This is a genomic window from Streptomyces sp. NPDC033180 (assembly GCF_055577645.1).
Genome location: NZ_JBVIPU010000010.1, coordinates 255,518 through 299,069 on the forward strand (window position 1 = coordinate 255,518; position 43,552 = coordinate 299,069).

Below are 43,552 nucleotides of genomic sequence, written 5' to 3' on the forward strand. Positions count from 1 at the left end.
GCTCAGCCCGTACGTACCCGCGTGCGCGGCGAAGACGGAACCGGCCGACGCGAAGGCGACGAGGACGCCGGCGACGGCCGGGCCGGCCAGGGCCGCGGCCGACTCGGCGACGCGTATCGCGCCGTTGGCCTTCTGGACGTCGGCGGCCAGTCGCGGGACCGTGCTGGCGACGCCCGGCTGGAAGAGGGCGCCCGCAGCGCCGTTGACCGCGCCGATCACGCAGATCTGCCAGAGGACGACGTGGCCGGTGAAGAAGAGGACCGCCGCGACCGACTGCGTGCCGAGCCGCACCACGTCCGCGCCGATCATCAGCAGGCGGGTGCTGAACCGGTCGGCGAAGACCCCGCCGAAGATCACGAGGCCCGCGAAACAGACCGTCGTGGCGGCCATCGCGAGACCGACGGCGCCCGCGCCGTGCCCGTGCTGGAGCAGCCCCGCGGCCAGCGCCACGGGCAGCATCGTGTCGCCGAGCTTGGCGATGGTCCGTGCACCGAAGAAGAACCCGAAGTCCCGCGACCAGATGCTGGCGCGGTCAGCGGTCGCCCTCATGGCCTGACGGTCAGCGCCCGCCCCCGCAGCCTGACCCCCGCTGTCGGCAAACCCGCTGGCGGCATACCCGCTGTCGGCGACCCTGCCCTCGTCGACCCCGTCCCCCGAAGCCCCGCCCCCTGACCGCACCACTGTCCCCTCCCCTGGCGACTTGCCCTCCCCGGCCGACAGCGAGGGCCCGTCGTCCCACGAGCCCCTCGCCCTCCACCCCTGCCTGGATCATGCCACGGGGCACTGACAGCGGCCGTCCAGTTTCAGCTCGTCGGCGGAAGCCCCAACTCCGGGTACGCGTCCAGGAGTCGGGTGGGGGCGGCCTGGCGCCAGGAGTCGGCGAGGATGTCGGTCAGTTCGCCCTTGTCGAGCGCCGAGAGCCGTGCGCGCACCCAGGCGAACATCGCCTCGTGGTCGGCGATCCAGAACTTGTCCGGCTCCGCGAGGACCAACTCGTCGCGCTCCTCCTTCGGGCACCGCACGGCGATGGACGTCTCGTCCTCGGGGAGCGTGGCGAACATCTTGCCTGCCACCCGGAAGGTGGGCATGCTCCAGGCGATCTTCTCCGTCGTATCCGGCAGGGCCAGTGCGATACGGCGTACATCGTCGCCCGTCACCTGGGCCTTGGCATGAGATCGAGACATGCCGTGAACGGTAGCCAACGCCACTGACAGCGGCGCCTCGACCCAACCACCGACCTACCGACCTACCGACCAACCGACCCACCTCACAGCACCCGCTTGTCCAGCCAGGACCTCAGGTCCTCCTGCACCTCGTCCCTGTTGGTCTCGTTGAGAATCTCGTGCCGCGCCCCCTCGTACCCCCTCCAGGTGAGGTCGTCCAGGCCCACGTACCGGTAGTCCTCCACGAGTTCATGGACCAGCGTCATGCCCTGGTTGCAGGGGTCCTCGGTGCCGACTGCGATATGGACGGGCAGGTCGGCCGGGACCCGGGCCAGGTTCCGCGGGTCGTTCATCCTGCGCACGGCACGCACCCAGTCCAGGCAGAGCCCGGCGGAGAAAGGGAACCCGCAGCGCTCGTCGGCGACGTACGCGTCGACCTCGGCCTCGTCGCGGGAGAGCCACTCGAATCCGGTGCGGTGCGGGTACGCGTCGTTGAAGGCCGCGAAGAGCTCGGGGAGATACGACGAGAGTGACGCGCGGCCGTCCTCGGCGATCTCGCGCTCCAGGCGGGCGATCGACTCGTCGATCCCGACCCCGGGCAAGGAGCGGAAGGTGCCGGAGAGGATCAGGCCCGCGAGGCCGTCCGGGTACTCCTGCGCGTAGTCCCTGGCCAGGTGCGAGCCCATGCTGTGGCCGAGCAGGAAGAGCGGGGTCCCGGGATGCAGCGTGCGTACCTGGTCGCCGATCGCCTTGAGGTCGTCGACGATGGCACGCCAGCTGTCGAAAGCACCCGTGTCGGATGCCCCCGCAGCTCCCGCAGCTCCCGCGTCGGAGGCCTCCGCGTCGGACGGCCCGTCGGAGGACGAACCCGTCACCCCGTACCCGCCCGTCGCCTGCGCCGTCGCGCCATGCCCCCGGTGGTCGGACGCGATCACCCCATAGCCGTGCGCCATCAGGTGGCGCGCGAACCGGTCGTAGCGCAGGGCGTGTTCACCGGCGCCGTGCGCGATCTGCACGAAGGCGCGCGGCCTGCCGCCGTCGGGCAGCCAGGTGTACGTGGCGACGGGGACGCCGTCCGCCGCGTTCACGAGTCCGGCGGTGTACGCGGCGGGGGCGGGCGTCGAGGCGTGGTCAGGCATTGCGGAAGGCTCCCCTGTACGACATCTGGAACGGGTTCTCGGCCGGCTTCTGCAGAGCTGGGTTCCCTGCTCTGCCGAGCTGGGTTCCATGCTCCGCAGAGCTGGGTTCCCTGCTCCTGAAACCCTCCCCAGCACACGCGCCCTCATACCAGTGCCGCTGTGACTCCCTTCTCACGTCAGGCCCTTCCGACCCATTGACCCCCCATCAGAGCGGAACCTACGCTGAACAACGCGCAGGAGAAAGCGCTTTCTAGCCTCCGCACCCCGCGGCCCGGCCAAGCACCCCGCGCACCCCGCACCCCGCGCACCAAGCACCCCGCGCAACTCGCACTCACCGCACACCCGGCTACCGGCAGCCGTCCACCCGCCCAGCCCAGGGAGCGCCATGAGTTCCACGAGTCCCACCGCGCCCAGACGCGGCCCCACCCCATCGAGACCCTCCCCCACCACGCCGAGCCCCTGGCTCGCGCTCATCGCCCTGCTGGCCCTCGTCATCGGCCTCGGCCTCACCGCGCCGCCCCGCGCGGCAGCAGAAGCACAGCCGGAGCCGAAGGCCGCGGCGGCGCCCTTCCGTGTCCTGGTCTTCTCCAAGGTCACGAACTTCCCCCACGACTCGATCCCCGCGGGCGTCGAGGCCATCAAGAAGCTCGGCAGCGAGAACGGCTTCGAAGTGGAGGCCACCGACGACGCGGCGGCCTTCACCGACGCCAATCTCGCCCGCTTCCAGGCCATCGTCTTCAACAACACCAACTCCACCCCGGAGAAGGGCGACCTGCTCGACGCCGACCAGCGTGCGGCCTTCCAGAAGTACGTCCGCGCGGGCGGCGGCTGGGTCGGCCTGCACGCCGCGTCGGCCAGCGAGCGGGACTGGACCTGGTACGAGGGTCTGGTCGGCGCCATCTTCGACAAGCACCCCGAGGTGCAGACCGGGCGGATCAAGGTCCTCGACCACGCGCACCCCTCCACCAAGGGGCTTCCGGAGCTCTGGGAGCGCACGGAGGAGTGGTACAACTGGCGGGCCAATCCGACGGGGAAGGTGCACACGCTCGCGCAGGTGAAGGTGCGCGACGGCGTCACCGGGCTCGACGAGGGCGTCGACCAGCCGTGGTCCTGGTGCCAGAACTACGACGGCGGCCGCTCCTGGTACACGGCGGGCGGGCACGCCAAGTCGGCCTTCCAGGAAGAGGGCTTCCTGAAGCACCTGCTCGGCGGCATCGAGTGGGCCGCCGGCAACAAACCCGGCGACTGCACCGCCACCAAGACCGGTGCCTTCCAGCGGACGCCGCTCGCCACCAACGATCTGGCCGACCCCTTCGAGCTGGCCGTCGCCCCCGACCGCCGGGTGTTCTTCGTGCAGCGCACCGGGAAGCTGAAGATCATCGACCAGGAGACGCTGAAGGTCTCCACGGCGCTCGACTTCGACTACACGCCCGAGATGACGAGCCAGTCGGACGGTCTGCTCGGCCTCGCGCTCGACCCGAAGTTCCAGGACAACCACTGGGTCTATCTCCTGAACTCCGACAAGAACGAGAAACGCATCAATCTCTCCCGCTTCACCGAAGCGGGCGGAAAGGTCGATCCGGCCACGGAGAAACGGATTCTGACCATTCCCACCTTCCGTGGCGAAGGCCGGGCGAACTCGCACATGGCGGGCTCGATCGCCTTCGACAAGGAGGGCGACCTGTACATCGCGACGGGTGACAACACCGACCCGTTCGCGTCGGACGGATTCGCCCCGATCGACGAGCGCGAGGGCCGCCGCGCCTGGGACGCGCAGGGCACCTCCGGCAATACGAACGACCTGCGGGGCAAGGTCCTGCGCATCACTCCGAAGGACGACGGAACGTATTCCGTGCCCGAGGGGAATCTCTTCGCGCCGGGCACGGACAAGACCCGCTCCGAGATCTACGCGATGGGCATGCGCAACCCCTTCCGCATCACCACGGACCCGCTCAGCGGCGCCCTGCTGATGGCGGACTACGGGCCCGACGCGAAGGGTGCCGTCGCGGATCGCGGCCCCGAGGGGACGGTCGAGTACAACCGCATCACCAAGGCGGGCAATTACGGCTGGCCGTACTGCATCGGCAACAACACCCCGTTCAACGACTACGACTTCGCGACGAAGAAGTCGGGCGCGAAGTTCGACTGCGCGAAGATCGTGAACGATTCGCCGAACAACACGGGTCTGCGTGATCTGCCGCCCGCCGAGGCCGCGGACGTCTGGTACGCCTACTCCGCCTCCGAGCAGTTCCCCGAACTCGGCACGGGCGGCGGCGGCCCGATGAGCGGCCCCGTCTATGACTACGACGCCGACAACACGTACAAGACGAAGTTCCCCGAGTACTTCGAGGGGAAGTGGTTCAACTACGAGCTGACGCGGCAGTGGTTCAAGGTCTTCTCGATGCAGGAGAAGGACCAGACGTTCACCGATCCGCGCTTCGAGCCCGCCAAGGCGGGCGATCTGAACTCGATCAACTCCATTTTCCCGGACATGAAATGGAACCAGCCCTTCGACGCCGACTTCGGCCCTGACGGGGCGATGTACGTCATCGACTTCGGGCTCGGCAGCGGCACCGGCCGCGGCGGCAGCAACGAGGGCGCGGGCATCTACCGCATCGACTACGTGGCGGACGGACGACTGCCGGACGCCCGCGTCACGGCCACACCGGACAACGGCAGCACCCCACTGAAGGTCACGTTCTCCAGCGAGGGTTCGGGGCTGCCCGGCGGCAAGCCCGTCACGTACGCGTGGGACTTCGACGGCAACGGCACGACCGACTCGACCGAGGCCGACCCGACGCACACGTACACCAAGAAGGGCCAGTTCAGCGCGCGGCTGAAGGTCACGGGCGAGGACGAGCTGAGCGGACTGGCCGTGCAGGAGGTCACCGTCGGCAACACCCGTCCCGTGGTCACGATCCAACAGCCGCCCAACGGCGGGACGTTCAGCTTCGGCGACACGATTCCGTTCAAGATCAAGGTGACCGACAAGGAGGACGGGAAGATCGACTGCAAGCGGGTCGTCGTCCAGTCCCAGCTCGGGCACGACACCCATCTGCATCCGCTGGACAACTACACGGGCTGTGCGGGCGAGATCGTGACGGACGCCGGTGACAGCCATGGTCCAGGTCAGAATCTCTACTACGGGATCACGGCCCAGTACGAGGACAAGGGCGCGTCCGGTGTGCCCGCCCTGACGGGTTCCTCCTCGCTGACGCTGCGAACCTCCTTCCGCGAGGCCGAGCACCGCACCGGGACCGGCGGCGCACACGAGGGTGCGGTCACCGGTGACCGCGCGGACGCGTCCGGCGGCAAGCGCCTCATCGAGATCGAGGACGGCGACTGGGTGTCGTTCGACCCGGTGAACCTCAAGGGCGTCGACTCCGTGACGGTGGGTGCGGCTTCGGCCGGGCTCGGCGGCGACATCGAGTTCCGCGCCGGATCTCCCACGGGCAAGCTGCTCGGCAAGGTGAGCGTGCCGAACACGGGCGGCTGGGGCAACTTCATCTCGCCGACCACGGAACTGGCCGACCACGACGGCACGACGAAGCTGTACGCCGTCTTCACCAACCCCGAGTGGTCGCCGGAGAAGGCCGATCTCCTGACGGTCGACTGGCTGCACTTCAACGGCCCCGGAGTCGAGAAGAGCGCCGGTGCGAAGGTGACGGTCAAGGCGGCCCCGGCCGACGGCACGGCGCCTCTCGCCGTCAAGCTCACGAGCACGGTGAAGCTCCCCGCGGGCCGCACGGCGGCCTCGTACCACTGGGACTTCGGCGACAACGCCAAGCCTTCGGGGACCGAGACCGGCAGCGCCGAGCACACGTACGCGCGGAAGGGCTCGTACACGGCGCATCTGACCGTCACCGACGACAAGGGCGACACGACGACCGGCGCGGTCCGGATCACGGCGAAGTGAGGGGTCGGCCATGACATCCATGAGGCCCATGAGGCCCATGAGGAGAACCGGTCCGAACGGGACCAGACGTGCCTTTCTCGGTACGTCGTTGGGGCTGGCGGCAGCCGTCGGTAGCGCACTGCCCGCGCGCGCGGGCGACGCGTCACCGTGCCGGCGCATCCCGCGCGGGGGCATCGGCATGCATCTCTACACGATGCGCGATGTCCTGGCACGGGACTTCGCCGGCACGCTGGAGCAGCTCGCCGACATCGGGTACGCGACGGTGGGCGTGAGCGGCCGGCACGGGAACAGCGCGGCAGACATCCGGCGGATGCTCGACGCGGTGGATCTGAAGGCGGTCCTCGAACACGTCGCGTACGACACGCTCAAGGGCAGCGGCCTCCCCCAGGCCCTGGAGGATCTGCACACCCTCGGGGCGAAGTGGCCGGTGGTGCCGAGTCTGCCCGGCGCGCTGCACACGCCGGACGGATTCCGGGAAGCGGCCCGGCAGTTCAACCGCATCGGGCAGGCGTCGCGCGACGCGGGTCTGGGCCCGGTGCTCTTCCACAACCACGGCACGGACCATGTGGTGGTGGACGGCACGAGCCTGTACGACATCCTCGTCACCGAGACCGACCCGCATCTGGTCGGCTTCGAACTGGACGTGTACTGGGCGGCGAAGGGAGGCGCGGATCCGGCGACGTACTTCGTGCGGCACCGGCGGCGCTTCCCCGCGCTCCATGTGAAGGACATGGCGCCGGACGGCGGCTTCGCCGACGTCGGCTCGGGGACGCTGGACTTCGCCGCGATGTTCGCCCACGCGCGCGTGGGCGGCGTCAAGCAGTGGCTGGTGGAGCACGACAGCCCCACCGATCCTTTCGCCACGGCGCGGAACAGTTACGCGTATCTGGCGGCGCTGCGTTACTGAAGTGTCTCCAGCGCCGGGTCCGGCCGGGGTGCGCCCGAACCGACCACCTTCCTAAGAAGGGCCCACCTTCTTGAAGAAGAGGGTGGTCGGGTGGAGCACTCCGGCCGGATCGGTCGCGTAGTCCGGAATGACTCCGGCAGCCGTCCAACCGCCGGTCCGGTAGAGGGACTCGGCGGGGCTGCCGGTCTCCGTGTCCAGGATCAGGAGGGTCGCGCCCGCGTCGACTGCCGCTGTTCGGCCGCGGCCAGAAGGCTGCGGGCAAGGCCCCGGCCGCGCGCGCCGCTGTGGACCATCAGCTTGAGGATCTCGGCGCGATGCCTGCCGTTGGGCTTGTCCACGAAGCCGACGCTGATGGTCCCGGTGACCCGCTCGCCGTCACGCGCTGCCCAGACGGCGAGCCGCCCCTCGGCCACCGCCGGGGCCAGGCCCCGCCACCAGTTGACGGCGGACGCCCTGTCCAGGGGCGCGAGGAAGCCCAGGGACGAGCCGCCGTCCACGACATCGGTCAGCAGATCGGCCAAGTCGTCCGCTGAATCGAGGAGTTGATCGCAGGAGAGGCACGTCAGCGTCTCCGTCGCCCGCCCGGCGCTCATCGCGGTCGCGGTCTCCGTCACCCGCCCGAAGCTCATCGCGCGACCACCACCAGGGCGTACCGCACGGCCTGCTTCCCCGGGCACCGGAACCGCGTCGGCCCCCACAGCCGGAAGCGAATGCAGTCCCCCGCGTCCAGGGCGTGCGTCTCGCCCTGGACCGTGATCTCCAGTGTTCCGTCCAGCACCCAGATGTGCTGTTCGATGCCGGGCACGGGAGGCCGCTCGTACGCCACGTCCGCGCCCGGTTCCAGGCGGCCCTCGACGAGTTCACCGCGCAGTCCGGCGTGTGGCGGCGACACCGACCGCCGGACGAAGCCGGACGCGCCGTCGGTCCACACGCTCTGCTCGGCCGCGCGCACCAGCTGCGCGGGCTCGGCCTCCACCTCGCTCAGGAGCTGCGACATGGTGCGCTCGTAGACGGCGCAGAGACGGTTCAGGAGGGACGCGGTGGGGCTGATCTCCGCGCGTTCGGCCCGTGACAGGGTGGAGCGGCTCACGCCGCTGCGGTCCGCCAACTCACCCAGGGACCAGTCGCGTTCCGCGCGCAGCTCGGCCAGGCGGGCGGCGAGCCGGTCATCGACGCCATCGTGTTCCATATTCGGCACGCTATCCCGAATATGAAACACAGGGCAATCGCCACTGCCCGTGGCTCGCGCCTCACTCGTGCGCGGACACCGCCCCCAGCAGCTCGCGGATCCGCCCGGTACCCTCGCGGAACTCGGCTGTCGCCAGCGTCGACGCGTACGAACGCTCGGCAGGGAGGCCGACGTCGATGATCTCCTCCACCGTGCCCGGGCGCGGGCTCATCACGACGACGCGATCCGCCAGGTAGACGGCCTCCGGGATCGAGTGCGTGACCAGGAGCACCGTGGTTCCGGTCTCGCGCCAGATCCGGTTGAGCTCGACGTTCATCTGCTCGCGTGTGAGCGCGTCGAGCGCACCGAAGGGTTCGTCCATGAGCAGCACCGGGGGCTCGTGCAGCAGCGCCCGGCAGAGCGCGACGCGTTGTTGCATGCCGCCGGACAGCTCGTGCGGATAGGCGTCCTCGAAGCCGCCGAGTCCGGTCATGCGGATCAGTTCGTCGGCACGCGCGCGTGCCTCGGCGCCGGGGATGCCCCGCATCTCCGCCTGGAGCAGGATGTTGCGCCGCGCGGTGCGCCAGTCGAGGAGCGCGGCCCGCTGGAAGACGTAGCCGATGTCGCGGCGCGGCCCGCGCACCCGCTCGCCTCCCAGGAGCACGTCGCCCGACGAGGGCGCGAGCAGGCCGGCGATCAGCTTGAGGAGGGTGGACTTGCCGCAGCCCGACGGCCCGACGATCGCCACGAACTCGCCCGCGCCGACGTTCAGTGAGACGTCCCGCAACGCGGTGACGTCCTTCTTCTTCGTACGGAAGCGGACGGCGACGTCATCGAGGCGCACGGCCGATGGCCTCGCCTCCCCCGTCGGAACCCCCGCCGTCACGCGTGGCTCGTCACTCATTTTGAGAGTCGCATCCTTCGCCATTCCCCTGCCGCCCCTCAGCCCTTGGTCCCCTTGTCAGTCCTTTGATCCCCGAGTCGTCAGCCCTTGAGCCCCTTGGCCGCGTCCCAGTACTCGGCAACGGGCTTGGCCTTCTTGACCATGCCCGCCTCCGCGAAGACGTCGATGGTCTGCTGCCAGTCGGCCTCGGTGTTGGCGCCCGGCGCCTTCCCCTTCGTGGCGTCGGTGTGCAGCAGGGTCAGCGTCGTCTTGAACTGCTCGGACAGCACGTCCTTGGGCGGCAGTTGCTCGGAGGCGCCCTCCATGGAGGCGACCGCGGGCTCCGGGCTCTTCTCGGCGGCGGCCCAGGACTCGCTCACGGCGGCGGTCATGCGCTTGGCCAGATCGCCCCTGCCCTGCAGGGTCCTGGGCCCGGCGATGAGGCCGTTGGAGTAGAAGTTGAGGCCGTTCTCGGAGAAGCGCAGATACGAGACGTCCTTCTTGGCCTTGTTCTGCATGGTGGGGCCCTGGTCGCTCGCGTACCCGAGCAGCGCGTCCGTCTTGCCGGAGATCACCGCGGCGATCTTGCCCGCCGGGTCGGTGTTCTGGACCTTGACGTCGGAGAGTTCCATGTCGTTCTTCGCGAGGAAGATCGGGAAGGTCTTGGTGAGCGCGTCGCCCGCTGTGCCCGCGATCGTCTTTCCCTTGAGGTCGGCGGGAGACTTGACGCCCTGAGCCTCGAAGAACTGCACGGAGGCGGGCGTCGTCTGCAGGAAGACGCCCAGGCTCTTCACCTTGACACCCTGGTCGACGCCCGCGAGCACCGCCGGGGTGTCCGCCCAGCCGAAGTCGGTCTGGCCGGCTCCGGTGGCCTGCACGGTCTTCTGCGATCCCTGGCCCGCCCTGATGTCGACGTCGATGCCGTGCTTCTCGAAGATCTTCTGCTGCTTGCCGTAGTAGAACGGCGCGTGTTCGCCGTACGGGTACCAGTTGAGCGTCAGCGTCACCTTGTCGAGCTTCTTGCCGGAGTCGCTGGTGCTCGTCTTGTCGTCATCGCCGCCGCAGGCCGTCGCGGTCACCGCGACGAGGGCCAGGGGGGCGAGGCCGGTGAGCAGTCTGCGCGCGTGCATGGAACGGCCCTTCTCGCGTACGACGGACATGGCTTACGACGGACATGGCTGGGGCGTGACCGGGGGCGGGGCGGAGGTCGGTGGTCAGTACGTCGTGGTGGCGGCAGCGTCCCTGCGGCTCGCGTGCCACGGCAGGAGCAGCTTCTCGGCGATCTCGACGAGCACGAAGAGGACGACGCCGATCAACGACATGACGAGCAGCCCCGCGAAGAGCATCGGGGTGTCGAGGTTTCCGTTGGCCTGGAGGATCACATAGCCGAGGCCTTCGTTCGCGCCGACGAACTCGCCCACGACGGCGCCGGTGACGGCGAGCGTGACGGCCACCTTGAGACCGGAGAACAGGTGCGGCAGCGACGCCGGGAAGCGGATCTTCAGGAAGGTCTGCCAGGGCCGTGCGCCCATGGTGGCGGAGAGCTGGAGCATCTCCGGGTCGACGGCTTTCAGGCCCGTCACCATCGAGATGACGACAGGGAAGAAGGCGATGAGCACGGCGATGAGGATCTTCGGGGCGATGCCGAAACCGAGCCAGACGACGAAGAGCGGTGCGATGGCGATCTTCGGCACGACCTGGGCGAAGAGGAGGATCGGATAGAGCGTCTTCTCGACGGTCGTCGAGTAGACCATGAGGACCGCGGAGAGAATGCCGACGCCCACGGCGATGACGAAGCCGATCAGGGTCTCGTAGGTGGTGACCCAGCTGTGCTGCCAGAGGTAGTCGGGCTTGTCGAGGATCACGTCGAGGGTCGCGCCGGGCGAGGGCACGAGGTACGCCTCGACCATCTCGGTGGCGGCGACGAGCCACCAGGCGCCGAAGCAGACAAGCAGCAGGACGAGCGGACGCCAGCTCTTCTCGGCCGCCTCAGCGGTACGTTGTCGCAGAGTAGGGCGGCTGCGATCGACAACCCCCGCGGCTTTGACGGGAGTTGCCTGCAGTGCGCTCTGGCTCACGGTGAACTCCCCTGGCAGTCAGCGAACTTCGGAGGCAGTTGCGGAGCTTCGATGGTGCGGAAACCGCTTTCAGAAAGCGCTTTCTGATAAGGTGTCCGCCACGCTAATGACTGGCTGACCGCAGGGTCAATAGGTCGGCTCGAAGTTTCGCGACGCGAGGCGAAGGGGGCGCGGTGCGGGCGCTGGAGCGGGAGCAGGGACCGGGGGCGGGGCGGGGGCGTGGACCCGAGCAGTCGCCTGGAGCAGGGCGGGCCCGGGAGCAGCGAGCCGCGTCCCCCGGGCATGGACGCGAGCATGGGTCGCACGTCACGCTGCACGCCGTGGCCCGTACCGCCGGGGTCTCCCCTGCCACCGCGTCGCGGGCCCTGAACGGCACGACGCGGGTGCGCGAGGAACTGCGGCGCAGGGTGCTCGAAGCGGCGGAGCAGCTCGGTTACATCCCCAACGCCCATGCGCAGGCCCTTGCCAGCTCGTCGAACAACACCGTCGGGGTCATCTGTCACGACGTCGGTGACCCCTACTTCGCGGCCATCGCCAGCGGGGTCATGGCGGCCGCTGCCGAGCAGGACCTCCTTGTCATGCTGGCCAGCACCTTCCGGGCCCCGGCACGGGAGATCGCGTACGTCTCGATGCTGCGGGCGCAGCGAGCCCGCGCGATCCTGCTGATCGGCTCGGGCTTCCAGGACCCCGCGTGGGAAAGGGCGTTGGAGTCGGAGCTCGCTCCCTACATACGTGACGGTGGCCGCGTCGCCGTGGTCAGCAGGCACCGCAGCCTCCGCGTGGACACGGTGCAGCCCGAGAACCGCGCGGGGGCGGGTGCGCTGGCGCGGGCGCTGCTGACGCTGGGCCACCGGGAGTTCGCCGTCCTCACCGGCCCCGAACGGCTCACCACGGTCGCCGACCGCCTGGCCGGGTTCCGCGCGGCGCTGGCCGACGCGGGGGTCGCCCTTCCCCCGGAGCGGATCGTGGAGGGCGCCTTCACTCGTGACGGAGGCCATGCGGCGGCGCTCGAACTGCTGCGGCGGGGGCAGCGACCCACGTGCGTCTTCGCGGTGACGGACGTGATGGCCGTGGGGGCGTTGGGCGCCCTGCGGGAGCGCGGGCTGCGGGTGCCGGACGACGTGTCGCTCGCGGGCTTCGACGACATCCCCCTGGTCAGGGAACTCACGCCGCCCTTGACCACCGTGGCGCTGCCCCTGACGCGCATGGGCCGGGACGTCATGGCTCTGGCGTTGCGCGAGCGGGCGGCCAGGTCGCGGGTCGAGAGGGTGCGGGGGGAGGTTGTGCTGCGGGCCAGCGCCGTTTCGCCTGGGTAAGGTCCCCTGGGTGAGGCCGGCGGCGGCAACCGGGCCGACGACCGGGCGCATGCCGGGTACGCATCCGGGTTCCCCGCCGACCACGATCGACTGGGTCCGCCCGGATACGCATCCGGGTTCCCCGCCGACCACGATCGACTGGGTCCGCCCTCACGTCACAGACGACCGGTCCACGCCTCCTTGTCGTCCGGCAGTGCCGCACGCCGCAAGTGTTCGGCAAGCGCCGCCGTCGCCGGGGACGGTGGTGGGTTCCTGGCGCCCCACGCCAGCAGATGCTGCCGCCGGGCCCACGGATCCTGCAGTTCGCAGACCTCCAGGGGCCGGCTCGGGTCGATGGCATGGCGGGGCACGACCGCGAGGCCGACGCCGGCCGCCGCGAGGGCGACGACCGCGTTGAGGTGGGCGACGCTGGTCCGGTGGCGTGCGACCGGGGCGTGCGGACCGAGGTGCTTCTCGATCCAGCGCCCCAGCGAGGAGTCGGCGGAGAGGCCGACCAGCGGGTGTTCCGCGGCCTCGCGGTAGGTCATCCCGGTCCGGCCCGCGAGGACGCCGCCTGCCTGACCGATCACTACGAGGGAGTCGTCGCCCAGCGGTTCCAGAGCCAGGCCGCAGTCGCGTGCCTCCTCGTCGACGACCACGCCCAAGTCGGCCTCGCCGTCCGCGAGCCTCCGCACGGTCTTCGGCGTACGGCTCTCGGACACCGTGACGTCGACGTCAGGGTGCGCCCGCAGGAACGAGATCAGGGCGCGCGGCACCAGCCGGTGCATCGCGGAACCGCCGACCAGCAGCGTCAGCGGAGCCGCCGGGGAGCGGCTGTAACCCGCGACGGCGCTCTCGAGCCGCACCGTCTGGGCGATGACCTCGCGCGCGTGCCGGGCCAGCGTGGTCCCCGCCGGGGTGGGGCGCACGCCCCGCCGCCCGCGGATCAACAGCGCCACACCGGCCTGCTGTTCGAGGGAGCGCACCCTGGCGCTGGCCGAAGGCAGGCTCAGATGCATCCGGCGGGCGCCTGCCGTGATCGACCCCTCCGTCACGATGTCGAGGAAGAGCCGCAGGTCGTCCAGGTCATAGCGCACCCTTGTGAGCCTATGGCACAGCCTTAGGCTGGGTACACCGATAACGCATTGTGGGCCCACCGACCACGGGGCGATGCTCGGCGGGTGTCCGAGATACTGCTCGTCCTGCTGGCCGGCATCGCCGCCGGAGCGTTGAACTCCGTCGGCGGCGGAGGCACGTTCGTTGCGCTGCCCGCGCTGGTCGCGGTCGGGATGTCCCCCGTGACGGCGAACGCGTCGTCGACCATCGCCCTCGTGCCGGGAGCCGTGGCCGGCGGATGGGTCTACCGACGCGAACTCGCCCCGGTCGGGGCGGCGTCCACCAAGGCTCTGACGGCGATCAGTGTGGTCGGGGGCGGACTCGGCGCCGCCCTGCTCCTCACGCTCCCCGCGGCGTCGTTCGACGCCGCGGTGCCGTGGCTGCTCGCGTTCGCCACGGTGGTGCTCGCCTTCGGCCGCCGACTCTCCCGCGCGGTGAGCGGCGCGCTCGGCCGCGAGATCAGCATCAGCACCCGGGCCGTACTGATCGGCCAGTTCTTCCTCGCTCTGTACGGGGGATACTTCGGCGGTGCCGTAGGCATCATGATGTTCGCCCTGTGGGGCATCGGTCTCGGCCTCGACACCGCGGTCAGCAATCCGATGCGGGTCACTCAGATCGCCGCCATCAATCTCAGCGCGACCGCACTGCTCCTCGTCGCATCGGATGCGCTGAGCGCTCCCCTCGTCCTCGCCACCATGCTGGTCGGCGCGCTGGCGGGCGGCTTCACCGGCGCCCACTTCGCACGCCGCCTCTCCGAGCGGCTGCTGCGGAGCATCATTTTGTCCACCGCCGTGACGATGACCGTCCTCTACTTCGTGCGCGATGTGCGCGGTTGAGGCCGATCGACATGACCGAGGACCACACGGACGCGGCCCGGGCGCGTCTCGCGATGGCCTACGAGGCGTGCGAGCTGGCCGGGCTCGCGCGTGCCGCCGTACCGGTCGGCGAGCACGAGCTGCGTCCCGACGGCGCCGGCCGCTCCCCCGGCTCGGTGCTTGCCGACGCCGCCCATGTGCTCAGGGCCGCGCACCGGTTCGTCGAGGCCACCGCCGTGTGCGAACGTCTCGGCGGCGCGAGCTGGCAGGTGATCGGCGACGCCCTGGGAGTGGACGCACGGACAGCGCGGACACGCTTCGCCGCGGCCGAGTCCCGTTTCCGGGAGGAACTGCGGCGCGCTACTTCCTCACCAAGGGCGACGAGTTCGTCGTCGTCTCCGAGGACAAGCTCATCCAGGGCCCGGTCGAGCTGACCGAGGCCTACCCGTTCCTTGACGGCCTGTGGATGTGGCCACCGCCTGGACGCAGCCGCCGCCCGGTGGTGTCAACCGGCCGCTTCTCCCAGCGCGTCGAGCACCGGGCGGATCAGCGGATGCTCCTCCGCCCCGCACCGCACCGCCGCGAAGACCCGGCGGGTGGGAGCGACGCCCTCCACCGGGCGGATCACCACCCCAGAGACGTCCATCCCCCGCAGCGCCGACCGGGGCACGAGCGCCACGCCCGCGCCGGCCGACGCCAGGGCGACCACCGCACGGAAATCGTCCGACCAGTGTTCGAGCAGGGGCTGGAAGCCCGCCGCCTCGCAGGCGAGGATCACCACGTCATGGCAGGGGTTGCCGACGAAGGGCCCGATCCAGGCGTCCTTGGCCAACTCCGCGAGCGGCACACGCTCCGCCTCCGCGAGGCGGTGCGCCTCCGGGAGCACGGCGTCGAACGGCTCCGCGTACAGCGGGACCCGCGTCAGCCGCGGATCGTCCGCGCCCGGGGCGCCCCGGTACTCCACCGCCACAGCGACGTCCACCTGCCGGTCGAGGACCATCGGCAGGCTGGCGTCGCCCTCCGCGTCCTGGACCCGCACCCGGATCCCGGGCGCGGCGGTCGAAAGGCGAGCGAGGGCGGGGCCGACCACCAGGGCGATCCCGGTGGCGAAGGACGCCACGGTCACCGTCCCGGCCGCGCCCGAGCTGTACGCGGCGAGCTCCGCCTCGGCCCGTTCCAGCTGGGCGAGGACCGCGTTCGTGTGGGAGAGCAGGATCTCGCCCGCGGGAGTCAGCCGGACCCCGCGGGCACCCCGCTCGACCAGTCGGTGGCCCGTCTCCTGCTCCAGCGCTGTCAGCTGCTGGGAGACCGCGGACGGCGTGAGGTAGAGCGCGGCGGCAGCGGCCGTGACCGTGCGGTGGTCGGCCACCGCACGGAGGATGTGCAGCCGCCGCGCTTCGATCATGAGGTCGATTGTCCCAAACCGCGGGGCCCACCGACACCAGCGGCTTCGCCCGGCCGCTCAGGCGCACTCAGGCACGCTCAGGCACCCGCGGCGTCCAGCTCCGCCCGCGCCGCCACGAACGCGTCCACCGCACGGTTCACGTCCTCTGTGGAGTGCGCGGCCGACAGCTGGACGCGGATACGGGCCGCGCCCTGCGGCACCACCGGGTACGAGAAGCCGATCACGTACACGCCGCGCTCCAGGAGCAGCTCGGCCATGCGGCCCGCGACCGAGGCGTCACCGATCATCACCGGGGCGATCGCGTGGTCGCCCGGCAGGATGTCGAAGCCCTCCTCGGTCATCCGCGAGCGGAACAGCGCCGTGTTCGCGGCGAGCCGCTCCCGCAGGTCGCCCGCCGACTCCAGGAGGTCGATGACCTTCAGCGAGGCCGCCGCGATCACCGGGGCGAGCGTGTTCGAGAAGAGGTACGGGCGCGAGCGCTGGCGGAGCAGCGCGACGATCTCCGCGCGGGCGGCGACGTAGCCGCCGGACGCGCCGCCGAGAGCCTTGCCCAGGGTGCCCGTGATGATGTCGACGCGGTCCATGACGCCGTGCAGCTCGGGGGTGCCGCGCCCGCCGGGGCCGACGAAGCCGACGGCGTGCGAGTCGTCGACCATCACCATCGCGTCGTAACGCTCGGCGAGGTCACAGATCTCCCGCAGCGGGGCGACGTACCCGTCCATGGAGAAGACGCCGTCGGTGACGATCAGCTTCCGGCGGGCGCCGCCCTCGGAGGCCTCCTTCAGCTGCTGCTCCAGGTCCGCCATGTCGCGGTTTGCGTACCGGAAGCGGCGGGCCTTGCTCAGCCGGATGCCGTCGATGATCGACGCGTGGTTGAGGGCGTCGGAGATGACCGCGTCCTCGGCGCCGAGGAGCGTCTCGAAGACTCCGCCGTTGGCGTCGAAGCAGGACGAGTAGAGGATCGTGTCCTCCTGGCCGAGGAACGCGGACAGGCGTCCTTCGAGCTCCTTGTGCACCTCCTGCGTGCCGCAGATGAAGCGTACGGACGCCATGCCGTAGCCCCAGCGGTCCAGGGCCTCGTGCGCGGCGGCGATCACCTCGGGGTGGTCGGCGAGGCCGAGGTAGTTGTTCGCACAGAAGTTCAGCACCTCGCCGGGGCGGCCCCCCGCGGTGACGGCGACCGTGGCGGACTGCGGGGTGCCGATGACGCGCTCGGGCTTGTGCAGGCCTGCGGCGCGGATCTCGTCGAGGGTGGTGCGCAGGTCGTCGCGTACGGAGTCGAACATGCTTGATTCCTTTGGGAGTTGAGCGGTGCGGCCGAGGGGGTTCAGGAGGTCCAGTCGAGGATGACCTTGCCGCCGCGGCCGCTCGCCGCGTCGTCGAAGGCCGCCTCGAAGTCCCGGTGGCCGTAGCGTCCGGTGATGACGGGAGCCAGGTCGAGGCCGCCTTCGAGCAGCACGGACATGGAGTACCAGGTCTCGAACATCTCGCGGCCGTAGATGCCCTTGATCGTGATCATGGAGGTGACGATCCGGGACCAGTCGACGGCGAACTCCTCGGCCGGCAGACCGAGCATGGCGATCTTGCCGCCGTGGGTCATGTTGGCGAGCATGTCGCGCATCGCGACGGGGTTGCCGGACATCTCCAGGCCGACGTCGAATCCCTCGCGCAGGCCCAGTTGGCGCTGCCCGTCGGCGATCGAGGTCTCGGCGACGTTCAGCGCCAGGCTCGCGCCGACCTTGCGGGCGAGTTCGAGGCGCTCCTCGCTGACGTCCGTGATGACGACGCTGCGGGCGCCCGCGTGCCGGGCCACGGCCGCGGCCATCAGGCCGATCGGGCCCGCCCCGGTGATCAGGACGTCCTCGCCGACCAGCGGGAAGGACAGCGCGGTGTGCACCGCGTTGCCGAACGGGTCGAAGATCGCGGCCACGTCGAGGTCCACGGGAACGCGGTGCACCCACACATTGGCGGCGGGCAGCGCGACGAACTCCGCGAACGCCCCGTCCCTGCCGACGCCGAGGCCCACCGTGGCGCGGCACAGGTGGCGGCGGCCCGCCTGGCAGTTGCGGCACTTGCCGCAGACGAGGTGGCCCTCGCCACTGACGCGGTCGCCGATCTTGATGTCGGCGACGTCACGCCCGGTCTCCACGACCTCGCCGACGAACTCGTGCCCGACGACCAGCGGCGCCTCGATCGCCTGCTGCGCCCAGCCGTCCCAGGCCCGGATGTGCAGATCGGTCCCGCAGATCCCGGTGCGCAGCACCTTGATCAGGACGTCCCCGTGGCCGATCACCGGCTCCGGTACGTCCATCAGCCGGAGACCCGGCTCCGCCTTCTCCTTGACCAGCGCCTTCAACGCAACGGCTCCTGTCGTACGTCGCTTCTTCCACCGACGACACAGGAATCTTCCCTACGGCGACGCCCTGGTCCATCGAGGATTTCTTAAGCGCCGCCGCAGCTTTCCTTCAGGCCGCTCCTTCAGACCGCTCCTTCAGGCCCGCGTCTGCCCCCGCTCGAAGTAGGCGACGAGCTCCGGATCCAGGTCCGGCACCTCCCGCGGCGTACCGCCGTCCCGCAGCGACTGCGTGGCGCGCACGCCCGCCGCCACCGCCATCCGGGCCGCCACCGGTGAGGTGTCGGTGCGCCCTCCCTCGCGCACGAAACGTACGAACTCCTCGATGAGCAGCGGGTCGGAGCCGCCGTGCCCGCCCTCGTCCTGGGCGTCCGGCACCGCGTACTCGGCGTCGGCTTCGGGGCGGAAGGACGAGCGTCGCGCGTTCCAGACCTTCACCACTCCCCCGGGGCCGTCGCCGAAGTTCTCCAGGCGGCCCGCGTCCCCGATGACGGTGTAGTTGCGCCAGTAGTCGGGGGTGAAGTGGCACTGCTGGTAGGAGGCCAGCACCCCGTTGTCCAGGCGCATGTTGACCAGGGAGACGTCCTCGACGTCGATGACGGGGTTGAGGTCGCGCTGGGTGTGCGGCGGCCAGTGGCCGTCCTTGGTGTACCAGTCGTCCGTCTTGGGCTCGCCCGGCTCGCGGCGGTGCGGATTGTCGCCGTAGACCATGAGGTCGCCGAGTGCCTGCACCTGGCGGGTGTAGCCGCCGGCCAGCCAGTGCAGTACGTCGATGTCGTGGGCGGCCTTCTGGAGCAACAGGCTGGTGGTGTACTGCCGTTCGGCGTGCCAGTCCTTGAAGTACCAGTCGCCTCCGTAGGCGACGAAATGGCGGACCCAGACCGTCTTGACCTCGCCGATCTCTCCGCGCCCGATGATGTCGCGCATCAGCCTGACCACCGGCATGTGGCGCATGTTGTGGCCTACGTAGAGGCGGGTCCCCGTCTCGTACGCGGTCCGCAGGATCTCGTCGCAGGCCTCGATGCCGATTTCGAGGGGCTTCTCCACGAAGACGGGCTTGTTCTCGCGCAGCGCCTCACAGGCGAGCTGCGCGTGGGTGTGGTCGGGGGTGAGGATCACGACGGCGTCGACGTCCGGGTCCTCGATGACCTTGCGGTGATCGGTGGATATCAGGGCGCCGGGAAAGGCCACGGCCGCCTTGGCCCGCGCGGTGACGTCATGGTCGGCGAGCGCGGTGACGCGGGAGCCCGCGCCCGGCCGGTGTGCGGTGCGGGCGAGCGAACCGCGCAAGCCGTAGCCGAGGACGCCGAGACGGAGGTCGGTCATGGTGTGCCTTTCCGTACCAATACCTGTGCACATACCTGTGCGGATGCGGGTGTTGCCTACGTACGTGCGGGGTGCACGAGCACGTGGGCGAGCGCCACGCTTCCCGTGCCGGTGAGCTTGATCCTTATGTATCTGGCTTCCGCGTCCGTGTCGAGGAGTGTGGGCCGAAGTGCTCGTCCGGTGACGTGCAGGGCCGTGGCGTCGGAGAAGTCCGCGGTCCTCGCGAGCTGCACGTCGAAGTCGGCGGTGGTCATGGAGGTGTTGTTCCAGACCTCGACCTGTCCGACGCGCCGCGTCCCGCCGAGGTCGACCTGCCACCAGGCGCCCGGTTCGGACAGCGTGCGGGTGTCGGTGGAGGTGTCCCCGTCGGTCGCGTGCTTCGCCTCGGCCGCGCCGTCCGTGGAGGACTGGGACGCCGTGCCCGCGCGGGCGAGGTCGGGACGCAACTGCTCGGCCGGCGCCCCGCGCGCACCCGCGCGGGCGGCCACGGCGAGCGCCCGCGAAGGCAGCAGGTCGAGCTTGGTGTGGTTGCCCGTCATGGTCGATCCGGTGCCTGTGAGGGCCGGTGCGTCGGTGTCGGTCCAGTTGCCGCCTGCGTGGTTCTGGATGCCGTAATCGGCCCAGTTGGAGACCCACTTGTAGCCGACGCGGGTGATGACGTTGCCTTCGACGCGGATGTACGAGGACTGCTCGTCGAGGTAGATGCCGTTGCCGTCGCGCTCGGTGTTCCCGTAGGCGGAGCGGTTGATGTAGTTGCCGGAGACGACCGTGCCGGGCTGGGCGCCCTGGGTGTAGATGGCGCCGCCGTCGTGCTGGGCGTGCTCGACGCGCATCACGTTCGTGATCCGGTTGCCCGTGATCCGGTTGTCGCGCAGGACGGACTTCTGAGCCTCGGGCTGGTTCCAGCCCCAGCCGACGGAGATCCCCGAGTAGGGCAGGTCGTCCAGAGTGTTGTGGTCGACGGTCAGCTCGGCCTCGTATCCGGCCCAGATGCCCACGGCGTCGGTGTACTCGACTCCGGTGCGCCGGATCGTGTTGTACGCGACGGTGTTCCGCTCACCCACGAGTTCCGCGTCCGGCTTCGGCTCGGTGTCGCCGACGTACACGGCACCGGACGACAGGTCCGTGAAGCGGGAGCGGGTGACCGACGTGTCCTTGGTGCCCGCTTCCAGGATGACTCCGGCGCCGCCCAGATGCGTGAACTCGGCCCCGCTGACGCCCACATGGCGACTTCCGCGCACCGTCAGCGCCGCGCTCGGCTTGGTGTAGTGGCGGCCCGCGTGATCGACAGGGCCGCTCGCTCCGGTGAGGGTGAGACCGGCTTGCGTGCCCGAGTAGCCCTCGTCGGTGGAGGGCTGGGCGTACGCGGCGTGGGCGAAGCCGATGCCCTGGACCCGGAGGTCGTTGGCACCGTCGACGACCATGAGGCGCTCGGTCACCGGGGTGAGCACGCGCGCGTGGCGCATGTCCTCGCCCTCGCGCGGCAGGTAGGTGACGGTGCGGTCCTCGGCGTCCCAGACGAACTCGCCCGGCTTGTCGAGGAGTTCGCGGGCGTTCTCGAAGAAGGCGACTCCGGAGTAGCGGGATGAGTCGACTGTGGTGGAGTCCCAGGCGGGGCCCGTACGGTTCGTGCCGCTCGCGGAGTTGGTCCAGCAGGGCTGCGCGAAGGTCATCCGGTCGCCGTCCACCGAGGCGATCCGGCAGTGGTAGTCGCGCCAACGGATCTTGATGACGGCCTCTGCGCCGGTAGGGCGCCGCCACGTGTCGATCCCGGTGGCGGTGGCCCCTGTCATGCCGGTCTTCGTCGCATCGCAGGTACTCGCCGCGCAGGCACCGCCCCGCGCGCGCACGGCCCGCTTCCCGTCCACGAACAGCTGGCGCGGGGTGACCCCTTCGGGAACATCGGCGCTCCAGGTGCCGTCGGCGGCCTTGGACCACCCCTTGAGCGCCCGGCCGCCGGAGAACACGGGCTCGGCGCCGCGCGCGGCGGTCCAGGTGACGGTGTGCCCGTCGCGCCCGGAGTCGGCCGCGCCCAGCTGCAGCGGCTCGCTCATCTCATAGGTGCCGTCGGCGAGTTCGACGCGTATGTCCCGTCCGCTGACGGTGCGGGCGGCGTCGCGCGCGGCCTGCGGGGAGCAGGGGCGGGTGGCGGTGCAGGAGGCTCCCGTGCCGTGCGGGGCCGCGTGGAGGATCTTGGGGCCCGGGGCGGCGTGGGCGGTGCCCTGCGGGGCGACGACCGCCGTGACGGCCGCTGTGACGGCCGCGAGGGCGAACATCCCCGCGCTCACGTGTGGCCGCTTCACTCCGCCACACCCCAGTCCGGGTGGCCCGGCATGGGCGGGTTGTCGAGGTCGAACAGCCAGTGATCGAGGAACGTGCCGACCGAGTCGTCGCCCGTCACCTCGACGGCGTTGTCGATGAAGTCCTGGGTGGAGGCGTTGCCGTGCCGGTGCTCGGTCAGCCACGCCTTCATGACGGCGTCGAACTTCTCCTGCCCGATCTGCTGGTTGAGGGCGTAGAGGCAGACCGCGGCGCCGTCGTAGATGTTGAAGCCGCCGAGCCCGGTGGGCTTTCCGGGCGGGCCGTCGGTCTTGCGGACCGCGTCGAGCTTGGCGTACGCGGCCTTCATCTTCTCCTCGATGGTCTCGAAGCCCTTCTGGTCCGCCCACACAGCCGCGTAGTAGACGGCGGGCCCTTCGTTCAGCCAGGCGTCCTGCCAGGTCGCGGGGGTGACGGAGTCGCCGAACCACTGGTGGGTCAGCTCATGGATCATGGTGGTCGAGTAGGTGGGCCGGTCGAACCACGAGGGGCCGAAGAGTGACAGGGTCTGATTCTCCAACGCGTCGCTGTAGCCGTCCCGCACGATCTGCACGCCGTACGTGTCGAACGGGTAGCGCACACCGAGGGTCTTCTCCAGCCACGCCAGCTGCCCGCCGGTCTCCTCGGCGATGGGCTTGTACTTGGCCTGCTGGTCCGCGGGGACGAGGTGGCGCAGCTTCACTCCGTGGGGGCCGCGTCCGTACACGTAGGTCTGCTTGTTGACGGAGATGCCCAACAGCTCGGGTGCCATGGGGGACTTGAGTGAGAAGTCCCAGGTCTTCTTCGTTCCGGCGTCGCGGGTCCCGGTGAGGTTGCCGTTGGCGCCGGGGGTCCAGCCGTCGGGGGCGGTGAGGTGGAAGGTCCAGGTGGCCTTGTCGGAGGGGTGGTCGTTGACCGGTGCGAAGGTGTCCGCGCGGGAGGCCTGGGCGGCGGAGGCGAAGCCGCCGTCGGACATGTAGCGCCAGCCCGGTTGGCTGATCGGCTTGGTCTTGCCGTTGCCGTGGTAGGTCAGTTCGACGTCGAAGGTCCGGTGGTCGCGCAGGCCGCCCGCCGGGGTGACGGTGAGCTCCTGGCCGCTCTGGCCGGGTGTGATCGCCCACGTGGCGTTCCTGCCGTTGACCTTCACGGTGTCGATGGCCAGCGAGTCGACGTCGAGGTTGAAGGACGACAGGTCCTGGGTGGCTCTCGCCTTGATCTTCATGGTGCCGGTGAAGTCGTACGTCACCGGTGTGAAGTCGAAGGAGAGGTCGTAGTGGCGGACGTCGTAGCCGCCGTTGCCGAGCGTCGGGAAGAGCGGGTCGCCGACGCCGTCCCCGCCCGGGGTGGGGTCGAAGGGCGCCGCGTGGGCGGGGAGGGCGAGCGCGAGGGCGGCGGCCGCGGCCGCCGTCGCCGTCGCGGCACGGGCGGTGCGGGCACGTACGGTGCGGGTCCTGTTCTCAACCATGGAGCCGCAACGTAGTAATCGCTTACTGTCCCGTCAACACCCAAGAGAAGCTCTGTTCTTGGACTTGTCCGCCGCTCCTCTGGCGATACGGGCAGAGTTCGGTACACGCTTACCCTCCACGCCGAGGAGGGCGAGCACATGGCACAGGCGGCAGCGGCAGGGCACGGCCCGCAGCGGCGACGGGCGACGGTCATCGACGTCGCGGCGCGCGCCGAGGTCTCATCGGCCACCGTCTCGCGCGTCCTGAACGGCAACTACCCGGTGGCACGGGCCACCCGCGAGCGCGTCGAGGAGGCCGTCCGGGAGCTCGGCTATGTCGTCAACGCGCACGCGCGGGCGCTGGCCGGGACATCGAGCCGGACGGTCGGCATCATCGTCCAGGACGTCGTCGACCCGTTCTTCGCCCACATCGCCCGCGGCGTCGAACGGGCCGCCTCGGCGGCCGGACGGCTCTGCATGGTCTGCTGCACCCACGGCGACCCGCAGCGCGAGCTGGCCTTCGTCGACCTGTTGCACGAACAGCGGGCGGACGCGGTCGTCCTGGTCGGCGGCGCGCACTCCGATCGCGCGTACGCCCGTGAAGTCGCCCGCAGGGCAAGGGATCTGCATGCGGGCGGATCGCGCCTGGTGCTGTGCGGGAGGCCGTCGGTGGGCGGCGACGTGCCGACCCTCTCCGTGGAGTACGACAACGAAGGGGGCGCCTTCACCCTCACCGACCATCTCCTCACCCAGGGCCACGAACGCATCCTCTACCTGGGCGGGCCGCCCGACCTCTCCACCACCCGCGGTCGCGTCGCGGGACACCGCAGAGCCCTGGAGCTGCGCGGCGTCCCGTACGCGCCGGAGCTGGTGCACACCGGCGCGTTCAGCCCCGCGTTCGGGCACCGCAGGCTGACCGAACTCCTGGCGTCCGGACCGACGTTCAGCGCGGTGTTCGCGGCCAACGACATGGTGGCGATCGGGGCGCTGCAGGCCCTGGAGGAGGCCGGGCTGCGGGTCCCCGACGACGTCTCCCTGGTCGGCTACGACGACGTGCCCATGGCCCAGGTCCTGCGCCCCCGCCTGACGACCGTGCACGTGCCGCTGGAGGAGATGGGCCGGCAGGCGGTGCGGCTCGCGGTCCCGGGCGTGGAGGCCGACGCGTGGCAGCAGCCGGCCGGAGACGGACTGACGCTCGGCACGCACATCGTGGTGCGGGATTCGGTGGCGGCGCGGCCGGCGAAGTAACCGGTTAACCCCGCGAAGTAACCGGTCAACCCCTGCCGTACCCGGCGGATACCGGGGCCAGGACAGAAAGAACGTAGAAAGATGCCGGACCCCCTTGCCCTCGCACAGCAACCGCTTACATGCTGTCGCGCAATCGCTCACGCCCCTCTCCTCCCGCACTCCGATGCCCTGACACCCCATGGGAGTTCCGCATGCCCACACCCCTCCCCGGCCCCTCCGGACCCCGCCGCCGCACCCTCATCGCGGCGGGCGCCGCCTCCGCACTCCTGCCGGTGGCCGCAGGCGGCACGGCACGGGCGGCCGACGCGGGCGAGGCGGACCCGTTCGACACTCTGCTCGCCCGCGCGGCAGCGCAACTCACCGGCGGCGAGTTCGACGCCGCCGACCCGGACTTCGCGGCGGCGCTGAAGGTCCTGGACACCCAGGCGTCGGGCTGGTGGCGGGACTTGGACCGGTCCGCGGGCCGCAGTGGCCTGTGGTCCGACCTCTCCCCCGCCAAGGACCCGGGCAACTTCGGACAGAGCTACACCCGCCTGCGCACGATCGCGACAGCCTGGGCCACCCCCGGTACCTCCCTCAGCGGCAGCGCCGAGGCCGCGGACACTCTGCTCGAAGCCCTGCGCTTCCTGCACGCCGACGCCTACAACCCGGATCGCCCCGAATCCGGCAACTGGTGGTTCTGGGAGATCGGCGCACCCCGGGCCCTGATGGACACGTGTGTGCTGCTGCGCGAGCAGGTTCCCGCGGCCGACCTGGCGAAGTACGTCTCCACGGTGGCGAAGTTCTGCCCGGACCCGGACCGCCGCACCAGCATCCCGACGCTTTCCGAGACGGGCGCCAACCGCGCCGACAAGGCCGTCAGCGTGGCACTGCGCGGTCTCCTCGCGCGGGACGGGGCCACACTCGCCCTGGCACGCGACGGGCTGTCCGACGTCCGGGACAAGGGCAGGAACAGCCTGTTCACGTACGTCACTTCGGGCGACGGGTTCTACGAGGACGGATCGTTCGTGCAGCACGGCTCCGTCGCGTACACGGGGACGTACGGCAGTGTCCTGCTCGGCAGCGCGGGAGCGCTGATCGCCCTGCTCGCGGACTCCGAGTGGGCCGTCACCGACCCGAAGACGTCCGTCCTGTACGAGGCGGTGGACCGGACCTTCTCACCGGTGGTCTTCGACGGACTGATGATGGACGCGGTGCGCGGCCGTGCGACGTCCCGTGAGAAGGCGCCGGATCACAAGGACGGCGCGGTGACGCTCACCAACATCCTGCAACTGGCGGACGGGGCGCCCACCGCGTACGCCGAGCGCTGGCGCGCGCTGGCCAAGGGGTGGATCAGCCGCAACAAGTCCCACCCCTACCTGAGCCTGGTGGGCGTCCCGGCGCTCGCCCGCGCCAAGGCCGTCATCGACGACCCCGCCGTACCGGCCACCGACCGGCTCACCGGACACTTCGCGTTCGCCGACATGGACCGGGTGGTGCACCGCCGCCCCGGCTGGGCGCTCACCCTCTCGCTCTCCTCGAAGCGCATCGCCGCGTACGAGGCGGGCAACGGCGAGAACCTGCACGGCTGGTACACCGGCGACGGCATGGCCTACCTGTACGACGGCGACGATCTCGGGCAGTTCGGGGACGGCTTCTGGGCGACGGTCGATCCCTGCCGGATGCCGGGCACCACCGTGGACACCCGCACGCGCGCCGACATCGGCTCGGGCAGCGGGACGGGGTCCTACCGGCCGAAGAACGCCGTCGCGGGCGGCGCGGTACTCGACGGGAGATTCGGCGCCGCCGCGATGGAACTCCTCGCCGACGGCAGCACACTGCGGGCCAGGAAGGCGTGGTTCTTCCTCGACAACGCGGTCGTCGCCCTGGGCGCGGACATCACCGCGAGCGACGGCCGCACCATCGAGACGGTCGTCGAGAACCGGAATCTCTCCGAGGACGGCGCACCCCGGTTCACGGTCGACGGACGGCGGCAGCCCTCGCGCACCGGCTGGTCGGCGCCCCTGCCCGGCGCCCGCTGGGCCCATCTGGACGGCACCGGCGGCTACGTCCTCCCCGACGACCCCGCGCGGCCGCCCCATGGCCGGGGCGGCGCCCGCCTGCACGCCCTGCGCGAGGAGCGGACCGGCACCTGGCGGGAGATCAACACCGGCGCGGACACCGGAGGCAGCACCACTCCCCTCACCCGCCGCTATCTGACCCTGTGGCTCGACCACGGAGTCTCCCCCGCCGCGTCCTCGTACGCCTATGTCCTCCTGCCCGGGGCGAGCGCCACCGCGACCGCCGTATGGGCCCACGCACGGCCAGTTCGCATCATCGCCAACAACGCCACCGCCCAGGCCGTCGAGGCCCGCCGCCACGGACTCCTCGCCGCGCACTTCTGGGGGCCCGGCAGCGCGGCCGGGATCTCGGCCTCGGGCCCCTGCACCGTGCTCGCGCGACACGGCGGCGACGGCATATCGCTGGCCGTGGCCGACCCGGGCCGCGCCGGCACGACGGTCAGCCTGGAACTGCCCTTCCCCGTACGGAAGGTGGTCCGCGCCGACGACACGGTCACGGTCACCCCGGGCCGCCGCCCTGTCGTCACCGTCCGCGTCGACGGCTCGCGAGGCCACACGCACACCGCGCACCTGAGGTGACCGGCGCTCCCCGCCCGGAAGTCGCCCCCGCACAGGAAGCACAGACCCACCATGGCCGCACCACACCTGACCCTGCCGCCCACCGACCGGGTCCTGTCCCCGCTCACGGGCTGGACCCGCGCACACTGGGAGGCGCTCGCCGACCGGCAGTTGGAGGCGCTCGTCCCTTACGCGACGCCCAACTTCGCGCAGTACCGACTGCCGGGGCGCGGCAGTTGGTCGGGGGTCGTCTCGGACGGGCTGGAGGGATACGCACGGTCATTCCTCCTCGCCTCCTTCCGGATCGCGGGAGCGGGCGGCGAAGTGGGCCCCCACCTCATGGAACGCTACGCGCAGGGTCTGACAACGGGCACGGACCGGGACGCCGCGAGCGGTGAGGCCTGGCCCGAACTCAGCGACTGCTCGCAGCAGATGGTGGAGGCCGCGTCGATCGCGATCGGCCTGCACGAGACCCGCCCCTGGATCTGGGACAAGCTCGATCCCCGGGTCCAGGAGCGGGTCGTCGACTGGTTCTCCGGGTTCGTCGGCGGCCGGACGTGGGACAACAACTGGCGCCTCTTCCAGGTGGTCTCCGAGCAGTTCCTCGCCTCCGTCGGCGCCCCGTACAGCAAGGCGGACATCGACGGCGGGCTCGACCGCATCGAGGACTGGTACCGCGGCGACGGCTGGTACAGCGACGGCGACGGCCGCAACTTCGACTACTACATCGGCTGGGCGATGCATCTGTACCCGCTGCTCTGGGCCCGCATGGCGGGCCCGGACGACGAGGGGCGCGGCAAGGTCTACCGCGAGCGGCTGGCCCAGTTCCTCGCCGCCTACCCGCACTTCTTCGGTGCCGACGGCGCCCCCGTCCACCAGGGCCGCTCCCTGACGTACCGCTTCGCTGCGACCGCCCCCGTCTGGATGGGCGCCCTGGCCAACTGCACGCCCCTGGCTCCCGGCCTCACCCGGCGCCTCGCGTCCGGCACCGCACGGCACTTCGTGGAGCGCGGGGTCCCCGACGAGCGCGGGCTCCTTCCGCTCGGCTGGTACGGGACGTTCCTGCCGTCCACCCAGGCCTACTCGGGCCCCGCGTCCCCGTACTGGGCGAGCAAGGGCTTCCTCGGCCTGCTCCTTCCCGCCGATCACCCGGTGTGGACGGAACGTGAACTCCCGCTCCCCGTGGAGGAGTCCGACCAGTACACGGCGCTCCCCCAGCCCGGCTGGCTCCTGCACGGCACGCGGCACGACGGCATCGTCCGTCTGATCAACCACGGCAGCGACCACAACCCGCTCGAAGGCCCCGCGGCCGACGACCCGCACTACGCCAAGTTCGGCTACTCCACTGCGACCGCCCCCGAGACCGCCCCGAGCGCGTGGGAGCGCACCGTGGACAACCACCTCGCGCTCATCTCGCCGGACGGCACTGCGTCGCGTCGCCGCCGTATACACCCGCTGCGGTGCGAGGGACGCCTGGCCGCGTCCCGCCACGACGCGCAACTGCCGGGCATCGCAGGCGAGTTCCCCATCGAGACGACGAGCGCGCTGCACGGCCCCTGGGAGATCCGCATCCACCGCGTCCACGCCCCGGCGGGCGTGACGGTCCGCGAGGGCGGCCACGCGGTCGCCGACGAGGCACAGCCGTACGCCGAACACGGGCCCGGCTGGGCCCTCGCCCGTACGGAATCGGGTCTCACCAGCGCTGTCGTCGCGCTCCACGGCTGGGACGAGGAGGCGGGCACCGCCCGTGAGGTGGCCGCCAACGCGTACGGGCCGCACTCGGCGACGCCGTATCTGACCCTCACCGGCCACGAGGGCGGCACGAGCGTCCACGTCACCCTGGTCGCGCTCTCCCAGGACACCGTCCGTCCCGCCGCGTTGCGGGAATCCATCACGTGCACGGTGGAGGGCGGCACCGCCCGCCTCCGCTTCCCCGACGGCACCCTGCTGGAGGTGTGAGCGTCAGATCCCGCCGTCCTCCCTGCGGTGGATCTGCTCGACGAGCTCCGCCGCCATCGCCTTGATCGTCTCCAGACCCGCTCGGCCCCAGGGCCGTGGCTCGACGTCCACGACGCAGACCGTGCCGAGCGCGATGCCCGTGCGGTCGATGAGCGGGGCGCCCAGATAGGAACGGATACCGATCTCGTCGACCACCGGGTTCCCCGCGAACCGCGGATAGTCGCAGACGTCCTCCAGGACGAGGGCCTTGCGGCGCACGATCACATGCGGGCAGTACCCGTGATCGCGCGCCATGTAGCGGAACGCCGTGCTCTCCGCGGCCGCCGTGGAGGTCAGTTCGGAGCCGGCCCTCGTGTCGTCCGGGGTGTGCAGGCCCGCGAAGAACTGCCGGTTCTCGTCGATGAAGTTGACCATGGAGTACGGAGCACCGGTGACCTCGGCGAGACGGTCGGCGAAGGCGTCGAAGGCGAGGTCGGGACGGTGCCCTATGCCGAGCCTGCGCAGCCGCCGCACCCGGCTCGGCGCCTCCGTGTCGACGGGAGTGAGCAGCAGGGGCGCGGTCGAGTCGTACATCAGGTGTGGGCTCCGTAGCTCGGGGCGGCCGGGGCGTGGGCGAGGAGGTGTTTGACGAGGGTGAGGAGGGTGGCGATGCCCGAGCTCGAGATCCGGGCGTCGCATCGCACGACGGGCACCTGCGGATCCAGGTCGATGGCGGCCCGTACCTCCTCTGGCTCATAGCGGTGGGCGCCGTCGAATTCGTTGATCGCGACGATGAATCCCATGCCGCGCTGCTCGAAGAAGTCCACCGCCGCGAAGCAGTCCTCCAGGCGGCGGGTGTCGGCGAGGACCACCGCGCCGAGCGCACCTTCGGAGAGTTCGTCCCACATGAACCAGAAGCGTTCCTGGCCGGGCGTTCCGAAGAGGTAGAGCACGTGCTCCGAGTCGAGGGTGATGCGCCCGAAGTCCATGGCCACCGTCGTCGTGGTCTTGTTCTCGACGCCCGAAAGATCGTCGGTGCCCTCGCTGACGGTGGTGAGGAGCTCCTCCGTGCTCAGCGGCGCGATTTCGCTCACCGCGCCCGTGAAGGTCGTCTTGCCGACCCCGAAACCTCCCGCGACCAGGATCTTCAGTGCGGTGGGGAAGGGGTCAGAGCTGTCGTCGTAGTCCATCGAGCACTGCCTCCAACAGGGACCGGTCGGTGGGGTTGTGGTAGAAGTCCGGGGCTCTCAGAGTGAGCGCCCCGCAGTCGACGAGATCGGAGAGCAGCACCTTGGTCACGACCGCGGGCAGCTTCAGCTGCGCCGCGATCTCCGCGACCGACGTGGGTGCCGCGCAGAGCCCGAGCGCCTCCGTGTGCTCGGGCCCGAGGTAGCCGATGACCGGGCCCCCGGTGGCCATCACCTGGGTCAGGAGGTCCAGTTGGGCGGTCGGCCTGGTCCGTCCGTCACTGACCGTGTAGGGCCGGACGAGCCGTCCGGCGGATGCGTCGAGCCATGGCCCGTCGTGCGGGGCCGCCACGCTCAATGCCTCATCGGGGCGGGTTCACCGACGGGTTGCCGGGGCGCGGTGAGCAGGTAGGGGCGCACGCTCTTGACCAGCATCGTCATTTCGTAGCCGAGCACGGCGGCGTCCGCGTCGCGCCCCGCGAGCACCGCCAGACAGGTGCCGGAGCCGGCCGTGGAGACGAACAGAAGGGTGGAGTCGAGTTCCACGACGACCTGGCGTACGTCGCCGCCGTCTCCGAACCTGATGCCCGCGCTGCGCCCCAGTGAGTAGAGCCCGGAGGCGAGAGCCGCCATGTGGTCGGCGCTGTCCGGGTCGAGGCCATGGACCGACTTCACCAGTCCGTCGGAGGAGAGCAGGACCGCGCTGTGGGTGTGCGGCACGCGCTGCACGAGTCCGCTCATCAGCCAGTCGAGGTCGGATACCTGCCCGGTCGGCGCATCGCTCGCCATGGTGGATCGACTCCTTGAGGTACGAGGGTCTGCCGGGGCAGACGTGGTGCTTGTGGGGTGGTGCGGTTCAGCCACCCTGGCTGCCCCCGTCGCGGGGGACGCCGAGGTCGGGTTCGGGCGCCGGGTCGCGCGGCTCCTGCGCGGCGGCGAGCCCGATGCCGCGCTGGAACGCGGCCATCAGGCCCGGGTCGTGGCCGACGTGGTGTTCGCTCTCCGTGCGGGGTGACGGCGCGTCCCGCAGCTGGGGCGCGATGTGTTCCTGGGCACGCCGCTTGGGCAGTCTGGGTCTTCCCACCCGGCCGCGTACGGCGCCGCCGTTGAGAGGGGTCGGTGGTGCCCCCGCGTTCTCGGCCGCGGCCTGTCGGTCCTCGGGCCGGATACCCGGCACGGCCTCGGCCGGCGTCGGTCTGCCCTCCCTGCCCCGTACGGGCAGCGGGGCGGGCGGGGAGCCGTGCGGCGCGGGAGCGGGCGGGGGGGCCGGCGGCGGGCTCGGCGGCACGTCCCGGCGCGGCTGCCGGGGGACGGCCACCGATTCCGGGTGGGGAGCCGCGGCGGGCGCCCGGGCCGGTTCCGGTACGCCGCCGGGGGCGACCGGTGGGGCGGTTTCCGGGGTCCGCTGCGGACGCCCGGCGGCGACGGGCTCGTTCTGCGGCTCGGTGCCGAGCAGGCCCTGCGGCAGGATCAGTACGGCCTGTACACCTCCGTAGATGTTGGTCTGGAGGCGTACCGCGATGCCGTGCCTGCGGGCGAGGGCGGAGACGACGTAGAGGCCGATCCGACCGTCTTGGAGGAGGCTCGCGACGTTGACCTGGTCCGGGTCGGCGAGCAGGTGGTTCATCTTGTTCTGCTCGGTCAGCGGCATGCCGAGGCCGCGGTCCTCGACCTCGACGGCGAGGCCGGCCGTCACCAGGTTGGCACGCAGCAGGACTTGGGTGTGCGGGGCGGAGAACACCGTGGCGTTCTCGATGAGTTCGGCGAGGAGGTGGATGACGTCGGCGACGGCGTGGCCGCGCAGGGTGCCGGCGATCGGCGGCACCAGCTTGACCCGTGAGTACTGCTCGACCTCCGCGATGGCCGAGCGGAGCACCTCCGTCATCGAGACCGGGTTGCTCCACTGGCGGCGTGAGATGGCGCCGCCGAGCACGGCGAGGTTCTCGGCGTGCCTGCGGATGCGGGTGGCCAGGTGGTCGACGTGAAAGAGGCCCTTGAGCAGCTCCGGGTCCTCGACCTCGTTCTCCAGCTCGTCGAGGATCGAGATCTCGCGATGTACGAGGGACTGCAGCCGCCGGGCCAGATTGACGAAGACCTCGACCTTTTGTTCGCTGCCCGCGTGACTGGAGAGCTGTGAGGCCTGCACCACGGCGGTGACGGCGACATCCTGGGCCCGCGAAAGCTCGACGGCGAGCAGCCCGAAGTCGTCGCCCTCCGGAGCGGATCTGGCGGGAGCCCTGCGCGGGGGCGGGCCGTCGCCGCGGCGCAGCTGCTCGACGACTTCGCGCAGCTCGGCCTGTCCTCGCGCGGTGGTGCGGCGCAGGGTGCCGACGCGCTCGTGTACGGAGGTCGCGGTGCGGTCGGCTGCGATGGCGGCGATGACGACGCCGGCCAGGCTGATGGCCCCGGCCGCGGTGAGGATGAGGAGCAGTGCGGGCTCGAGCGGCCCGGGGGACGACCGGACGATGAACAGCACGGCGGCAGCGGCGCAGAGGGCCACCGCGACGGCGGGCAGCACGGCGATGCGCAGGAGCTGGGGCCGTATCCGGGCCTCGGGCAGCACCGTGACGGGTCGGCTACCGGGCCTGCCGTGCCGCCCGCCCTCACGGCGGTCTGCGCGGGCGGCCGGTGCACGGAGGTGAGACATCAGCGTCCTCGGTCGGGGAGCGGGCTCCGACGGTCGCGCGACCTGTGGCTTCGCGGCATCGCCGTACCGGTCGGGAGGGGCACGGGCAGGACCGCTGCCATGATCCCTGCGTCGACCGGCGGACACTCACGGTAGTCACCAACGCTTCATGTGCGGGAGGCAGTTGACAAAGTCCGGCACCCAGGGTCCCGCTCTGGTATGACAGGTCGCACGATCGTCCGAATATGCCTTCGGACATCAGTTCCATCCGAGGAATGCCACCGGCCGCCACTGCCCGCCTCCGCGCCGGGCGTCAGAGCTCATCGCCGTGAAATCCCGTTGAGACTCCGCCGTCCGTTGGCGAGAGTCCGTGGCATGGAGTTCTTCTGCTACCACCGCGACCGGCCCGGCTCCACCACGCTGCGCGAGAAGCTGCTGGAGGACCACTGGTCCTACATGGACCAGTACGCGGCACAGCTGATCGCGCGGGGCCCGACCTTCGCCGCCGACGGCGAGACACCGAGCGGCAGCGTGCACATCGTCGACCTGCCGGATCCCGCCGCCGCCCGCGCGTTCGCCTTCGATGAGCCCAACTACCGTGCGGGCGCGTACCGGGACGTGCTGCTGCGCCGGTGGCACAACACGCTGGGGCGCACCATGTGGGACTCCCCCGGTGGCGCCACCGGCGGCCACCGGTACCTGGTCATCGGCCTCGGCTCGGGGCAGGCGGCGGACCTCGACGCGCCGCCCGGCCGGGACGCACTGATCGCCTACGGGCCGCTGCTGTCCGACGACGGCGCCGACTGGCTGGGCACGGCGGCGCTGGTCCGGGCCCAGGACGCGGCCACGGCACGCGCCGTCCTGACCCCGGACCGGTACGCCGACATCGAGGTCCACGACTGGGAGCCCGGCGGCCGGCGGTAGCGAGCCCGGCTCTTTGTCAGCCGATCCGCGCCGCCTCGTGCTCCCCGTCGCCCTCCGTGCGCTCGGTGGGGGCGGAGAGCTCGGCGGCCGCCGCGGTGACATTCGGAAGCGACCAGCCGCCCTCCGGCTCGATCGCGACGCCGCGCCACCACGGCGCCGCCGGGACGGAGTCCGAAGCGGGCTCGAACGGCTCCCCCGGGACGGGCAGCGCGACGCTCGCCCCGACACGGCCCGCCGCGGCGACCGTCCCCTCCCCCGGCGCGGACCACGGGTGCGGCGCGAGGTTGAACGTGCCCCAGTGGATCGGCAGCATCACACCGCCGGGCCGCCCGCCCTGGAGGTCCAGGTGCGCACGCAGCCCCTCATCGGGCGTCATGTGGATGTCGGGCCAGAATTCGCTGTACGCCCCGATCTGGATCATCGTGGCGTCGAAAGGCCCGTGCTCCGCGCCGATCTCCCGGAAGCCGGCGAAATAGCCGGTGTCCCCGCTGTGGTAGACGCGGTGCTCGGGTCCCGCGACGGCCCAGGACGCCCAGAGCGTGTGCTGCTGGTTGCGCAGACCGCGGCCGCAGAAGTGGCGGGCGGGCGTCGCCGTCAGGCTCAGGCCTCCGACCTTCGCGGTCTCGTTCCAGTCGAGCTCGCGCAGCCGGTCGGCGGGGACGCCCCAGCGCTCCAGGTGGGCGCCGACGCCCAGCGGCACCGCGAAGACCGTGTCCGTGCCGGCCAGGGCCCGGATGGTGGGCATGTCCAGGTGGTCGTAGTGATCGTGCGAGATCACCACGACGTCCACCGGGCCGAGCGCCGCGAGCGGCACCGGCACGGGGTGCAGCCGCTTGGGACCGACCCAGGAGAAGGGAGAGCACCGCTCACCCCAGACCGGGTCGAAGAGCACCCGCTGCCCGTCGATCTCGGCCAGCACGCTGGAGTGCCCCATCCAGGTGATCCGCAGTCCACTGGCCGGGGGCCTCGCGAGGTCGGCGAGGGTCGTGGCGTGCACGGGGACGGTGCCCTTGGGACCGCGCCTGATCCGCTCCTCCTTACGGAAGTAGATCTTCGCGAACTCGAGCGTCGAACCGGCGGGCCGGGTCCGCGCCCCCTCGGGGTTCTGGAAGGACCCATCAGCGAAGTTCGGCGATCTGTGGATCCTCGCGAGCCGCTCACCGGCCGGATCCGCGCCGAACGGCGCGGTCCTGAGCGAGCGGAGCCCAGAGCTCAGCGAACGGGACACAGCACCTCCTGTGAAGGGGTAGGTCAGATCTCCATTATGGGCACCGCCCACGACAGCGGCCGTCCGGAGGGGGCCGCACCGGCCACACGCACGTCGGCGCGTGGTGTACTGCTACTGACCCTCCATTCAGTAGGAGCGCGCTCCATGCCCCCAGCACCCCCGGTTCCCCCCGTGTCCGCAGCCCCCATCCCCACACCTCTGCTCTCCGTCGCCTGGACCGACCACATCACCGGCCACCGGGGCTTCCTGGTCATCGACCGTCTCGTACGCGGTGTCTGCAGCGGCGGTCTCCGGATGCGCCCGGGCTGCACCCTCGACGAGGTCGCGGGCCTCGCCCGCGGGATGACGATGAAGGAGGCCCTGCACTACGACCCCAGCGCCCGCTACATCCCGCTCGGCGGCGCGAAGGGCGGTATCGACTGCGACCCGCGCGCCCCGGAGGCGTACGACGTCCTGGTGCGCTACCTGAGGGCGATGCGCCCCTACATCGAGAGCTCCTGGACGACGGGCGAGGACCTGGGCCTGACGCAGGACCTGGTCGACGAGGCGGCGGCGGAAGCAGGCCTGATCTCTTGCGTCCAGGCCGTCTACCCGCTTCTGGACGACGAGGCGACGGCCCGCGCGCGCCTCGCGGACGCCTTCGCCGTGGAGGTCGAGGGGATCGGCCTGAGCGAGCTGGTCGGCGGCCACGGCGTCGCCGAGGCGATTCTCGCCGCCCTCGACCGCGCGGGCCACGCGCACGCGGGCGCGCGCATGGCCGTGCAGGGGCTGGGCACCATGGGCGGCGCGACCGCCCGGTTCCTCACCCGCGCGGGTCTGACGACGGTGGCCGTGGCCGACATCAAGGGCACGATCGCCAACCCGGCGGGCCTCGACGTGGAGGCACTGCTCGCCGCCCGCGACGCGCACGGCACGGTCGACCGCTCGGCCCTGCGCCCCGGCGACCGGGAACTGCCGGGCGAGGCCTGGCTGTCCACTGAGGCGGAGATCCTGGTCCCGGCGGCGGTTTCGTACACGATCAACGCGACCAACCAGGCGCGGATCAAGGCCCGTTGGATCGCGGAGGCGGCCAACATGCCGGTGCTGCCGGAGGCGGAGCGTCTCCTCGCGGAGCGCGGCATCACCGTCCTGCCGGACGTCGTCGTCAACTCCGGGACGAACGCCTGGTGGTGGTGGACGCTCTTCGGCGACATCGGACCCGCTGCGGACGAGGCCTTCGCGCACACGCGCCGCTCGATGCGGGCCCTGGTCGACCTGATGCTGCGGCGTGCGGAAGCGGACGGCACGACGCCGCGTGCGGCCGCCCACGCGCTGGTCGCCGACCGGCTGCCGCTGATCGGGGAGCGGTTTGGCTGGTACGCGAACGCGTAGTTCGCGTGACGGCGAGGTGGATAGGCTGCCCGGCGTGGCGAGAGTGCGGTTGAGCGTGGCGGAACGGCGGGCGGAGCTCCTTGCCGCCACCGTCGAACAGATCGAGGTGCGCGGAGTGGCCGCGGTGCGCATCGCGGACGTGGCCGCGGCCCTCGGGGTGAGCAACGCGCTGGTCCTGTACCACTTCTCCACCAAGGAGAAGCTGGTGGCAGCGGCGTTCACGCACGCCGCGGAGGCCGACCTGGCCCGTCTCCACGCCATCCTGGGCCGCCGCACCACGGCTCTGCGCCGCCTGCGAGCCGCCGTCCGCTGGTACGCCCCCACCGGCCGGGCCAAGGGCTGGCGCCTCTGGATCGAGGGCTGGTCCGCCGCACTGCGCGAGCCCACCCTGCGCACGGTGACGCGCGACCTGGACCAGCAGTGGAAGGCGGCTCTGGCGGAGGTCATCGGGGAGGGCGTCACGGCAGGCGAGTTCACCTGCCCCGACCCCCGGGCGACGGCCCTGCGCCTCACGGCTCTCCTCGACGGCCTCGCGGTGCAGATGACGGCCTATACGGGCGCGCTGCCCCGCGCCCGCATGCTGGCGTGGGTGGACGAGGCCCTGAGCCGTGAACTGGGCCTGTCGGCAGCTGGATCACCGGCGAGCTGACCACACGCGACGACGCCGTCTGCCCCGTCCTCCCGGTGACACCAGGTCTTCCCCGTGACACCAGATCGTCTCTCAGGACGCCGACTCGATGTGCATCCTGACCGTGTACGGGTCGACGCTGCCCTTCGCTTCCACGTGGTCTCCCGACGACTCTCCCCGCAGCCGCCGCCCGAACCACGGCACCAGGTACTCGCGCGCCCAGTTGATGTCGTCGCGCCGCACCTCGAGCGTGCCCCGGGGCGGCTCCGGGGGCCACGGCTGGTCCGGGTCCGCGGGGACCTCCAGGCCAAGGACCTGGGCCGCGCGGAGCGCCACGCGCGTGTGGCCCTCGGCGGAGAGGTGCAGGCGGTCGCCGTCCCAGGCGCGGCGGTCCTGGATGGTCTTGAGGGACCACAGGTCGAGGACCGGGCAGCCGTAACGGTCGGCGATCGCGCGGACATGGCCGTTGTACGTGGCTATCTTGCCGCGCAGATGCTTCAGGACCGGCACCCCGCGGGTGTCGAACCCCGTGGTCACCATGACGGTGCCGACCGACGACGTGAGGTCGGCGACGGCTCGCTCGAACCGCTCGGCGACCTCGTCCGGGTCGGTGCCGGGGCGGATGATGTCGTTGCCGCCCGCGCAGAACGTCAGGAAATCGGGGCCCAGTTCCTTGGCCAGGGGCACCTGGTCCGCGACGATCTGGTCGAGCAGTTTGCCGCGCACCGCGAGATTGGCGTACCGGAACGTGTGCTCCGGCATCCGGTCGTCGAGCAGCACGGCAAGGCGGTCGGCCCAGCCGACGAACGTGCCGTCAGGACCGGGGTCACCCACGCCTTCGGTGAAGCTGTCGCCGACCGCTGCGTAGGAGGTGAATGTGTCAGGGATGAAGGATGTCGACTCTGCTCTCACGTCGTCGTATCTTTCACCTCGCTAAGTGACCTACGCCACCGTAGGGAGGGGTTGACGGGGGGTGAGATAAGCCACCGGTCAAGTTTCGTCCAAGCCAGGAATACGCAGCGGCCCCCGGCGCCGCTTACACCCGTCGTCGAGGGGCATTCCTACGAGGCAAACGCTCGTACACGGCAGTGATTGCCTCAGGAACCCATGTCGTATGGTCGAAGCCGCACCCCACCGGCGAGTCGCGCCGGCGGCCGGACGGGAGGAGCCCCCGTGACGCAGCAAGTCCCGCCGACAGAGCTGTCGGAGCCCGAGCTGTCCGGAGTCCGCAACTTCCGTGACGTGGGCGGACTTCCGACGGTGGACGGCCGCCGGGTGCTGCGGGGCCGGCTCTTTCGCAGCGGTCATCTCGCGCACGCCACCGCGTCCGACGCCGCGTTCCTCTCCACCCTGGGCCTGCACACGATCTACGACTTCCGCAACGCGGCCGACCAGCGGCTGGAAGGCCCGGACGTCGAGCTGCCCGGGGTGCGCAACGTGAACATGCCGCTGACCGACCCGGCCCACGGCGCCGAGTTCTGGACGATGGTCCGCGACGGCGACCTGGACCAGCTGCGCGCGGCCCTCGCCGAGGGGCAGGCCGCCGGGCGCATGGCCGACACGTACCGCGAGATCATCAAGGACCGCACCGCCGAGCACAGCCGAATACTGCACGAGATGGCCGCGGACAGCGTCCCCGCTCTGATGCACTGCGCCGCGGGCAAGGACCGCGCGGGCCTCTCGATAGCCGTCACGCTCCTTGCCGTCGGCGTCGAGCGCGAGGCCATCGAGGCGGACTACCTGGAGTCGAACGCCACCCACCGCCGCTACAAGGTCCGCCGCGGCGGCAACGCCCCCGACGCGATGTCCCCCGAGGTCATGCAACTGCTCAGCCCGCTCTTCGAGGCCCGCGCCGAGTATCTGGCCGCGGCCTTCGAGACGATCGAGCAGACCTGGGGCGGCACGGAGACCTACCTCGCCGAGGGCCTCAAGCTCGCCCCGGAGACCCGGGAGCGGCTCCGCGAGCGCCTCCTGGACTGACTCCCTTCGCCGGTCTTGTCACTGGTTCTGCGCGCCCAGCGAGAACAGCAAGTAGATGAAGGCCGCGAAGAGATGGCCCACGGCGACGTAGACGATCAGCCGGATCCAGAGTCCGCGCGGGAACTTCTCCTCCAGCGACATGGCCTTCTTCGCGGGTGCGGGAGCGGGCACGGACTCCGGCCGGCCGGGCCGTTGCGCTTCGGGTTCCGTCATCGCGGTTCTCCCCTGGTGGGGCTGTGCGAGGTCCCGCCGAGGCACAGCGCGGTGGCGGGACTCTGCAGCAGGGTGTGGACGAAGAGAAGGTCGGCGCCGAGGCGGTCCGCGGCGGCGATCCGGTGCGGGGTCAGCGAGTCGAAGTGCGCGCTGTCCCCGGCTTCGAGCGTGTGCGTGGTGTCGCCGAGCCGCAGCCGAAGGCGCCCCTTCAGGACGTACAGCCATTCCTCACCGGGATGGACGCGCACGATGTCGCCCTGCGCCCCGTGCGGCACGTGCACCCGCAGCGCCTGCATGCCACGGGCCTGCGCGCCCGCCTGCCAGTAGGTCCAGCCGCCCGCCCGTGTCGGTTCCATGTCCGCGGCCCGGACGACCGCGTCCCGGTCGGCGGGCGTCTCACCGAGCAACTCCGAGACCGTCGTACCGTAGGTACGGGCCAGCGCGAGCAGCATCGGCAGGGACGGCTGGCGCTGCCCGGTCTCCAGACGGGAGAGATGGGCGGGCGAGAGCCCGGCGGTGCGGGCCGCCGCCTCCAGTGTCAGGGCGGCACGCCGCCGCAGCTCACGCAGTTGCGGGGCGACGGCGGGCAGGTCCTCGGCGGCCTTTGGATCGGGGCCGGGAGCCCCCGGGTCGAGCGGCTCGGGCTCAGCGTTGCTCATGCCTCGATTGAGCCAGGCTCTTGTCTCTGCGACAACTTTCTTGCCTCAGAGGCAAAGCGAGCCCCACGACCCGGTGTGCCTCAGCGGTTGGCGACCGCCTGCTTGACCAGCGTCTTCCCGAAGTCCCACATCAGCCCGCCCCCACTGTGCGCCTCGTCCATCACCGCGGTGAAGGCCTCCACGAACCGGTCGACCTCCCGTTCCCCGACGGTCAGCGGCGGGATCAGCTTGATGACCTCCAGATGGTCACCGGAGACCTGGGTGAGGATGCGGTGCTTCTGCAGGAGCGGCACGACGACCATCTGCGCGAAGAGCCCCTTGCGCGCCGCCTGCAGCATCGTCCAACGGCTGCGCAGTTTCAGCGACTTGGGCCGTCCGAACTCGATGCCGACCATCAGCCCCCGGCCGCGTACCTCGCTCAGCAGCTCATAGCGGTCGACGAGCGCACCGAGCCGCGACTTCAGGAGGTCACCGGTCACGCGCGCGTTCTCGACGATCTTCTCGTCGTCCATGACGGAAAGCACCGCGAGCCCGGCCGCCATGGCCTGCGCGTTGGACCCGAAGCTCGCCGAGTGCACGAGCACCCGGTCCATGGACGAGTAGACCTTCTTGAAGATCCAGTCCTTGCCGAGCGTCGCACCCACCGGCACATAGCCGCCGGACAGCGCCTTCGCGACACACACCAGGTCCGGCTCGACGCCTTCCTCGTGCTGGTAGGCGTAGAAGTCGCCGGTCCTGCCGAGTCCTGTCTGCACCTCGTCGGCGATGAGCAGCGCCTTGTGCCGGTGCAGCAACTCCTGGGCGGCGAGCAGATAGCCGGGCGGCGTCCCGTGCACGCCCTTGCCCTGGATGGGTTCGACGATGAGCCCGGCCACGTCGCCCTTCGCCAACTCCTTGCGCAGGGCGTCCAGATCGCCGAGTGGAACGGCGGTGTCGGGGAGCAGCGGTGCGAACCCGTCCCGGAAGCCCGACTCGCCGTTCACCGAGAGGGAGCCTGTGGTCAGGCCGTGGAAGGCGTGCGTGCAGTACAGCACCCTCGGCCTGCCCGTCGCGTACCGTGCGAACTTCAGCGCGGTCTCGACGGCCTCCGTACCGCTGTTGCCGAAGAACACCCGGTCCAGGTGCGGGCTTCTGGTCAGCAGCTTCTCGGCGAGCAGGCCGGGCAGCGGCTGGCAGTCGAAGCGCGTCAGATCCGCGAGGGAGGCGTCCAGGACGTCGTGCAGCGCCTTGCGTACGACGGGGTGGTGGCGGCCTAGGCCCATCACCCCGAAGCCCGCGAGCATGTCGAGGTAGTCGTTGCCTTCCGCGTCCCAGAAGTACGCGCCCTCGGCACGCTCGTAGACCTTGTCGAAGCCGATGGTCTGCAGCATGCGCGGCAGCTGATGGTTCAGATGCCGCGCGTGCAGTTCGTAGCGCTCGGCGCCCCGCTCGGCGAGAAGTCTGCCGAGGTCGAACTCCTTGGTCATGCTCCGTGCTCCTTGGCTGCCAGTGTGGCGCTGATCCGACCCGCGATCTCGACCGGGGTGAGCCCGAGGTCCGCGAGCACCTCGGCCCGCTTGGCGTGCGCGAGGAACTGGTCGGGGATTCCGAACCGCCTTACGGGTACGTCGACTTCGGCGTCCCCGAGCGCGAGGGCGATCGCCGAGCCGACCCCGGCCGCCCGGCTGTTGTCCTCGACCACCCCCACGACACGGTGGAGCGCGGCCAGGGCGGGCAGCTCCGCGTCGACCGGCTTGACCCAGCGCGGGTCGACCACGGTGCAGGCCAGGCCCCGTTCCCGCAGCAGCTCCGCGGCCCGCAGACAGACGGTCGCCATCACGCCGACCGCCACCAACAGCACGTCCGCGCCGCCGTCTTGACGGTCCTGGCTCAGCACGTCCATGCCGCCGATCCGGTCCACTGCCGAAATCGCCGGCCCCACCGACTCCTTGGGGAAGCGCAGCAGCGTCGGCGCGTCGTCCACGGCGACCGCCTCCCGCAGCTGCGCGCGCAGTTGGTCGGCGTCACGCGGAGCGGCGATCCGCAGTCCCGGCACGACCTGGAGGATCGACATGTCCCACATGCCGTTGTGCGAAGCTCCGTCGACGCCCGTGACCCCGGCCCGGTCGAGGACGAAGGTGACGCCGCACTCGTGCAGCGCGACATCCATCAGGAGCTGGTCGAAGGCCCGGTTGAGGAAGGTGGCGTAGACGGCGACGACGGGGTGCAGGCCCCCTGTGGCGAGCCCGGCCGCCGACACCGCGGCGTGCTGTTCCGCGATCCCGACGTCCCACACCCGGTCGGGGTAGGACTCGGCGAACTTCGTCAGGCCGACCGGGCCCAGCATGGCCGCGGTGATCGCCACCACGTCCTCGCGCTCGGCCCCGATGCGTACGATCTCTTCGCCGAACACCGAGGTCCAGGAGGGGCCGTTGGAGGGTGCGAGCGGCTCGCAGGTCAGCGGGTCCATCACGCCGACCGTGTGGAACCGGTCGGCCTCGTCGGCGAGCGCGGGCTCGTAGCCGCGCCCCTTCTCGGTGAGGCAGTGGATGAGGACGGGTCCGTGGAAGCGTTTCGCACGTCGCAGTGCCGACTCGACGGCCCCTGTGTCGTGCCCGTCGATCGGCCCGACGTACTTGAGGCCCAGGTCCTCGAACATGCCCTGCGGCGCGAAGGCGTCCTTGAAGCCCTTCTTCGCACCGTGCAGCGACTCGTACAGCGTGTGCCCGACGACGGGGGTGCGCTGGAGTATGTCCTTGCCCCAGGCGAGGACCCGTTCGTAGCTGTCGGTGGTGCGCAGCGTGGCGAGGTGGTTGGCGAGGCCGCCGATGGTGGGCGCGTAGGAACGCTCGTTGTCGTTGACGACGATGATCAGCGGCCGGTTCTTCGCGGCCGCGATGTTGTTGAGCGCCTCCCACGCCATGCCGCCGGTGAGCGCTCCGTCGCCGATGACGGCGACGACGTGACCCCGCTCCCCCTGGACCTGACGGGCCTTGGCCAGCCCGTCGGCCCAGCCGAGCGCGGTCGACGCGTGGCTGTTCTCGACGATGTCGTGCTCGGACTCCGCGCGCGAGGGGTAGCCGGAAAGACCGCCCTTGCCGCGCAGCTTGGAGAAGTCCTGACGGCCGGTCAGTAGCTTGTGTACGTAGCTCTGGTGGCCGGTGTCCCACACGATGCGGTCGAGCGGCGACTCGAAGACGCGGTGGAGGGCGATGGAGAGTTCCACCACCCCCAGATTGGGCCCGAGGTGACCTCCGGTCCTGGCGACCGCGTGCACCAGGAACTCCCGTACCTCCTCGGCCAGTTCGTGAAGCTCGGCCTCGGTCAGCGCCTTCAGGTCCCGCGGCCCCCGAATGGATTCCAGAATGGTCATGCTCGGGCCCCCTCTCTGGTTGAACTCAGCTCACGGTGACGTCGGGCACCCCTGAGGCGACGCCGTCGTCCTGCATCTGTGCGGCGATCTTCAGCGCCTCTTCGATGAGCGTCTCCACGATCTTCGACTCGGGGACGGTCTTGATGACCTCACCCTTGACGAAGATCTGCCCCTTGCCATTACCGGACGCGACACCGAGATCCGCCTCCCGGGCCTCCCCCGGCCCGTTCACGACACACCCCATCACCGCCACACGCAGCGGCACCTCCATGCC

Annotated in this window: 37 protein-coding genes and 2 pseudogenes (1 of these 39 only partly in view); 12 read left to right on the forward strand and 27 right to left on the reverse strand. The window is 70.9% G+C overall.

The window, feature by feature from the left end:
* From ACZ5WE_RS26090 to ACZ5WE_RS26100, 3 genes are all read right to left on the reverse strand, one after another.
* Positions 1 to 549, reverse strand: the beginning of a protein-coding gene (locus tag ACZ5WE_RS26090) for an MFS transporter (protein ID WP_467692415.1). Its footprint begins 822 nt before the window's first position; only the first 549 of its 1,371 coding nucleotides appear in the window; the start codon lies at positions 547 to 549; its stop codon lies beyond the left edge, outside the window.
* Positions 550 to 803: 254 nt separating this feature from the next.
* The gene (locus tag ACZ5WE_RS26095) at positions 804 to 1,184 is read right to left on the reverse strand and encodes an MmcQ/YjbR family DNA-binding protein (RefSeq protein WP_467692414.1); all 381 of its coding nucleotides are present in this window, start codon (positions 1,182 to 1,184) and stop codon (positions 804 to 806) included.
* 83 nt (positions 1,185 to 1,267) lie between these two features.
* Complete coding sequence (locus tag ACZ5WE_RS26100) at positions 1,268 to 2,302, reverse strand: alpha/beta fold hydrolase (protein ID WP_467692412.1); 1,035 nt, start codon at positions 2,300 to 2,302, stop codon at positions 1,268 to 1,270.
* A 385-nt stretch (positions 2,303 to 2,687) separates the two neighbouring features.
* On the opposite strand from ACZ5WE_RS26100, the gene ACZ5WE_RS26105 reads away from it, so the two are divergent.
* Together ACZ5WE_RS26105 and ACZ5WE_RS26110 are read left to right on the forward strand one after the other, a co-directional pair.
* Positions 2,688 to 6,218 carry a ThuA domain-containing protein gene (locus ACZ5WE_RS26105; protein ID WP_467692410.1) on the forward strand — a complete coding sequence of 1,177 codons (3,531 nt, stop codon included), beginning with the start codon at positions 2,688 to 2,690 and terminating at the stop codon, positions 6,216 to 6,218.
* Positions 6,219 to 6,255: 37 nt separating this feature from the next.
* On the forward strand, positions 6,256 to 7,125 hold the full coding sequence (locus ACZ5WE_RS26110; protein ID WP_467692408.1) for a sugar phosphate isomerase/epimerase family protein: 870 nt from the start codon (positions 6,256 to 6,258) through the stop codon (positions 7,123 to 7,125).
* A 51-nt stretch (positions 7,126 to 7,176) separates the two neighbouring features.
* Here the strand turns inward: ACZ5WE_RS26110 and ACZ5WE_RS26115 are convergent.
* From ACZ5WE_RS26115 to ACZ5WE_RS26135, 5 genes and pseudogenes are all read right to left on the reverse strand, one after another.
* Positions 7,177 to 7,718, reverse strand: a pseudogene (locus ACZ5WE_RS26115) (GNAT family N-acetyltransferase).
* Between the two features lie 32 nt (positions 7,719 to 7,750).
* Entirely contained in the window at positions 7,751 to 8,314 is a 564-nt protein-coding gene (locus tag ACZ5WE_RS26120; RefSeq protein ID WP_467692406.1) for a helix-turn-helix domain-containing protein, read from the reverse strand.
* A gap of 61 nt (positions 8,315 to 8,375) precedes the next feature.
* Complete coding sequence (locus tag ACZ5WE_RS26125) at positions 8,376 to 9,197, reverse strand: ABC transporter ATP-binding protein (RefSeq protein ID WP_467692405.1); 822 nt, start codon at positions 9,195 to 9,197, stop codon at positions 8,376 to 8,378.
* A gap of 80 nt (positions 9,198 to 9,277) precedes the next feature.
* Positions 9,278 to 10,306 carry an ABC transporter substrate-binding protein gene (locus tag ACZ5WE_RS26130; RefSeq protein ID WP_467692807.1) on the reverse strand — a complete coding sequence of 343 codons (1,029 nt, stop codon included), beginning with the start codon at positions 10,304 to 10,306 and terminating at the stop codon, positions 9,278 to 9,280.
* 84 nt (positions 10,307 to 10,390) lie between these two features.
* A complete protein-coding gene (locus ACZ5WE_RS26135; RefSeq protein WP_467692403.1) occupies positions 10,391 to 11,254 on the reverse strand; it encodes an ABC transporter permease in 864 nt (287 codons plus the stop codon).
* A gap of 320 nt (positions 11,255 to 11,574) precedes the next feature.
* On the opposite strand from ACZ5WE_RS26135, the gene ACZ5WE_RS26140 reads away from it, so the two are divergent.
* Positions 11,575 to 12,570, forward strand: coding sequence for a LacI family DNA-binding transcriptional regulator (locus tag ACZ5WE_RS26140; protein ID WP_467692401.1), 996 nt, complete (start codon positions 11,575 to 11,577; stop codon positions 12,568 to 12,570).
* A gap of 155 nt (positions 12,571 to 12,725) precedes the next feature.
* Here the strand turns inward: ACZ5WE_RS26140 and ACZ5WE_RS26145 are convergent, their stop codons facing one another.
* Entirely contained in the window at positions 12,726 to 13,646 is a 921-nt protein-coding gene (locus ACZ5WE_RS26145; protein WP_467692400.1) for a LysR family transcriptional regulator, read from the reverse strand.
* 84 nt (positions 13,647 to 13,730) lie between these two features.
* Between ACZ5WE_RS26145 and ACZ5WE_RS26150 the strand changes: the two genes are divergently transcribed.
* Together ACZ5WE_RS26150 and ACZ5WE_RS26155 are read left to right on the forward strand one after the other, a co-directional pair.
* Positions 13,731 to 14,501, forward strand: coding sequence for a sulfite exporter TauE/SafE family protein (locus tag ACZ5WE_RS26150; protein ID WP_467692398.1), 771 nt, complete (start codon positions 13,731 to 13,733; stop codon positions 14,499 to 14,501).
* An 11-nt stretch (positions 14,502 to 14,512) separates the two neighbouring features.
* Positions 14,513 to 14,914 carry a hypothetical protein gene (locus ACZ5WE_RS26155; protein ID WP_467692397.1) on the forward strand — a complete coding sequence of 134 codons (402 nt, stop codon included), beginning with the start codon at positions 14,513 to 14,515 and terminating at the stop codon, positions 14,912 to 14,914.
* Positions 14,915 to 14,985: 71 nt separating this feature from the next.
* On the opposite strand, the gene ACZ5WE_RS26160 is transcribed toward ACZ5WE_RS26155, so the two are convergent.
* The 6 genes from ACZ5WE_RS26160 to ACZ5WE_RS26185 form a co-directional block, all read right to left on the reverse strand.
* Positions 14,986 to 15,885 carry a LysR family transcriptional regulator gene (locus ACZ5WE_RS26160; protein ID WP_467692396.1) on the reverse strand — a complete coding sequence of 300 codons (900 nt, stop codon included), beginning with the start codon at positions 15,883 to 15,885 and terminating at the stop codon, positions 14,986 to 14,988.
* A 77-nt stretch (positions 15,886 to 15,962) separates the two neighbouring features.
* Positions 15,963 to 17,171, reverse strand: a complete 1,209-nt coding sequence (locus ACZ5WE_RS26165) for a glycine C-acetyltransferase (protein ID WP_467692394.1) — start codon at positions 17,169 to 17,171, stop codon at positions 15,963 to 15,965.
* A 41-nt stretch (positions 17,172 to 17,212) separates the two neighbouring features.
* A complete protein-coding gene (tdh, locus tag ACZ5WE_RS26170) occupies positions 17,213 to 18,241 on the reverse strand; it encodes an L-threonine 3-dehydrogenase (RefSeq protein ID WP_467692393.1) in 1,029 nt (342 codons plus the stop codon).
* 135 nt (positions 18,242 to 18,376) lie between these two features.
* Positions 18,377 to 19,564 (reverse strand): Gfo/Idh/MocA family protein, encoded by a 1,188-nt coding sequence (locus ACZ5WE_RS26175; RefSeq protein ID WP_467692392.1) that lies wholly within the window; start codon positions 19,562 to 19,564, stop codon positions 18,377 to 18,379.
* Positions 19,565 to 19,620: 56 nt separating this feature from the next.
* A complete protein-coding gene (locus ACZ5WE_RS26180; RefSeq protein WP_467692805.1) occupies positions 19,621 to 21,840 on the reverse strand; it encodes a galactose-binding domain-containing protein in 2,220 nt (739 codons plus the stop codon).
* Positions 21,841 to 21,863: 23 nt separating this feature from the next.
* On the reverse strand, positions 21,864 to 23,327 hold the full coding sequence (locus ACZ5WE_RS26185; RefSeq protein WP_467692390.1) for a M1 family metallopeptidase: 1,464 nt from the start codon (positions 23,325 to 23,327) through the stop codon (positions 21,864 to 21,866).
* A 138-nt stretch (positions 23,328 to 23,465) separates the two neighbouring features.
* On the opposite strand from ACZ5WE_RS26185, the gene ACZ5WE_RS26190 reads away from it, so the two are divergent.
* The 3 genes from ACZ5WE_RS26190 to ACZ5WE_RS26200 all read left to right on the forward strand — a co-directional run bounded on the left by ACZ5WE_RS26190 (position 23,466) and on the right by ACZ5WE_RS26200 (position 29,131).
* Positions 23,466 to 24,554 carry a LacI family DNA-binding transcriptional regulator gene (locus ACZ5WE_RS26190; RefSeq protein WP_467692389.1) on the forward strand — a complete coding sequence of 363 codons (1,089 nt, stop codon included), beginning with the start codon at positions 23,466 to 23,468 and terminating at the stop codon, positions 24,552 to 24,554.
* Between the two features lie 191 nt (positions 24,555 to 24,745).
* On the forward strand, positions 24,746 to 27,193 hold the full coding sequence (locus ACZ5WE_RS26195; protein ID WP_467692388.1) for a polysaccharide lyase 8 family protein: 2,448 nt from the start codon (positions 24,746 to 24,748) through the stop codon (positions 27,191 to 27,193).
* Between the two features lie 51 nt (positions 27,194 to 27,244).
* Positions 27,245 to 29,131, forward strand: coding sequence for a DUF2264 domain-containing protein (locus ACZ5WE_RS26200; RefSeq protein WP_467692386.1), 1,887 nt, complete (start codon positions 27,245 to 27,247; stop codon positions 29,129 to 29,131).
* Positions 29,132 to 29,134: 3 nt separating this feature from the next.
* Here the strand turns inward: ACZ5WE_RS26200 and ACZ5WE_RS26205 are convergent, their stop codons facing one another.
* The 5 genes from ACZ5WE_RS26205 to ACZ5WE_RS26225 form a co-directional block, all read right to left on the reverse strand.
* Positions 29,135 to 29,707 carry a GAF domain-containing protein gene (locus tag ACZ5WE_RS26205; protein ID WP_467692803.1) on the reverse strand — a complete coding sequence of 191 codons (573 nt, stop codon included), beginning with the start codon at positions 29,705 to 29,707 and terminating at the stop codon, positions 29,135 to 29,137.
* Complete coding sequence (locus tag ACZ5WE_RS26210) at positions 29,704 to 30,300, reverse strand: GTP-binding protein (protein ID WP_467692385.1); 597 nt, start codon at positions 30,298 to 30,300, stop codon at positions 29,704 to 29,706. The genes ACZ5WE_RS26205 and ACZ5WE_RS26210 overlap by 4 nt, the downstream gene beginning before the upstream one ends.
* Positions 30,278 to 30,649, reverse strand: a complete 372-nt coding sequence (locus ACZ5WE_RS26215) for a DUF742 domain-containing protein (protein ID WP_467692383.1) — start codon at positions 30,647 to 30,649, stop codon at positions 30,278 to 30,280. The genes ACZ5WE_RS26210 and ACZ5WE_RS26215 overlap by 23 nt, the downstream gene beginning before the upstream one ends.
* A 2-nt stretch (positions 30,650 to 30,651) precedes the next feature.
* The gene (locus tag ACZ5WE_RS26220) at positions 30,652 to 31,086 is read right to left on the reverse strand and encodes a roadblock/LC7 domain-containing protein (RefSeq protein ID WP_344524647.1); all 435 of its coding nucleotides are present in this window, start codon (positions 31,084 to 31,086) and stop codon (positions 30,652 to 30,654) included.
* Positions 31,087 to 31,153: 67 nt separating this feature from the next.
* A complete protein-coding gene (locus ACZ5WE_RS26225) occupies positions 31,154 to 32,944 on the reverse strand; it encodes a sensor histidine kinase (RefSeq protein ID WP_467692381.1) in 1,791 nt (596 codons plus the stop codon).
* A 354-nt stretch (positions 32,945 to 33,298) separates the two neighbouring features.
* Here ACZ5WE_RS26225 and ACZ5WE_RS26230 point away from each other — a divergent pair, with 354 nt between their 5' ends.
* Complete coding sequence (locus tag ACZ5WE_RS26230) at positions 33,299 to 33,847, forward strand: YciI family protein (RefSeq protein ID WP_467692379.1); 549 nt, start codon at positions 33,299 to 33,301, stop codon at positions 33,845 to 33,847.
* 16 nt (positions 33,848 to 33,863) lie between these two features.
* Here ACZ5WE_RS26230 and ACZ5WE_RS26235 read toward each other — a convergent pair whose 3' ends face one another.
* A complete protein-coding gene (locus ACZ5WE_RS26235) occupies positions 33,864 to 35,075 on the reverse strand; it encodes an MBL fold metallo-hydrolase (RefSeq protein WP_467692377.1) in 1,212 nt (403 codons plus the stop codon).
* A gap of 186 nt (positions 35,076 to 35,261) precedes the next feature.
* Between ACZ5WE_RS26235 and ACZ5WE_RS26240 the strand changes: the two genes are divergently transcribed.
* Complete coding sequence (locus ACZ5WE_RS26240) at positions 35,262 to 36,446, forward strand: glutamate dehydrogenase (protein ID WP_467692801.1); 1,185 nt, start codon at positions 35,262 to 35,264, stop codon at positions 36,444 to 36,446.
* Between the two features lie 34 nt (positions 36,447 to 36,480).
* Positions 36,481 to 37,095 (forward strand): TetR/AcrR family transcriptional regulator, encoded by a 615-nt coding sequence (locus tag ACZ5WE_RS26245; protein ID WP_467692375.1) that lies wholly within the window; start codon positions 36,481 to 36,483, stop codon positions 37,093 to 37,095.
* 72 nt (positions 37,096 to 37,167) lie between these two features.
* Here the strand turns inward: ACZ5WE_RS26245 and ACZ5WE_RS26250 are convergent, their stop codons facing one another.
* Entirely contained in the window at positions 37,168 to 37,986 is an 819-nt protein-coding gene (locus ACZ5WE_RS26250) for an SGNH/GDSL hydrolase family protein (RefSeq protein ID WP_467692373.1), read from the reverse strand.
* Between the two features lie 261 nt (positions 37,987 to 38,247).
* On the opposite strand from ACZ5WE_RS26250, the gene ACZ5WE_RS26255 reads away from it, so the two are divergent.
* Positions 38,248 to 39,054, forward strand: coding sequence for a tyrosine-protein phosphatase (locus tag ACZ5WE_RS26255; RefSeq protein ID WP_467692371.1), 807 nt, complete (start codon positions 38,248 to 38,250; stop codon positions 39,052 to 39,054).
* Positions 39,055 to 39,072: 18 nt separating this feature from the next.
* On the opposite strand, the gene ACZ5WE_RS26260 is transcribed toward ACZ5WE_RS26255, so the two are convergent.
* The 5 genes and pseudogenes from ACZ5WE_RS26260 to ACZ5WE_RS26280 form a co-directional block, all read right to left on the reverse strand.
* Positions 39,073 to 39,195 (reverse strand): DUF6126 family protein, encoded by a 123-nt coding sequence (locus ACZ5WE_RS26260; protein WP_160510678.1) that lies wholly within the window; start codon positions 39,193 to 39,195, stop codon positions 39,073 to 39,075.
* A 68-nt stretch (positions 39,196 to 39,263) separates the two neighbouring features.
* Positions 39,264 to 39,926: a helix-turn-helix domain-containing protein gene (locus ACZ5WE_RS26265; RefSeq protein WP_467692369.1), complete on the reverse strand. Its 663-nt coding sequence runs from the start codon at positions 39,924 to 39,926 to the stop codon at positions 39,264 to 39,266.
* 80 nt (positions 39,927 to 40,006) lie between these two features.
* Positions 40,007 to 41,392: an aspartate aminotransferase family protein gene (locus ACZ5WE_RS26270; protein ID WP_467692368.1), complete on the reverse strand. Its 1,386-nt coding sequence runs from the start codon at positions 41,390 to 41,392 to the stop codon at positions 40,007 to 40,009.
* Positions 41,389 to 43,278 carry a 1-deoxy-D-xylulose-5-phosphate synthase gene (gene dxs, locus ACZ5WE_RS26275; protein ID WP_467692366.1) on the reverse strand — a complete coding sequence of 630 codons (1,890 nt, stop codon included), beginning with the start codon at positions 43,276 to 43,278 and terminating at the stop codon, positions 41,389 to 41,391. Before dxs ends, ACZ5WE_RS26270 begins: the two co-directional genes overlap by 4 nt.
* A gap of 25 nt (positions 43,279 to 43,303) precedes the next feature.
* Positions 43,304 to 43,552: pseudogene (locus ACZ5WE_RS26280) on the reverse strand (flavodoxin-dependent (E)-4-hydroxy-3-methylbut-2-enyl-diphosphate synthase); the annotation flags it as partial.

Coding starts and splice junctions, on each gene's coding strand:
- ACZ5WE_RS26095 (WP_467692414.1), bottom strand. CDS start 1,184: ATGTCTCGATCTCATGCCAAGGCCCAGGTGACGGGCGACGATGTACGC.
- ACZ5WE_RS26100 (WP_467692412.1), bottom strand. CDS start 2,302: ATGCCTGACCACGCCTCGACGCCCGCCCCCGCCGCGTACACCGCCGGA.
- ACZ5WE_RS26105 (WP_467692410.1), top strand. CDS start 2,688: ATGAGTTCCACGAGTCCCACCGCGCCCAGACGCGGCCCCACCCCATCG.
- ACZ5WE_RS26110 (WP_467692408.1), top strand. CDS start 6,256: ATGAGGAGAACCGGTCCGAACGGGACCAGACGTGCCTTTCTCGGTACG.
- ACZ5WE_RS26120 (WP_467692406.1), bottom strand. CDS start 8,314: ATGGAACACGATGGCGTCGATGACCGGCTCGCCGCCCGCCTGGCCGAG.
- ACZ5WE_RS26125 (WP_467692405.1), bottom strand. CDS start 9,197: ATGAGTGACGAGCCACGCGTGACGGCGGGGGTTCCGACGGGGGAGGCG.
- ACZ5WE_RS26130 (WP_467692807.1), bottom strand. CDS start 10,306: ATGCACGCGCGCAGACTGCTCACCGGCCTCGCCCCCCTGGCCCTCGTC.
- ACZ5WE_RS26155 (WP_467692397.1), top strand. CDS start 14,513: ATGACCGAGGACCACACGGACGCGGCCCGGGCGCGTCTCGCGATGGCC.
- ACZ5WE_RS26160 (WP_467692396.1), bottom strand. CDS start 15,885: ATGATCGAAGCGCGGCGGCTGCACATCCTCCGTGCGGTGGCCGACCAC.
- ACZ5WE_RS26165 (WP_467692394.1), bottom strand. CDS start 17,171: ATGTTCGACTCCGTACGCGACGACCTGCGCACCACCCTCGACGAGATC.
- ACZ5WE_RS26175 (WP_467692392.1), bottom strand. CDS start 19,564: ATGACCGACCTCCGTCTCGGCGTCCTCGGCTACGGCTTGCGCGGTTCG.
- ACZ5WE_RS26180 (WP_467692805.1), bottom strand. CDS start 21,840: ATGTTCGCCCTCGCGGCCGTCACAGCGGCCGTCACGGCGGTCGTCGCC.
- ACZ5WE_RS26185 (WP_467692390.1), bottom strand. CDS start 23,327: ATGGTTGAGAACAGGACCCGCACCGTACGTGCCCGCACCGCCCGTGCC.
- ACZ5WE_RS26190 (WP_467692389.1), top strand. CDS start 23,466: ATGGCACAGGCGGCAGCGGCAGGGCACGGCCCGCAGCGGCGACGGGCG.
- ACZ5WE_RS26195 (WP_467692388.1), top strand. CDS start 24,746: ATGCCCACACCCCTCCCCGGCCCCTCCGGACCCCGCCGCCGCACCCTC.
- ACZ5WE_RS26200 (WP_467692386.1), top strand. CDS start 27,245: ATGGCCGCACCACACCTGACCCTGCCGCCCACCGACCGGGTCCTGTCC.
- ACZ5WE_RS26210 (WP_467692385.1), bottom strand. CDS start 30,300: ATGGACTACGACGACAGCTCTGACCCCTTCCCCACCGCACTGAAGATC.
- ACZ5WE_RS26220 (WP_344524647.1), bottom strand. CDS start 31,086: ATGGCGAGCGATGCGCCGACCGGGCAGGTATCCGACCTCGACTGGCTG.
- ACZ5WE_RS26225 (WP_467692381.1), bottom strand. CDS start 32,944: ATGTCTCACCTCCGTGCACCGGCCGCCCGCGCAGACCGCCGTGAGGGC.
- ACZ5WE_RS26230 (WP_467692379.1), top strand. CDS start 33,299: ATGGAGTTCTTCTGCTACCACCGCGACCGGCCCGGCTCCACCACGCTG.
- ACZ5WE_RS26260 (WP_160510678.1), bottom strand. CDS start 39,195: ATGTCGCTGGAGGAGAAGTTCCCGCGCGGACTCTGGATCCGGCTGATC.
- ACZ5WE_RS26265 (WP_467692369.1), bottom strand. CDS start 39,926: ATGAGCAACGCTGAGCCCGAGCCGCTCGACCCGGGGGCTCCCGGCCCC.
- ACZ5WE_RS26270 (WP_467692368.1), bottom strand. CDS start 41,392: ATGACCAAGGAGTTCGACCTCGGCAGACTTCTCGCCGAGCGGGGCGCC.
- dxs (WP_467692366.1), bottom strand. CDS start 43,278: ATGACCATTCTGGAATCCATTCGGGGGCCGCGGGACCTGAAGGCGCTG.